We start from the raw sequence: 54,657 nt of genomic DNA, 5'->3' as shown, positions 1-54,657 counted from the left end.
GAGGCTGCGCCCCGGCGGCGCGACGCGCAGCGCGGGCCGCCCGCCGGGCGCGAGGCGCGTGCCTTCGTCGGGCGTCAGCGCGCCCATGCCGCGCGGCCGCGCAAAGCGCGCCTGCGGCAGCAGCAGGTGCCGGTAGCCTGGGTGGCGCTCCTGCGCCTGGATCGCGCTGAACACGACGGCGGGCGGCAGCACCACGACGCCGCCGGACAACGCGAGCGTACCGGGCGCGGCGACGCGCGGCGTGCCGATACAGGTTTCATCGAGCGTCGACAGGGTCATGCGGCGGTCTCCTCGAGGTTCGGGCGCGCGAACGCGTCGCGATACTGCGCTTTCAGCGCCGGTCGGTCGATCTTGCCGTTCGGGTTGCGCGGCAACGCCGGCAGCGGCTCGACGACGAGCGGGTTCATGTAGGTGGGCAACGCATCGCGGCACGCGCGGGCGATGTCGGCGCGGCACGCGTCGGCGTCGAGCGTCGATACGACGCATGCGGCGATCGCTTCTCCGAGCCCGGGGTGCGGGACGCCGAATACCGCGGCCTCGCGGATGTGCGGCAGCGCGAACAGCACGTCCTCGACCTCGGTCGGACTCACGCGATAGCCGGAGGTCTTGATCATGTCGTCGCCGCGTGCGACGAAGTACAGGTAGCCGTCCGCGTCGCGTCGCACGATGTCGCCCGACCACACGGCGACGTCCGGGCGCGGAATCTCGCCGTGCCGGCGCGGCAGCGGGCGGAAACGCTGCGCGGTCAGCTCGGGCCGGTTCCAGTAGCCGAGCGTGACGAACGCGCCGCGATGCACGAGTTCGCCGGGTTCGTCGGCCGCGCATTCGCTGCCATCCGCGCGCAGCACGAGGATCTCCGCGTTCGGCACGGCCTTGCCGATCGACGTCGGGCGCAGCGCGGCATCCGCGGGCGGCAGGTAGGTCGAGCGGAATGCCTCGGTCAGCCCGTACATCAGGTACGGCGAAGCCTGCGTGAACAGCGCCTGCAGGCGGTGCAGCAGCGGCGTCGCGAGATGGCCGCCGGTGTTCGCGAAGCGGCGGACCCGCGTGCGTGCGGTGTCGCTCCAGCCGGCGGACGCGAGCTGCATCCACAGCGGCGGCACGCCGGTGATCGACGTGACGCCGAACGCGTCGCAATGGCGCGGCACCTCGGCCGGCTGCAGGAAGTCGAGCGGCGTGTAGCACGCGCCGGACGCCAGCGCGGTCGTGAGCTGGCTCAGGCCCGCATCGAAGCTGAGCGGCAGCACGCCGAGCACGACGTCGTCGGCGGCGAGCCGCTGGTACGCGGCGACACTGAATGCGCCCGACACCAGGTTGCGGTGCGATACGACGACGCCCTTCGGCTTGCCGGTGGAGCCGGACGTATAGAGCAGCGCGGCCGGATCGTCGTCGACCGGCCGGCCGGCGGGGGCCGCTGCCGACGCCGGCGTGTCGGTGGCCGGCGAATCGATCGCATCGGCCAGCTCCTCGATCAGCAGCGTGCGCGCGCCGACGAGCGCGGCGAGCGCCGGCAGGCGCTTGAGCCGTTGCGCGCCGGTCACGAACAGTGCGGCGCCGCTGTCGGCGACGATGTGTTCGATCTGCGCTTCCTTCAACTGCGGATTGACCGGTACGAAGATCGCGCCGAGTGCGTTGGCCGCGAGCATCGCGACCACGGTTTCGACGTGCTTCGGCGCGTAGATCGCGACGCGTTCGCCGGGCTGCACGCCGCGCGCCGCGAGCACGGCGGCGGCGCGCCGGACCGCGCGGGCGAGCTGGTCGTAAGTCAGGGTGCCGCCGCCATCGGCATACGCCGGATGATGCGGCCAGCGCTCGGCGCCGTGTTCGAGCAGGTCGGCGATGCTGATCAATGCGTTCATGATCGGCTCCTCGGGTTCAGGCCGGCCGCACGTACACGTGCGCGGCTTCGTGGGACAGGAAATGCGCCATCGAGTACGTGCGGTGATACGCGCCGCAGCGTTCGAACACCGCGATGTCGCCGACCTGCGGCGGCGCGCCCGCGTCGTCGCGGCCGATCACGTCCGCGCGGCTGCAGGTGCTGCCGACGTAGAGCGTCGGCACGCCGCGCGACGGCGGCGCGGGCACGCGGCGCACGAGCGACGGCGCGGCCAGGCGGCGCATCACCGATTCGGTCTGCGCGAGCAGGAACGCATGCGACAGCCCGCCGTCGCAGACGGCGATCGTGCGGTCCTGCCACGTCTTGACCGCGACGACGCGCGTCGCGAACACGCCCGCATCGGCGAAGATCGCGCGGCCCGATTCGTGCGCGAGCGAATACCGGCCGGCCAGCGGCGCGAGCGCGGCGGCATAGCGTTCGAACGCGGCATCGCCCGGGTGATCGTCGGCAAACCCGCCGCCGAGGCTCAACGAACCGAGCGGTGCGCCGTTGGCGGGCGCGAGATCGCGGGCCAGCGCCGCGAGCCGCTCGGGCAGCACGAGCGTGTCGGGCTGCGTCGGGTCCTGGCGGATGAACGAATGCGGGCCGGAGAACACGTGCAGCCCGGCCACCAGCAGGCCGGCGGCGGCGAGCGTGCGCACCGCGTCGTGCGCCTCGTTCGGCGTCATCCCGAAGTGGTCGTGCCACTGCGCGCGGGCGAGTTCGCCTGCCAGCGCGCCGGCATTCACGCGCAGCAGGACGGCGCCCGGCGTGCTGCCGCCGGCCGCCGCTTCGCGGGCGAGCGGCACGAAACGGGCGACCGCGTCGGGGTTGTCGAGCACGAAATGGCAGCGCGACGCGAGCCCGGCACGCATGAACATTTCGTCCATCGACGGATTGTTCAGGTAGCGCGCCGTCTTGATCCGGCCGATCACCGCGTCGAGTTCGCCGCGGCTCGCGAGTTCGACGCCGTCCTCGTACGCATGCGCGCAGCGCGCGAGCATGTCCTGGTTCGGGTTCGCCTTCAGCGACACGATCAGCCGCGTGCCGAGGCGCGCCTTCAGCGACCGGTAGCGGGCGATCGCGACCTCCGGCTCGTACACGTAGCACGGCGTGCGCAGATCGGCGATCCACGCGTGATCGCCGGCGGATGGAAGCGGGCGCTCAGGCGTCATGGCGGCCCACCGGATGGAGCGTGGCGGCCGCATACGCGCCGCAGTTCGACTGCATCACGCCGAGCACGCGCTGGCCGTGCGCGACCGCGTCGAGCCCGACGTCGGCCAGGTTGATCGGAAAATCCGAACAGCACGCGTGGCCGCGCGCATGGATGTTGTCCGCATACAGCCGCTCGGCCGGCACGCGCATCGCGCGGCACAGCGCGTTCCAGCCGGGCAGGTCGGCGTTGTGCGGCAGCACGAGGTCGTACGCGTCGAGCGCATGCGGCTCGAGCGCGACGGCCGCGTCGATCGCGCGGCGCGTGTACGGCCACTCCATCATGATCAGGTCGGCCTCGTTCGCGGCGACGGTGTCCGACCCGCGATGCCATTTCGCGTGCGTCTCGATCGCGATGCCGCCGAGCCGGTTCTTCGTGCTGTTGCGCACGATCAGCATCGCGGCCGCGCCGTCGCACTGCACGCCCGTCATCTGCCGCATCCGGTAGTCCTCGCCGTACACGCGATCGGACGACACGACGAGTGCCGCGTCGAGCTGCGGATGGCGGCGCATCAACGCGCGCACGGTTTCGATGCCGGCCGCGACCGACACGCAGTTCAGTTGCGCGACGGAGCCGAGCCACAGCGGCTCGATGCCGAATTGCGCGGCCACTTCGTGCGGCAGGCTGCGCGGCGCGGGCGGCACGCTGAATTGCTGCGTGTGCACGTGCACGATCGCACCGACGTCGACCGGCTGCACACGCGCGGTGTCGAGCAGCCGGCCGACCGCCGCGATCGCGAGATCGGTCTCGCTCGTGTCGAGCGCCATGTGGAAATAGCGGCTGCCCGACTGCGCGATCGCGGCCGCCCGCTGCGCCGGGTAGTCGCGTTCGGCGGCCCAGGCCTCGATATCGACCGGCAGGCCCGGCAGCTCGTAGGCCACCGCGTCGATGCCGATCCAGAAATCGCGTGACGTTTGGGAGGAGGTCGTCGTCATGGTTCAGTTGAGCGGCATCGCCGCGTAGTCGAGGACGTCGAGCTTTTCGAAGGTCGCCTGCACGGTCGGCGTGAGCAGCCCCATCTCGCGGATCGTCGGCACCAGGCGCCGGAAGATCGAGCGGCGGATCGAGCTCGACACCGGCGATTCGCGCACCATCGCGCTGCATTCGCGCCTGGACAGACCCATCGGTTCCCAGATGTCGTCCGCGCACAGGTGCTCGTACAGCACGGCCGCGCCTTCGCAGATGAACTCCTCGCGCTCGCGCAGCTCGTGCGCACTCATCTCCGCGTACACGCGGCACAGCGTGATCCGGCCGACCGCGAAGTGGCGTGCTTCGTCGCGCTGGATTCGCAGGAACAGGTCCTTGATGAACGGATCGGTGCTGTACGCGACGACGCTCTGGAAGATCGACAGCGCGATGCCCTCGACCAGCACCTGCATCCCGAGGTTCGTCATGTCGAGCGCGCTGCTCGTGATCGTGTCGTGCAGCAGCCCCTTCAGCGAGCGGCTCATCGGGTAGCTGACGTCGAGCTTCTCGTTGACGAGTTTCGCGTAGGCCTCGACGTGGCGCGCTTCGTCCATCATCTGGGCGGCTGCGCACAACCGCGCGCTCAGACCATTCTCGGCCGACGCGAGCTTCGACGCGCAGATCAGCGCGGCCTGCTCGCCATGCAGGATCTGCGACAACAGCCAGCCCTGCGCGTGATGGCGCACCTCGCGCTTGTCCGCGTCGGCCAGCTTGCCCCACAGCTCGGTGCCGTAGATCAAGAGCGTCGGATCGGGCATGCCGAGCGGGTTCGCCGGGTCGAGGTCGTGGCGCCAGTCGACGTCGGTCGCGACGTCCCACTGCGCGGCCTTCGCCTTCTCGTACAGCCGGTTCAGCGCCTCTTCGCGCAGTGCGTAGTCGTTCGACATCAGCGCGTCGACGGGCATCGACCAGCGGATATCGGCCGTGTCCTGCATCACGGTAAGCGTGTCATTCATGTCAGGGTCTCCCCGGCCGCGCGGCGGCGCCGGAATGATGGGCGGAATCGGTGAACGGGGCGGCGGCGCGCGACGCGCCCGGGTGCGGCTCGACGCGGATCGCGAACGACGGCCACGCGCCGCGCAGTTGCGCGTCGAACGCGTCGGCGAGCCGCGCGGGCCAGATCGCGCAGCACACGCGGTTGTCGCCGGCGAACTCCGCGTCGCGCAGGATGCGGTCGCCGATCCACACGACCGGCGCGCCGCGCGATGCGTCGCGCAATGCTTCGTCGTACAGGTGCACGCCGAGCAGCACGTGCGGCGCGAGCAGTTCGGCCGGCAGCGCGCCGAAATACGGTGCGCACACTTCGATGAACAGGCGTGCGTCCGGATGCACGGCGTCGCGAATCCGCGCGGTGATTTCCGCGAGGAACGCGAAATACTGCACGTGATCGAGCAGCACGCGGCGCTCGCCGCCGGCCACGTCGTACGTATTGCCCGCGTCGTACGCATCGCCGGCCGCTTCCGCGAGCGCGGCGCGTGCGTAATCGGCTGGCGTGTCGAGCGGCATCCGGTACGCGCTGGCCGCGACCGCCACAGGCTGCCGCGCGTCGCGCTCGATCCGGTACGTGAAGTGAACGGGTCGCACCATGTCACGCCTCGCCGTCGAGAGAAAACGTCACGTCCGGCGCGAACGCGACGTCCGCGATCGCGTAATAGCCGTTCAGCGCGAGCGAGCAGACGGCCGCGCGGCGCGGCGTATCGCCGTCGCGGTGCGCGAGCAGCACCGACAGCCACGGGTCGCTGCCGAACGCATGGCCGAATACGCCGTGGCCGTCCGGCAGCAGCGGCGTCTTGCCGACCGACGCGAGCAGCGCGCGGCGCGACGTGGCCGGAAAGAACGGCAGCGCCGCGTGCAGGCCGGGGCGCGCCGCGCAGAACGTGCGGATGTCGCGGCCGAGCCGCACGACCGCGCTGGCCGGCGGCGCGGCGTCCGCAATGACCGACTGCGCCGGTTCGCGGCCGACGTCGACGAGCAGCGTGCAGACGCCGAAGCCCGAGCGCCCCCAGGCGGGGTTGCCGTGCCAGTACGTGTAGCCGTGCACGTCGATGTCGACGATCTGCAGCAGCAGCGTGCGCGGCCCGGTTTCCGCCGCGGTCGCGAGCGTGCGGCGCAGCACGTAGCCCCAGCCCGCGCATTCGTACGAGCAGGTCATCCAGTCGGGCGTGTAGTCGTTCGCGCCGGCAAGGGCCTGCGCGAACACGCGATGCTGCGGCGAATCGTTCATCAGCAGCATCGACAGGATCGTCGAGCTGACCACGTAGTCGTCCGCGCCGATCGCACCGCACAGCCGCTCGCGTTCGGCGCACGCGAGCGTGCCGATCGCGCGGGCCGTGTCGTCGAGCGGCACGGCCGCGCCGTCGCGCGACGGCGCGACGCGCCGGTACGCGAGCGCCTGCACGGTCAGCGCGGTCGCCGGGGCCGGCTGGACGGCGGCGGCCGCCACGGGGGCAAGGGGCGCGAGCATGGTCGGATCAGGCCGCGTGCTGCTGGCTGCGCAGTTGCGCGTCGAGCTGCTGCAGCGTCGTGTACTGCGTGATGTTCAGCGCTTCCGGATCGATCGAGCCGTAAAGCTGTTCGCAGAACACGATCAGCTCGACGATGTTCAGCGAATCGATGCCGAGTTCGCCGATGCCGGCGTCGGTGTCGACGGTTTCGACATTGAGGATCTTCGCGACTTCGCGGGACAGGATGTCGAGCGCGTCGGCCGGAACGTTCTGGGTCGTCATGAGGGGAGCTCCTGAAGTTGAGTGGATTGGATCGGGATCGATCGGCCTGTCGCGTGGATCAACTGCCGGCTTCGCAGCGCAGGCTCTTGCGAAGCTCGTGATAACAACGGTACGAACTGCCTTCCATCTTCGAAAACGCCAGCAGGTCGCGCTGGTCGTCGAACAGCGGCACCTTGCCGTCGCGCACGAGCGCGGTCAGGAACTCGTTCGACAGCAGCTTGATCGCGAGCACACGCTGCACCTTGCCGAAGCTGTAGTGCGCGTCGTCGGTCTGGCTGCGCGCGGCGTCCGCGATGAAGCGGTGCACGGCGCGCGCATCGGCGTCGAGCTCGACGCGGCCGGTCCGTTCGAGCCAGCCGACGTGCGCCATCAGCGCGCGGACGAAGTACGGCCGCACGACGGTCAGGTATTTGTTGAACACGGTGGGGCCGCCGATCCGCAGGCGGTCCTCGGCGGCGACGCGCACCTGGCCGCCGACGTTCGCGAGCTGCAGGTTGCCCGCGAGGAACGGCGCGCCGCAGGTCGTGCGGGTCAGCTTCCGGTATTCGTCGGGCCATACGAGATAGGCGGCCGGGAACATCACGCCGGGCAGGCGCGCGGCGACGACGGCCATGCAGTCGCGGTGCGCCTCGATGCCCCACACCTTGTCGACGGTCAGCGCGAGGCCGTGGTCGTCGCTGCGCGCGACGGTGCGCCACGCGGCGAGCGTCGGGCCGCCGCCGTCGCTCATCAGGAACGCGAAGTTATGGCCGGCGTCGATGCACTCGCAGGCGCGGCGGTTCTGGTCGTCGGAGAAGAACAGCCCGAACATGATGCGGATGAACGCGCGCATGAACGGCTTGAACAGGTGATGAAACCCTTCTCGGCCGATCTGTTCGAGCAGCGCTTCGGTGAGCGGCGCCTCGTCGTGCCGCAGCGGGGTCGAGGCGGACGCATCGGGCAGCACGTCCGGCGTGGCGGTGCGCAGCGCGATCACCATCTCGCTGTCGAGCAGCCGCACGGTGGCGGCTTCGACGAGCCGGGCCGCCGCGTGCGGCGGCGTGCCGACCGCGTCGAGGTGGCGCAGCACCGGATACGCGGCCTGATCGGCCACGCGCAAGAGCAGCGACGGTGCGAGCGGGGCGGGGGCGGAAAGCGTGGACATGGCAGGGTTCCTGTCAGAAACGCACGCGCACGGCGGCGTCGATGCGGGTGCCGAGACCGACCATCCGGTACTCGGACTGGCTGTCGGAGAAGGCGTGGGTGAGCGCGACATCGACGCTCACGCGTGTGTTCACGTCGGCGACGACCTGCGCGATCGCGAGCAGGCCCTTGTCCTGCGGCGAATAGACGCCGCGCAGCGAATACTCGATGCGGCCAACCTTCTTGCCGAGCCGCGCGAACAGGTAGTCGCGCAGGCTGCCGTCGACGCTCACGAAGTTGGCCGTGCCGCCGAGGCCGGCCAGCGCGGCGCCCGGCGCGACGGGCAGCAGCGCATTGTTCGCCTGCACCGCGCCGACCATCCGGCGCCACTGGCTCGCGTCGTAACGCGCTTCGTCGTGCGACCACTCGACGATCAGCGACAGGTTGCCGGGCAGCGCGCTCTGCATGCCGAGCGCGCTGCGCCACATGTATTGGCGATCGTTGCGGCGATCGACGGCGTCGTACGCGGCCGCCGAATCGAGCGGCGTGCCGTTTGCGATGAAGGCGGGCAGCGGCCGCGTCGTGCCGCGTTCGAGCCACGCGCTCGCGTAGACGGTGTTCGAGCGCGCGACGTCGAACGACAGCGTCGCGCCCGCGCCGCCGCGGCCCGCGTGACGGCCGGCGAGCAGCGCGGCGGAGCCGCCCGACCAGTTGTACGCGCCGCGCACCAGCTGCGTCGCGCCTTCGACGTCGCGGTTGTCGACGTCGTTGCGCAGGGTGCGGTTCTCGCCGGCGATGAACTGCAGCGTGGTCTGCTCGCCGGCCCATTTCGCTTCGACGAGCGGTGTGCCTTCGACGTCGCCGTAGCGATCGTAGATGTCGGCCGTCGCGGCCCGTTTCTGGAAGAAGCCGAGCGGGAAGAACGCCTGCGACGTGTCGAGCGTATCGATCCGCTTGCCGGCCGTGAGCGTGATGCCGTTGTCGAACGCGTAGCGCACGCCGGCTTCGTTGAAGCGGCTCGCCTGCGTGCCGAGCGAATGGTTGCTGGCGACCACGCGCGCATTCACGAACAGGTTCTCGCTGTCGATGCGCGCGAGCAGCCCGGCTTCCTGCTGGTTGCGCGGCGAATCGCCGATCAGGCGGCCGAGCAGCGCGTGGCCGTCCATGCTGTCGACGGAGCGCGCGTAGCCGATCCCGTTGAGCGTGCCGAGCTGGTCCATCAGCGATTCTCCGTGCGCGAGCGTGCAGCCGAGCGCGAGCGGGATGGCGAGCGCCACACCGGGCCAGCCGCGACGGGCGCGCTCGGGCGATGAACGGCGGCGGTCACGATGAGCGTCGGCATCGGCGTCGTACTCACTGGCCATCGGCGAGCGTGTCGGGATTGAACCAGCCCGACGGAATCTTGCGCGGCTGGCCGTCGAGGATGTCGACGACGCTCGCGCGCTGCTTCTCGACCTCGTTGCGATACGTGATCTTGCGGATCACCTTGCGGCCGTTCGAGTCGACCGGCGCGGAGAAATCGGCGCTGCGAAACAGCAGGCCGCTCGCGAGGAAGAACTGCGCGCGCAGCGGCACGTCGGTATCGGGCGTGACCCACAGCTTGATCGTCGGGTACACGTTGTCGGGATCGGTCGCGGTCAGGTCGAGCTCGGTGGCCGGCTTGCCGGCGATCGGCGTCGTGCCGGGCGCGACCGTCGCGCGATAGCTGTCGGCCCAGTGCGTGCGCGTGATGTCGCTGATCACGACTTCGCCCTGCAGCCGCTGCATTCCGTTGATGCGCACCGCGCTGCGCGTGTTCGGCACGTAGAACCAGTGCCCGCGCGTCGTCGCGAGGTATTTCTGGCCGTCGTTCTCGCCGCTGCGCGTCAGCGCGAGCGTGTCGCCGTTGCCGCGCGTGTAGACGAGATAGCGCGTCGCGTCGCCGGATTGTCCGCCGACTTCGTTGGTGATCTCGATGTTGGTCTGCGTATCGGCGGCCGTGCTGCGGTAAGCGTCGGCACGGGCGAGCATGGTCTGCGCCGGCGGCGCGTCGGCCGCGTGGGCGGCGAGCGGCACGCACGCGACGAACGCGGCGAACGTGAGACGAATGCGATTCATGGGGCGAGTCCTTCGAGGATGTTGCGTTTCGCGAGCCCGAGCGTCGCGAGCAGCGCCGCGGCCACGCCGAGCACGACGAACGCGGCTTCGACGGCAGCCACGGCGACGGGCGACACGGTGAATTCGAGCAGGATCGGTTTCACGCGGCCGGGCGGCGCGGGCAGGTGGATCTGCGCGTGATTGAGCGCGACCATCGTCAGCAGCGCGAGCGCGATGCCGGCGGCCGCGCCGAGCAGGCCGAGCAGCGCGGTTTCCTGGATCAGCACGCCGCGCACCGTCGCGGCCGGCACGCCGAGCGCGCGCAGCGTCGCGATCTCGCGGCGGCGCTCGACGATGCTCATCAGGATCCAGTTGCTCATCGACAGCAGGATCGTCACGCAGAGGATCGCGCCGAATACCGAGAACTGGTTCTTGTACAGCGCGACGACCTGGTGATAGAGCGACACCAGCTGGTCCCAGGTCCGCACGTCGAGCGTCGGCAGCGCGGCGCGCAGCGTCGCGGCGGCGGCCGGCGTGCCGGCGGTGTCCTTGAGGAACACCGCGATGCGCGACGCGCGGTCGGTGCGCAGCAGCGCCTGCGCGGCCGCGAACGTCACGTTGACGATCCGCTCGTCGACGTCCTTGTTGCCGGTGCTCATCACACCGACGATCTGCGCGTCGGTCGCGTTGATCCCGCCGTGCGCGGTCGACGCCATCAGCTGCACGACCGAGCCGACGTGCACGCCGAGCTTGCGCGCGAGTTCGGCGCCGACGACGACTTCGGTGCCGGCGTTCGTCGGCGACAGGTAGCGGCCCGACAGCACCGTGTGATAGTCGAAGAAGCCGGGCGGTTCGCGGTTCGGCTCGATCCCTTCGCCGACGAACCCGTAACTGAGATCGCCGTTCGACACGAGTCCGTCGAAGTCGATGCCGCGCGCGGTCGTCGCGACGCCGGGCAGCTTTGCAATCGCCTGCGTGGCGGCAGCCTGTTCGTCGGCGCTCAGCCCGTACTGCAGCGGCCGTTCGCCGATCAGGTCGAGATAGCCGTGATGCAGCACCTGCACGTGGCCGACGCCGCTGTCGATCGAGCCTTCGCGCACCGCGTCGAACGTCGCGATCACGTAGCCGAGCGCGAGGCTCGACGCGAACGCGGCGACGCCGATCATCGCCATCGTCAGCACGGTGCGGCGCCGGTTGCGCCAGAGGTTACGCCACGCAAACGTCGACCAGTTCACGATTCACTCCCGGTACGCCGTCGCGCATTTCGATGCGGCGCGGCAGGTGCGCGCACAGACGATCGTCGTGCGACGCAATCAGAAAGGCGGTGCCCAGCGTGCGCTGGGTGTCGAGGATCAGCTCGGCGACCGCCCGCGCGTTGGCGCTGTCGAGGCTCGCGGTCGGCTCGTCCGCGATCACGATGGCCGGCTCCTTGGCGAGCGCGCGGGCCAGCGCGACGCGCTGTTGCTCGCCGCCGGACAGCTCGCCGGGGCGGTGCCGTTCGCGCGCGGCGAGGCCCACCGCGTCGAGCATCGCGCGGGCGCGTTCGCGCCGCGTGCGCGGCGTGCCCCACGCGAAGCAGCCGAGCTCGACGTTCTCGAGCGCCGACATCACCGGAATCAGGTTGAATTGCTGGAACACGAAGCCGATGCGCTCGCGGCGAATCCGTTCGAGCGTGTCCGGCGCGTCGTCGATCCGGCGGCCTTCGAGCCAGCGTTCGCCGCTGCTCGGCACGTCGAGAAAACCGGCGAGGTTGAGCAGCGTGCTCTTGCCGCTGCCCGACGGTCCGACGAGCGCGACGACGTCGCGCCGGCCGATCGAGATCGTCGCGCCGCGCACCGCGACGACGCGGCCCGCGCCTTCGTACACGCGGGTGACGTCGCGCAGTTCGAGCACGGAGTCGAGCGGGACGGCCGTCATGCGAACGCTCCCTGGCCGGCTTCGGCGGCAACCGGCGCGGCGATCACGGGCAGTGCGCCGTTCGCATAGAGATCGCGGCACTTCAGGCGCTGCAGCTTGCCGCTCGTCGTGCGCGGCAGCGAGCCGGGCTCGACGAAACACAGATCCTGCGCGGCGAAGCCGATGCGCGACGTGAGCAGTTGCTGGCACTCGGTGCGCGTTTGCGGCGTCGCGTCGACCGGCCGCGCCTCGATCGCGACGACCAGCCGCTCGGTGCCGGTTTCGGGATCGGGCAGGCCGAACGCGATGCAGGTGCTCTTGCGCAGCGCGCAGTGCGAGGCCAACGCTTCCTCGATCTCGTGCGGGAAATAGTTGCTGCCGCGAATGATGATGACTTCCTTCTTGCGGCCGAGGATATGCAACTGGCCGTCCGCGACGTAGCCGATGTCGCCGGTGCGGAACCAGCCGTCGGCCGTCAGCGGCGCGGCGATCGTGCCGTCGTCGGGGTTCAGGTAGCCGAGCATCACCGACGTGCCGCGGATCGCGACTTCGCCGACCGCGCGATTGGCCAGCGCGTGGTCGCCGTCGTCGAGGATGCGGAACGCCATCCCGTCGATCGGCGTGCCCATCGCGAGCACCGTTTCGGTCTCCGTGTCCTGGCCATCGTTCGCGGCGGCCGGCTGCGCGTCGCGGCGCTCGATCAGCGCGCGCCGGTCGAGCGTATCGGCGATCACGTACGGCGCGCCATCGACCGCGCCTTCGTGCCAAGCACGATGCATCGATACCGCGAGCGTCGATTCGGCCATCCCGTAGCACGGTTGCAGCGCCGACGCCGCGAGGCCGTACGGCGCGAACGTCGCGGCGAAATCGCGCAGCGTCGCGTCGTCGACGCGTTCGCCGCCGATGAAGATGTTGCGGCACGCGGACAGGTCGACGCCATCCATCGCGGCGGCATTGAAGCGGCGCACGCAGTAGCGCAGCGCGAAGGTCGGCACCGACGTCGTCGTCGCGCGCGCCGACGCGATGCGCTTGAGCCAGCCCAGCGGATTCCGGATGAAGCTGTTCGGCTGCATCATCAGCAACGGCGCGCGGTAATGCAGGTTCGACAGCAGCGTGAGCAGCCCCATGTCGTGATAGAGCGGCAGCCACGACGCGGTGCCGTCGCCGGCCGCGATGTCGAAGCGCACCGACCCGCCGATGCCGAGCACGTTCGCGATCACGTTCTCGTGACTGAGCACCGCGGCTTTCGGATGCGACGTCGAACCCGACGTGAGCTGCACATGATGCGGATCGCGGCCGCTCTTCGAACTGATCAGTGCGCGCGCGCCGACGTCCGCCGCGCTCGACAGCGTCGCGACATCGACGACGCGCGTGGCGGCCGCGGGAAACGCGTCGTCGCGCCAGGCCGCGGCCTGCGCGTCGGCGGCGATGACGAGGCGCGGCCGGTACAGCTCGCACGCGACGTCCGCCACCTGCCGCCCGGCCGCGGCACGCCGCGCGGGAACGGGCACGGTGCACGGCAGCGCGCCCGTCATCACGCACGCCATCATCGCGACCGCATGCTCGACCGACGCCGGCAGCGCAAGCATCACCAGGTCGTTCTCGCGCACCCCGAGCTCGCGCAGCGCGCCGGCCTGGCGAAACACCGCTTCCGCGAAGTGCCGGTACGTGATGCCCGCTTCATGGCCCGCGTCGTCGACGAACGTCATGCGATGCATGGCGCCCGCGACGTCCTCGAGCGATTCGATCAGGCGGTGAATGGTGGAAGCGCACTTCGTCACGAGGATTCTCCCCTTGAGGAACACGGCCGCTCGCGCCACGGTGCCGGCGGCGCCGTTCGTCGAGTGAGGAGGATTCTTGCCGGATCGATCGGCGGCGACAAACGGAATCTATGCAGGCTATGCATGAGCAGCGCGCATCCACGAGGTGACTGGTCGGTCTCATTCGACCGGTCGTCTAGTTCACGATGTGGTGCGCTCATGCGCAGGCGTCATGCAATGCGTTCGGAAAATTCGTTTGTCCGAAACATCGACTCACAGAAGAATTGCAACCCGGCAGCGCGCCAGCGTCGCCGCGTCATCGTGCCGGGGCAGTCCGGCTCAAGGAGAGCGTCTTGTCCGTCACCTCATCGCTTGTCGCCCGCCCGAAACCGGTTGCGGACATGAAGAGCCGCCCGAGCGGCGTGGTCTTCTCGCTGAAGCTGGCGGTCTACGTCGCGCTCATCGCGCACGGGATGATGTTCGCGCTGTCGACGCTCGTGATCCTGAAGATCGTCGGCATCCTGCTGATCGGTGCGATGTACGCGCACGGCGTCGAGCTGCAGCATCAGGCGCTGCATTACCAGGGGTTCCGCAGCAAGCGGCTGAACATGGTGTTCGGCGTGCTGCTCGGCATGCCGATGCTCGTGTCGTTTCATGCGTACCAGGACAGCCACCTGCGGCATCACCGGCTGCTCGGCACACCGGAGAACAAGGAGTTCTTCGATTACGGCGACCAGTACGGCGCACGCCCCGTCGTCAACGTCGGGCTGTGGGTGTGGCGGCTGTCGATGGCCGCGCACTATATCCAGTTCGCGAAGAACGTCGCGAAGCTCGTCGTGCCGGGCGCGCGCTTCGGCGACAATGCGCTCGTGTCGCGCGCGATCCGCCGCGACTACCTACTGATGGCCGCCGCGATCGCGCTGCTGGCCGCGCTGTCGTTCGCGTTGCACACGTGGTTCGTCGTCTGGGTGTGGGTCGTGCCGCTCGTATCGGTCGCGGCGCCCGTGCATGCGCTGGTCGAGATGCCCGAACACTACCGCTGCGACCTGACGAGCACCGACCCGTTCCGCAACACGCGGACGATCGAGAGCAACGCGTTCATGACGTGGTTCACGAACGGCAACAACTATCACGTCGAGCATCACATGATGCCGAACCTGCCGATCGAGCGGCTGCACGACCTGCATGGCGCGATCGCGCCGCGCATCCGCTATTACCACCGCACGTATCGGCAGTTCTACTCTGCGTTGCTGCGCGGCCGGCTGTCGCCGCGTGCGGTGGACGACGACCGGGACGATCGCGAGCCCGATGCCGAAGCGGCCGCGCCGGCCTCGACCCAATCGGCATGACCGCGCCACGCGTTGCGACGACGGTGACGACGATGCTCTATCCGGAATTGTTCAGGTCGCTCGAAGCGGTCCGCTGGGACATGGAGAAGGACATTCCGTGGGACAAGTTCGACGCTTCGCTGCTCACCGACGAGCAGGCGAAGACGATCAAGATGAACGCGATCACCGAATGGTCGGCGCTGCCCGCGACGGAAATGTTCCTGCGCGACAACCAGCACGACAGCGACTTTTCCGCGTTCATGAGCGTGTGGTTCTTCGAGGAGCAGAAGCATTCGCTGGTGCTGATGGAATACCTGCGCCGCTTCAAGCCCGAGATGGTGCCGACCGAAGAGGAACTGCACGCGGTGCGCTTCCAGTTCGATCCGGCGCCGCCGCTCGAGACGCTGATGCTGCACTTCTGCGGCGAGATTCGCCTGAACCACTGGTACCGCTGTGCGGCCGACTGGCACACCGAGCCCGTCGTCAAGCAGATCTACGAAACGATTTCGCGCGACGAAGCGCGTCATGGCGGCGCGTACCTGCGCTACATGAAGAAGGCGTTGAACAACTGCGGCGACGTCGCCCGTGCCGCATTCGCGAAGATCGGCGTGCTGATGGCGTCGGCGCGCCGCACCGAAAAACCGCTGCACCCGACCAACCTGCACGTGAACCAGGCGCTGTTCCCGCGCGACACCGTGCAGTCGCGTCTGCCGGATCCGGAATGGCTCGAGCGCTGGCTCGACGAGCAGATCCGGTTCGACGGCGAGTGGGAGAAGAAGGTCGTCGAGCGGATCCTGCACAACCTGTCGATCCTGTTCGAGCGCACGTTCGCGACCGCGCAGGAATTGAACCGCTATCGCCGCGAAGTGACCGCGCGCGCGAATGGCGCGGCGGACGGTCCGTAGCGGATTCATCTTGACGGTCGTCGCGCGGCGCGGCCCGAATTCCGCCCGACATGCGCATCGAATGCACACCGACCGGCGCTGCCGGCCGGCGGATTATGCATTTCCGGACATAATCGGCTCGTCAGTTTCACGAGGCGGCATGAAAATACCGGATTTCATCCGTTTAGTATATTTTAATAAACGCTAAATTCCGGATTTGAATGGCATTTTGTATGTATGTTGCAGACTGTTTGTTTTCGCAATCCGGAAAATAAAATGAAAAGTCGGCTGATTGAAATCGATTTGTAGGCATCGGATGATTTCTCTGTCATGACGTCGATATGGATGCGATGACGTCGAATTTTGTCGGCAATCGCCTGTTTTTACGCCAATTTATCAACCCTTTTGGTACGCTCGATTCGTTCGCATATTAATTTACAAAATCACTACTTGATAATGTTCGTGTAAGCGTATCGATGCGATGAAAATTGATAGATAAATACAAGTGTCACGATTGAAAATAAGAATGATATGCATCCATGCTTCAATATAAAATCGTTTCCGAATCCAAATAGGAGAGACGATCCAGGGAGACGAACGGCAACTTGTCTGTCGATGGGTGCAACTTTGAGGCGGCGGTATGGCTAATGTGAGATTGGCAAAGCGATTGAGAAGTCTGCCTTCGCTGGATTTCCTGAGAGGCTTCGAATGCGCGGCGCGCCATTTGAGCTTCACGCGTGCGGGGCAGGAGCTCAACGTCACGCAATCGGCCGTGAGTCGGCAGGTCAAGGCGCTCGAAGAGCAGCTCCGGATCGAGCTGTTTCATCGGCACATTCGTTCGCTCACGCTGACCGACAAGGGGCGCGAGTTGTACGACGCGATCTCGTTCGCGTTGTCCGATCTGGAATCGGTGGTCGGCAAGCTGTCGTCGAGCGTCGGCCAGCGCGCCATTTCGTTGTCGACCACCGTTTCGTTCGCCGCGCTGTGGCTGATTCCGCGCCTCGGTTCGTTCCGCGCCAGCTATCCGGACATCGACGTGCGCGTGTCGGCAACGAGCGAAATTGAAGATCTTAAACGCAAACGTTTGCACCTGGCGGTGCGTTATGCCGGCCCGTATACGTCGACCGACGATACGGACGTGTTGTTTCGCGAGCGTGTCGTGGCGGTGTGCAGCCCGAGCCTGTTGACGGCGATGGGCGACGCCGCATCGATGAAGCCGGCCGATCTCGACAAGCACGTGCTGCTGCATCTCGACGACCCGCGCGGCGAATGGCCGTGGCACGGGTGGAGCCATTTGCTGAAGGAGCTCGGCGTGCCGCGGCTGCGGCCGGCCGGCGCGCTGCACTTCAGCCAGTACGATCAACTGGTCCAGGCCGCGGTCGACGGGCACGGCATCGCGATCGGCAGGCGGCCGCTGGTCGACGGGCTGCTGAAGCAGGGGCGGCTCGTCGAGCTGTTCCCGCATTGCACCGTTGCGTCGGGCAGCTACGTGCTCGTGCAGAACCCCGACGCGTGCAACGAATTCGATATCGCGGTGCTGACCAACTGGCTGCTCGATCAGGCGTGCCCCGCGCTCGCGCCGGAGCAGGACACGGCCGGCAGCAACGTGCTGCCGATGTATCGCGTCGGATAGTGCGGCCCGGCGAATGCGTCGTGCGCGGTGTCATGCGCAATACCTGCAACCTGTGCGATGATGCGCCGCTTCGCGTTCGTCACGGAACGCCACCGACCGCGACGCCCGGTTCCGGGCCACCGCCGAGTCCTGACCTCCCGGAGACAGCATGCCCGCACACGGCATTCAAGGCAGTACCCTGCATTACCTCGATCACGGCACCGGGTTTCCGGTGCTGCTCGGGCACAGCTATCTGTGGGATGCCACGATGTGGGCGCCGCAGATCGACGCACTGTCGCGCCGGTATCGCGTGATCGTGCCGGACCTGTGGGGGCATGGCGCATCGGGCGCGCTGCCGGACGGCACGCACACGCTCGACGATCTCGCCACGCAGGCGAGCGCGCTGCTCGACGCGCTGGAAATCGAACAGTGCGCGGTCGTCGGCCTCAGCGTCGGCGGCATGTGGGGCGCACGGCTCGCGTTGCGCGAGCCGCAGCGCGTGCGCTCGCTGGTGATCATGGACGCGTCGCTCGACGCCGAGCCGGACGCGACGCGCGCCAGCTACTTCGGAATGCTCGATGCGATCGAGGCCGCGGGCCGCATCGCGCCGCCGCTGCTCGACGCGATCGTGCCGCTGTTCTTCCGGCCGGACGTGAATCTGGAAGATCCGGTGCCGACCGCGTTTCGCGATGCGTTGGCGAACCTGCCCGCCGACCGGTTGCGGCAATCGATCGCGCCGCTCGGTCGGCTGATCTTCGGCCGGCCCGACACGCTGTCCGCACTGGCCGAACTCGACGCGGAACGCACGCTGCTGATGTGCGGCGCGGGCGACATGGCGCGGCCGCCGTCGGAAACCGTGAAGATGGCGAGCGTGATCGGCTGCGCGCATGCGCTGGTGCCGGACGCCGGCCATATTTCGAACCTGGAAAATCCCGCGTTCGTCACGCGCACGCTACTCGACTGGTTCGACGCGCAGCCGCTGCACGCGAACTGACGACCGCGCGACCGGCGACATGCGCGCAGGCCGTGCGGCGTCGCATCGACCTGCGTTACGCGCGCTCGCTGACCGGTGTGAACCTCCGGCCGCGCACACGCGCTTCGTCGGCGCTGCCGCGCACGAGGCTCAACGCTTCCGCGCGGCTCGCCACGCACGGCCCGGAGCCGGGCAGCGGCTGGCGCGCGGTCTCGCGCAGCGCAAGCACCGACACGATGCCGATGAACGACGCGCCCATCAGGTAGTACGCGGGCATCATCAGGTCGCCGGTGCGATCGACCAGCCACGCGGTGACGAGCGGCGTCGTGCCGCCGAACAGCGACACCGACACGTTGAAGCCGATCGCGAGCGCGCCGTAGCGGATCCGCGTCGGGAACAGCGCGGGCAGCGCGGACGGCATCACGCCCGTGAACGTCGACAGCAGGACGCCGTAGATCAGCATCCCGCCGAAGATCGGCAGCATGCCGCCGGTGCGGATCAGCATCAGCGCCGGCACCGACAGCGCGAGCAGGCCCACGCAGCCGGCCATCATCACCGGCTTGCGGCCGACCTTGTCCGACAGGTGCCCGGCGTACAGCGTCATCGGCATCATCAGCACCATCACGAGCAGCACCATGAAGAGCCCGTGCGATTCGCGAACGTGCAGCGTCGCCGACAGGTAGCTCGGCAGGTACGACAGCGCCATGTAGTCGGTCACGTTGAAGATCAGCACGAGACCGACGCATTGCAGCAGCGGCTTCCACTGTTCGACGAGCAGCGTCGCGAAGCGCTGCTTCGGCCGCGCGCGTTCGTCCGCTTCGCGTGCTTCCGCCTCCTTCTTGAACGCCGGCGTTTCCTCGAGCTTGAGCCGCACGTAGAGGCCGACGAGGCCGAGCGGACCGGCGATGAAGAACGGTACGCGCCAGCCCCACGACAGCAGCGCGTCCTGCGACAGCGTGGCCGTCAGCAGCGCGACCGTGGCCGCGCCGAGCGTATAGCCGATCAGCGTGCCGAATTCGAGGAAGCTGCCCATGAAGCCGCGACGCTTGTCGGTCGCGAACTCGGCGATGAAGGTTGCCGCGCCGCCGTATTCGCCGCCCGTCGAGAAGCCCTGCACGAGGCGGGCGACGAGCAACAGGATCGGGGCCATGATGCCGATCGACGCATAGCTCGGAATCAGGCCGATCGCGAAGGTGCCGACGGCCATCATGATCATCGTCGCGGCGAGCACGCGCTGGCGGCCGATGCGGTCGCCGAGCGGGCCGAACACCATGCCGCCGAGCGGGCGCACGAGGAACGCGGCCGCGAACGTGCCGAAGGTCGCGAGCAGCTGCGCGGACGGGCTGCTGGACGGGAAGAACACCTTGCCGAGCGTGACGGCGATATAGCTGTAGACGCCAAAGTCGAACCATTCCATCGCATTGCCGAACGCCATCGCGCCGACCGCGCGCTTGAGGACGGCAGGGTCGACGATCGTGATGTCATCCAGCTTGACGGACTTGCGCGAAGACCGGGCTTTCGCGGGGTGCGCTTGCGACGGGCTCAATGAACTCTCCTGGAATGGCCTTGGCAACCGGCCGGCGGGAATGCAGCGGGGTCGTGCGGGCCGGCGGACTGCGAAGGCGGATGTCTCGGGGATGCCTCGATGCCGGTGGCGTGACGCGCGCAGCGGGACGACACCGGGCAGGTGTATTGTGCGAACCAGTTTAGAGAAACGGGCGCGAGCGGCTATCGGTCATGCGCCCGGAAACCGGTGGTAAACGACACGCGGGGACGTCGCCCGGATTGCACCCCGGCGGGCGGGGCGCGGCATGGACGGTCATCTCGCCGCGCGCCGGCTCGCGGACACCAGCAACGCGACGAACGCCGCTTCATCCGCGCGCAGGCCGCGCAGCGAGCGCCGGACCGCCAGCGTGGCGAGCGCGCCCGACTCGAACGCGTCGAGCACGACCGGATGGATGTAGCAGCGCCGGCACACGGCCGGCGTGTTGCGCAGCAGGTCCGCCACCGCGCGCACGGTTTCGACGATCTGCTTGCGGGCATGCGTGACGCCGCGGTGCTCCACGCGCCGCAGCAACCCGAGCGCGTGCACGCTGCCGGCCCACGTCCGGTAATCCTTCGCGGTGAAATCGGCGCCGCCGGCTTCGCGCAGGTAGTCGTTCACGTCGGATGACCCGACCGGATGGCGCACGCCGTCGTCGTCCACATACTGGAACAGCTCGTGACCGGGCAGTTCCGCGCAGCGCCGCACGATCCGCGCGACCCGCGCATCGTCGACCGTCACGTCGTGTTCGATCCCGCTCTTGCCGGTGAAGCGCAGCCGCACCTGGCCGGGCTGGATCTTCAAATGGCGCTTGCGCAGCGTCGTCAGCCCGTACGAGCCGTTTTCGCGTGCGTATTCCGCGTTGCCGATCCGCGCGAGCGTCGTGTCGAGCAAGCGGACGATCGTCGCGACGACCTTGTCGCGCGGCATGCCCGGCAACGCCAGGTCGCGCGTGACGCGCGCGCGGATGCGCGGCAGCGCCCGCGCGAACGCGGCCATTCGTGCGTACTTGTTCGCGTCGCGGGTCGCCCGCCACTGCGGGTGGTAGCGATACTGCTTGCGGCCGCGCGCGTCGCGGCCCGTCGCCTGCAGGTGGCCGAGCGGGTCCGCGCAGATCCACACGTCGGTGTACGCGGGCGGGATCGCGAGCGCGTCGATGCGGGCGATTTCCGCGGCATCGCGAATCCGCGTGCCGTCTTGCGCGTAATACGCGAAGCCGTTGCGCAGGCGGCGGCGCGTGTAGCCGGGCTGGCGGTCGTCGACGTGGCGCAGCGCCGCGGCCGTGCTCGAAGCGGGCTGCTTCATGCGCGCGTGTGCCGGTTGGCGGCGATGGAGACGGCGATGGAGACGGCGATGGCGACGGATGGCGACCCGTGCTCGTGGGCGGCGGTCATGTGTTTGCTCCCTTGTTCGTAATGGGCGCGGACGGCGACCTGCAGCACGGCATGAGCGGTCGTTGCGGAACGGGAGCAAGAATCGTGCGCCGGCTGGCCGTACGACGCGACGGCAGAGCGGCCGGGAAATGCCGTTCGCGGCGACGACGAAACGTCATCGGCCGGCCGTGGGCTCGGGACACCTCGACATCCCCTGGTCGAGCTTCTCCAGCAGAAACTCGGCGACGGCCGTCACCGCGGGCGGCAGCGGCGGGCGGCTCGTATAGACGAGCTGCAGCCCGAGCCCGGCGCCGGAGCGTTGGTAGGCCGGCAGCACGCGCGCCAGCTTGCCTTCGTCGATCGCCGCCGCGGCGAGCACCCGCGGCACCAGCGCGATGCCGAGGCCGGCGAGGCACGCCTGCATGACCACGCGCATGTCGTTGACCGAGAAACGGCTGTCGATCGAAATCTCCTGCGTGCCGCGCGGCCCCTGCAGGCGCCACATGCTGCGTCCCTGGCGGCTCGACACCGTGAGGCAATCGTGGTCGGCCAGCTCGCGCGGCGTGCGGGGCGTGCCGCGTCGTTCGAGATAAGCGGGGCTGGCGGCGAGGATCATCGTGCCCGGCGCGATCCGGCGCACGCGGAAGCTGCCGCCGGTCTCGATGCCGATGCGCAGTGCGAGGTCGATGCGCTCGGCGATCAGGTCGGACGGCGTGTCGTCGAGCAGGAAGTCGATGCTGATGCGCGGATGGCGCGCGTAGAACTCGGCCAGCCATTCCAGCTTGATCACTTCGAACAGGCCGGCCATCGCCGCCACGCGCACGGTTCCGGCCGGTTCCTGCCCGTCCGCATGCTGCCGTTCGATCTCGAAGATCCGGTCGAGTGCCGGCGCGTAGCGCTCGAACAGCGCCAGGCCCTCGGTGCTCGGCGCCAGCTTGCGGGTCGAGCGATGCAGCAGGCGCGTGCCGATGTGCCCTTCGAACTGGTCGATGCGCCGACTCAGCGTATTGGCCGGCATGCGCAGGCGTCGTGCGGCCTCCGAAAAGCTGCCGGCGCGGACGACCTGGACGAACAGCGCGAGATCATTCAGATCGAGCATGGGATTACTCCAGAAATGGATTAATCAAATCCTGTTTATCCATCTAGTGTAAAGCCGAATCGATCTCCATACTGGTCTCACGCTACCGGCGAATCCATCCGTCTCAAGGAGAATCTGCATGAAACTGCTGCACATCGATTCGAGCATCCTCGGCCAGGGCTCGGTCAGCCGCGAACTGTCGGCGGAAATCGTCGCCCGCTTCCGCGCCCGCGATCCCGGCCTCACGGTCACGCACCTCGACCTCGCCGCCACGCCGCTCGGCCATCTGGCCGCCGAACACCTTGCCGCCGCGCAAGGCGCGCCGGTCGACGACGCGCTGAAGGCGGACGTCGAGATCGGCCAGCGCGCGCTTGAGGAATTCCTTGCGGCCGACATCGTTGTCATCGGCGCGCCGATGTACAACTTCGGCATCGCGTCGCAACTGAAGGCGTGGGTCGATCGCATCTCGGTGGCCGGCACGACATTTCGCTACGACGAAAACGGGCCGGTCGGCCTGTGCGGCGGCAAGAAGCTGGTCATCGCGTCGTCACGTGGTGGCGTGTACAGCGTCGGGTCGCCGTTCGCGTCGTTCGATCATCAGGAAACCTATCTGAGAGACGCGTTCGGTTTTCTCGGCATCACCGACATCACGTTCATTCGTGCCGAAGGCGTCGCGATGGGGGCGGACAAGCGCACGGGCGCGATTGCATCGGCGAAGGAAGCGGCAGCGGCCCTCGCGGCCTGACGCAATACGCCGGATACCGGCCACCGGAGAACCGATGTTGAATACCCTCGATTCCGTTCCCTCGACCACCGTCGCCGGCCGTCGTGTCGTGTTCCGCACGCGCGGCCACGCGCACGGGCCGGTCGTCCGCATGGTCAGCCCGTCCGACGTCGGCGAGATGATCAAGCCGTTCGTGTTCCTCGACCTGATCGATACGCGGGCGCCGCTCGGCAAGCCGGCCTTCGGCTGGCATCCGCATTCGGGCATCGCCACGCTGACGCTCATGCTCGACGGGCACGGCACCTATGTGGAATCGACGGGCCACGAAGGCCCGATAGGGGCCGGCGACATCGAATGGATGAGCGCGGGGCGCGGCGTCTGGCATACGGGTTCCGTGGTGCCGCCGGTCAAGGCGTTCCAGCTGTGGGTGGCGTTGCCGCCGGGGCGCGAGCTGGCGCCGGCGTTCAGTCAGCACCTGTCGATCGACGACATCCCGACGGACGGGCCGGCCCGCGTGCTGCTCGGCCGCCACGGCGACGCGGTCAGCTCGGTCGATGCGCCGCCGGGCATCAACTACGTCGTCGTGCAGTTGAAGGCGGGTGAGCGCTGGACCTGCCGGCCGCCGCAGGGCCACCGGGTCGGCTGGACCGCCGTGATGGACGGCCGCCTGCGCACGCCGGACCCGGTCGGGCGGGGCGAGCTGGTCGTGTTCGACGCGTCCGACGCGCCGATCGAATTCGAGGCCGTGACCGACGCGCGCTTCGTGGTCGGTACGGCGATTCCGCATCCGCACGATCTTCATCTGGGCGCCTACTCGGTGCACACGAGCGCCGCCGCGTTGGTGGAAGGCGAGCGCGAAATCGGGCGTATCGGCCGTGAACTGCGCGCCAGGGGCGTGATGCGCTGATGCTTTCGTCTCCGTCGATATCCGGCCTCCGTTCAAGGCGGCCGGCGCGCCGAGACGCCGCGCCCGCGGGGTCTCGCGCTTAGGTGTTTATACGTATGCTGATTTCGGCATCGGCCCAATCCAATATTTCATTGGAAGGTTATCGGACTTGTTTCTAGACTGATGCGGGGCATGTATACCGCGCCGGCTGCCCACGCCGGCCGGCGCAGCCCGATCCGCGCCAGCGCCACGCAGAAACACAACAGCGCCGCGGCACACAACGACATCATCGGAGACGGACCATGACATTCATCAGGAAGCTGGCGGCCGGCGCGATCGTCGCCGCGGCGACGGTGCTGGCAGGCGGCGCGCACGCGCAGCAAAAGCCGATCACGCTCGGGTTCTCGCAGGTCGGCGCGGAAAGCGCATGGCGCACCGCGAACACCGTGTCGGTGAAGAGCGCGGCGAAGGACGCCGGCATCAACCTGAAGTTTTCCGACGCGCAGCAGAAACAGGAGAACCAGATTCGCGCGATCCGCTCGTTCATCGCGCAGAAGGTCGACGTGATCGCGTTCTCGCCGGTCGTCGAATCGGGCTGGGAGCCGGTGCTGACCGAAGCGAAGGCCGCGCATATCCCGGTGATCCTGACCGACCGCGGCGTCGACGTGAAGGACCCGTCGCTGTACGTGACGATGATCGGCTCCGACTTCCTCGAGGAAGGGCGGCGCGCCGGCCACTGGCTGGAAGAGCGCTACAAGAACGACGCGGGCCCGATCAACATCGTCGAGCTGCAGGGCACGGTCGGTTCCGCGCCGGCCAACGACCGCCGCGCGGGCCTGCTCGAAGTGATCAAGAACAATCCGAAATTCAAGGTGATCGCGTCGCAAAGCGGCGACTTCACGCTCGCCGGCGGCAAGCAGGTGATGGAAGCATTCGCGAAGACCTACGGCAAGCAGATCAACGTCGTCTACGCGCACAACGACGACATGGCGCTCGGCGCGATCCAGGCGATGGAAGAGGCCGGCATCAAGCCCGGCAAGGACGTGAGCGTCGTGTCGTTCGACGCGACCAAGGGCGGCTTCCAGGCGATGGTCGCGGGCAAGATCAACGTCGACGTCGAATGCAGCCCGCTGCTCGGCCCGCAGCTGATGACCGCGGTGAAGGACGTCGTCGCCGGCAAGCAGTTGCCCAAGCGCATCGTGACCAACGAAACGGTGTTTCCGATGAACGTCGCGGCGCAGGTGCTGCCGACCCGCAAGTACTGACCTGTCCGCCCGGGCGGCGGCCTGGCGGCCACCGTCCGGGGACGCTTCGAGGGAGGCTGCATGCAGAGTTCGCCGGTGGTCGAGATGATCGGCATCGACAAGTCATTTCCGGGCGTCAGCGCGCTGCAGCGCGTCGACTTCCGGCTGTTTCCGGGTGAGATCCACGCGCTGATGGGCCAGAACGGCGCGGGCAAGTCGACGCTGATCAACGTGCTCACCGGCGTGCATGCGCACGATGCGGGCGAGATTCGCGTCGGCGGCGCGCCGGTGAACTTCGCCGCGCCGCGCGAGGCCGAGGCGGCCGGCATCCAGACGCTCTATCAGGAAGTGAACCTGTGCGCGAACCTGTCGGTTGCCGAGAACATCTTCGCGGGCCGGCAGCCGATGCGGCGCGGCGCGATCGACTGGAAGACGATCCATGCGCGCTCGCGCGACGCGCTCGCCGAACTCGACCTGGCGCTCGACGTCACGCGTTCGCTCGATTCATATCCGATCGCGGTGCAGCAGATGGTCGCGATCGCGCGCGCGGTGTCGGTCGACGCACGCGTGCTGATCCTCGACGAGCCGACCTCGAGCCTCGACGACGGCGAGGTCGCGCGGCTGTTCGACGTGCTGCGCCGGCTGAAGGCGTCGGGCATCGCGATCCTGTTCGTCACGCACTTTCTCGAGCAGACCTATGCGGTGTCCGACCGGATCACCGTGATGCGCAACGGCGAGCGCGAAGGCGAGTATCTCGCGCGCGACCTGCCGGTCGACCTGCTGGTCGCGAAGATGACCGGCCGCGAGCGCATGTCCGAGACGCTGCAGGCGGGCGCCGCGGCGGTCGAGCGTGACACCGCGACCCCCGCGCCGTTCCTGTCGATGCAGCAGGTCGGCCGGCGCGGGATGATGAGCGCGCTCGATCTGGACGTGCGCCCCGGCGAGATCGTCGGGCTGGCCGGGCTGCTCGGCTCGGGCCGCACCGAAACCGCGCAACTGGCGTTCGCCGCCGCGCGCCCCGATACCGGTGCGATCGAGATCGGCGGCGCGCGCACGCGGCTCGCATCGCCGCACGATGCGGTGCGCCACGGCATCGCGTACTGCCCGGAGGACCGCAAGAAGGAGGGCATCGTCGCCGCGCTGTCGATCCGCGAGAACATCGTCCTCGCGCTGCAGGCGCGGCGCGGCTGGTGGCGGCTGATCGGGCGGGCGCGCCAGCGCGAGATCGCCGACACGTACATCGCCCGGCTCGGCATCAAGGCGCGCGACGCGGAGCAGCCGATCGGGCTGCTGTCGGGCGGCAACCAGCAGAAGGTGCTGCTCGCGCGCTGGCTCGCGACGGACCCGAAGCTGCTGATTCTCGACGAGCCGACGCGCGGCATCGACGTCGCCGCGAAATTCGACATCATGGAGCGTGTGCTCGCGCTGTGCGCGCAGGGGCTCGCGATCCTGTTCATCTCGTCGGAGATCGGCGAGGTCGTACGCGTGAGCCACCGGATCGCGGTGCTGCGCGACCGCCGCAAGGTCGCCGAATTGACGGGCGCCGATGCGTCCGAGGAGCAGGTTTACCGGTTGATCGCGGGAGGCCAGTCATGAGGCGGTTACGCACGCTGTTTCGTCACCCGCTCGCGTGGCCGGTGCTGACGCTCGCACTGCTGTTCGCGCTGGACGTCGCGCATCGCCCGGGCTTCCTGTCGATCGCATTGCTCGACGGCCACCTGTTCGGCGCGCCGATCGACATCCTCAATCGCGCGGCGCCGCTCGTGATCGTGTCGCTCGGGATGACGCTCGTGATCGCGACGCGCGGGATCGACATCTCGGTGGGCGCGATCGTCGCGATCGCCGGCGCGGCGGCCGCGATCGTGCTCGAGGCGGATCCGTCGCGGGTCGGCATGGCGCTGGCCGCCGCGCTCGGCGTCGGGCTGCTGGCCGGCGCGTGGAACGGGCTGCTGGTCGCCTTCGTCGGGATGCAGCCGATCATCGCGACGCTGATCCTGATGGTCGCGGGGCGCGGCGTCGCGCAATTGCTGACGGGCGGCCAGATCATCCCGATCGGCGCGCCCGGCTATCTCGCGCTCGGCGGCGGCTATCTCGCGACCGTGCCGTGCGCGGTGTGGATCGCGCTCGCGACGATCGGGGCGACCGCGCTGCTGGTGAACCGCACGGCGCTCGGGCTGTTCATTCGCGCGATCGGCGTGAACCCGGTCGCGACGCGGCTCGTCGGGCTGCGTTCGGGCGCGGTCGTGTTCGGCGTGTATCTGTGTTCGGGCGTGATGTCGGCGCTCGCGGGCATCCTCGCCAGTTCGAACGTGCGCAGCGCCGACGGCAACAACGCGGGGCTGCTGCTCGAACTCGACGCGATCCTCGCGGTGACGCTCGGCGGCACGTCGCTGCTCGGCGGCCGCTTCAGTCTCGCGGGCTCGGTGCTCGGCGCGCTGATCATCCAGACGCTCACCTACACGACCTACTCGATCGGCGTGCCGCCGGAGGCGACGCTCGTCGTCAAGGCGGTCGTCGTGATCGTCGTGACGCTGATCCAGTCGGACGCGGCGCGCGCGCTGCTGGTCCGGCACGCGTCGCGACTGCTGCCTTCCGCGCGATCGCGCGCCACCACCACCGGAGCGACGCCGCGATGACCCGTTTCCTTGGCCGCCTCGCCGATCCGCGCACGCTGCCGATCGTCGTGACGATCGTGCTGTTCGTCGCGCTGTTCGGTTTCGGGTCCGTGATGTACACGGGCTTTTTCTCGATGCAGGTGCTGACCGGGCTGCTCGTCGACAACGCGTTCCTGCTGATCGTCGTGATCGGGATGACGTTCGTGATCGTATCCGGCGGCATCGACCTGTCGGTCGGCTCGGTCGTTGCGCTGACAACGATCTTCTGCGCGGTGGGCGCCGAACGGCTGCACTGGCCGGTATGGGTGATCGTGCCGCTCGTGCTCGCATTCGGCGCGCTGTACGGCGCCGCGATGGGCGCGCTGATCCACTATTTCCGGTTGCAGCCGTTCATCGTCACGCTCGCCGGCATGTTTCTCGCGCGCGGCGCGTGCTTCCTGATCACGACGCAGTCGATCACGATCAACCAGCCGGCGTTTCATGCGATCGCCGGCATCAGCGTGCCGGTCGGCGGCGGCACGCTGAGCGCCGGCGCGCTGATCGCGCTCGCGATGCTGGCCGTCGCGATCTACGTCGCGCATTTCACGCGCTTTGGCCGCAACGTGTATGCGGTCGGCGGCAACGAACGCTCGGCGCTGCTGATGGGCTTGCCGGTCGCGCGCACGAAGATCGGCGTCTACGCGCTGAGCGGCTTCTGTTCGGCGCTCGGCGGCGTGGTGTTCACGCTGTACGTGCTGTCGGGTTACGGGTTGCAGGCGCAGGGAATGGAGCTCGACGCGATCGCCGCGACCGTGATCGGCGGCACGCTGCTGACGGGCGGCGTGGGCTACGTGATCGGTTCGGTGTTCGGGGTCGGCATCCTCGGCACGATCCAGGTGCTGATCACGTTCGACGGTACGCTGAGTTCATGGTGGACGCGGATCGTGATCGGCGCGCTGCTGTGCGTGTTCTGCGTGCTGCAGCGGGTCATCGAGCGGCACGCGACGCGGCGGCGCACCGGCGGCACCGGGCTCGGCGCGCAGAGGCCGACGCGCGATACTGCCCCCGCGCGGCCGGCGCCGCCGGAAGAGGACGTCGCGCTGGTCTCGACGATGCGGCGGTCGTAGTGCGACCGCGCCCCCTTTGCGCGAGGAGAACGGCATGAAGCGTGATGACATGACGGCGGGCGTGGCCGATACGCTGGCTATCGAGCACGGCCGCCGGCCGCTGCTCGACCTGGGCGACGCGCGCGACTGCCGGATCGTGGCCGATGCGCTGCGGGTGCTGCTGCGCGAACGTTCCGAAGCGCTGGCGTTCGCGATGCGCGTGGCCGACGAGCATGGTCGCCCGCGCCCGGATGCCGGCGAATTCGGCCTGACCGACATCATTCGGCTGACCCGCGTGGTCGAGCGGGCCGATCGGCAGCGCGAGCGTACCGCGGTGAAATGACGCGTACGGGTTCGCGCCGTCAGGCCGGCCCGGTCGCGTCCGTCTCGGTGTCGAAGGACGTATCCGCGACGCGCGTGCGTTTCAGCGAGCCGGCCAGTTTTTCGATCGCGTGCAAGTCCAGTGCGTCGAGGTGCGCGCGCATTTCGTGTACGAACGGCGCGTGATCCGGCTCGTCCACATACTGGCCGAGCCATTCCTCGATATCGGTCAGCCGGCCTTCGCCGGCGAGCGCGATCAGTTCCGCGAGTGCATCGGCGGGCGGGCTGCGCATCGCGGGCGCGGCGCGGGCCGGCTGCGCTTCGTCGGCCGGATGAAACCGCCTGACGAGCCCCGACGCCGGTGCGAGCGCATGGCCGAGGGCCGGCGCGACGACCGCGAACGAGAACGACGTGCCGACGCCCGGCTGGCTCGCGACGGCCAGCTCGCCGCCCATCGCGGCGACGATCCGCTGCGCGATGAACAGGCCGAGCCCGGTGCCGCCGTTCACGGCCTGCACCTGCTGGTACGCGCGGAAGATGTCGGTGGTCGCGGTGATGTCGATGCCGATGCCCGTATCGGCGACCTCGAACAGCAGGCGCCACGCGTCGCCTTCGCGCGACGCGTGAACCGACAGCGTGACCGTGCCGCTGCGCGTGAATTTCGATGCGTTGGACAGCAGGTTCAACAGCACCTGTTGCAGCCGGATGCCGTCGATCAGCACCGTGCGCGGCAGCGCCGTGACCGGTTGGTAGACGAACCGGTTGTCCTGCTGCGCGCACAGCGCGAGCGCGTAGTGGCCGATGTCGTCCAGCAGCCCGGGCAGGTCGGTGCGGTCGGGCGCGACGCCGAGCGGCTGCAGTTCGGCCTTCGTGAACGCGAGCAATTCGTCGATCAGCGCGAGCTGGTAGCGGATGCTGCGGTCGATCGACCGGATCAGCCGCGCCTGGCCGCGCGTCGCGCCTTGCAGCAGCAGCTTCGCATAGCCGTTGATCGTCGACAGCGGCGCGCGCAGGTCGTGGCTGACGTAGCCCAGCGTCTCGATCTTCTGCTGCAGGTGCGTCTTCGACTGTTGCAACGCATCGTTGAGCGCCACCGTGCGCCGCGCGACTTCGTCGCGCAGCCGGTCCTGTTCGGTGAGCTGCCAGTGTTCGAGCCGCTTGCGCGCCTCGGTGCGTTGTTTGCCCACGTGGTGAATCCACGCGGCCAGCACGAGCAGGTGCGTCGCGAGCCCGATGATCGCGATGACGGGGTTCGGAAAGACGTCGGACCGAATCCATGACAGCACGGACGGCAACGCGTCGCGGCCATCGAGCATGCGGATCAGCATGTTGAACGTCGCGAACGCGACCGCGATCAGCATCACGCGGCCCGTCGGCGTGCGCCGGATCACGAGCATCAGCGCCAGGCTGATGTTGACGATCGCGAGCGCGGTGTTCAGCCACAGGCAGAACCGTGCGAAGGTCGCCAGATCGCCGAACGCCGCGCCGGCGATTCCCGCGCATTCGAGCGCGAGAAACACCACGTACACCGCGCGCATCGGAATCTTCGCCTTCTCGCGATGCGCGACCATCAGGATGAAGACGATGAAGCACGCGACCGACAGGTACGCGAAGATCGTTTCGCCGCGCGTCGACCATTCTCGCGCGGCGGGGGACAGGGCCATCGCGAGATAGCCACGGTACGCGGCTTCGAACAGCGCGGTGTTCAGGGTCAGCACGGCCAGCACGTGGAACACGCCGCTGCGCGAGAAAAAGCCGATCAGCAGCGCGCACCAGACGAGTGCAAGCAGCCCGCCGAAGAAGCCGAAGTTCCACATCGACGCGTGCAACTCCTGCGCGATCCACGCGTCGCGGGTGAACGCGTTCGGCGCGAGCCGCATTTCCTTGCGCGACGTGATGCGGATCAGCACGGGGAGCTGTTCGCCCGCGCGCAGCGTGACGTCGAGGGTCGGGTAGCGCGACGGCGCCTCGCGCGCGTCGCCGCGATCGGCCGGGAAGCTGTGGTCGGGCAGCCAGCGACCGTGCCGCTCGACATAGAAGTCGGCCCGGTCGACGCGCGCATCGCGAATCGCCAGCACCAGCGGGCGCGTTTCGCTGTCGCGATTGATCAGCGTCGCGCGGACCCACCACGCCGAGCGCGAGAACGTCACGTTGAACGACGGGCGGGATGCCGTGGCCGCGTCGCGGTGCGCATCGTCGAGCCGGGCGGCCACGTCGGCGACGGACAGCGTCGTGCCGGCGTCTTCGAACACCGCGACGGCTTCGAGTTGCGCGGGATTCGGCGCCGTTGCGGCACGAGCCGTCGCGCACGTGACGGCCAGCGCCGCCAGCAGCAGGAGCAATCCGCGACATCCCGCTGCCCATGCCGCGTATTGCCTACGCATCGCCGTGGTGCCCCCCGGGTGCGGCCGGCGCGCCGACCGCGTGGCGCTGGCGCCGCCAGTCGGACGGCGTGATGCCGAAGCGTTCGCGGAACGCCGTCGCGAAATTGCCGGGCGTGGAGAAGCCGATTTCCTCGGCGATGTCGCCGATCCCCATCGACGTTTCCGACAGGAAGTGCATCGCGGCGCGCAGCCGCGTGTCGCGCAGGTACTCGAACACGGTCTGGCCGAGATGATCGCGGAACACGCGCGACAGCCGCTTTTCGTGTGTGCCGACCTGCCGGGCGAGTTCCTCGAGCGCCGGCGGATGGCGCAGGTCGCGCAGCAGCACGTCGCTCGCGGCGCGCACGAGCGCCGCGTCGGGGTTGTCGGGCAATTCGGGCAGATGCGCGAACGGCTGGCTGCGCCGCCCGCGCTTCAGGTGATTGCGGATGCGCGCGATGACTTCCGCCGGCTCGAACGGCTTGACGATGTAGTCGAGCGCCCCCGTTTCGAGCCCCGCGATGCGATCCTCGAGATCGCCGGCGGCCGTCAGGATGATCACCGGAATGGATTGCGTCGACGGGGTCGACGCCAGCAGCCGGCTCGCGGCGAAACCGTCCATGCGCGGCATGCGCACGTCCATCAGGATCAGGTCGGGCGCGATGGCCTGCGCGCGGTGATAGGCCTGCAGCCCGTCGAACGCGACGCTGATCCGGCACTGCGCGGCGCGCAGGATTTCGGTCAGGAGCCGCAGGTCGTTCGGGCGATCGTCGACGATGAGGATATGTGCGCCAGCGAGATCCGGCGTGGTGCGTGGCGACGCCGAACTGGACAAGCGGGATGGCATGGTTGCGAACGCGTTGGAAGGGAATGGCCTGTCAGGTCGGAGGCATCGCTATCTGCACGATTGTTGCAAAAAATTATATGCCGACAACAGTATCGCCTGTGAGGATTCCGTGCGGCGCGTGTGGACTTGTCGGGCGGGCGCGGGAACGGCCCGGCGAGGTGGTTCGCTGCCGACGAAATGATTCGGAAAAATGTGCCGAATCGATTTTGATAATTCCGGTCTTTATTTCCGGTCATATGGACTGGTGGAATCGAAATGGCCCGAATGATGAATTTGTGAGCGTGCTGTCGAAATTCGATGGTGCGGTCTGAATTGAATCTGCTAATTCATTGTCGTGGTGATTAAGTTTTCGTTGATGTCGCGGGGATATTCCGCTTTCCGGAAAATCGAATTTCCTGCGAATGTGTATGAATGTAAATGCTGTCCGCTCGGGAAAAGGATTTGTCCGCTGCGGAAAAGGTTTGTTTGAGCGAATGCCGGCACACTAGCCCCGAAGCGGCTGGAATCGGTTCTTTCCCCGACTCCGGTTGCCACGAAAATTGCTGTTTCCGTCGCCTCCATGGCAGCCGATATTCAATGTCACATTGAATGATGGCATTCTCAGATGATGAGAGGACGGTGACAAAAGAATAACAGGCACGAGGGTAATGAAAACGTCATGATTCGTGAAATGCTAGATATACAAGGCGAATCGAGAAATGACGGCGTGGGTGTGGGTGAAAGGCATCGAGCGAGAAGAAATCGTCAAGCAAATTCGATCGATTAATTCGATGCCGGGGTCGTTCGTCGAGTAGCCGGTTTTTTCCGGAAATCCGGAAAAACGGGTCGCCCGCCGGACGGAAAGGGGTGAGTGGTTTCGCGTGGGCCGCCGGGCGGTTTGATCGATCCGAAGGCCGTGCGCGGCGCTCTATCGAATCAGGCGGATACGAAAAATATGAATACGACAAGCATGGCAGGTCAGGGCCTCGGGTCGATCGATCCGGTGCCGGCTGTCAGCGTCAGCGATCCGGCGGCGCATGCTTCAGACCCGGGGACAGCATGGCGCCTTTCGCCGCCTGAATGACACATGACGGGCCGCCCGCGATGCGGGCCGGCCTCCGTTCGTCCAGCGTCCGAGCGACGCTTTTCCGATGAGATTCGAAGTCGCCCGTCGGCGGGTGCGACGGTGGACGCGCGTGCGGTCTCGCAGCGCGGCATGCACCGTGTCGCCGCCGGGCCGGCGAAGTCGATTTCCATGAGCCGCTAGCCGGCGATCGTGATCGCGTGTCGTGCCGAACGGGCACGCGCGTCGATCGGCCGTGCCGTTGCGATGGTGTCGAGCGTGTCGAGCAACGCTGTTCGTAGTTTTTATTAGTAATGCGAAGTAGCAAGCGGAGCGTCGCGGGGCAGGCGAAAGCGGAGAGGGTCCGCGCCGCGCCTGATGTCGCGTTCGCTGTTGCGTCATCCAGCACATGAGAACCGAGGGAACACGAGATGAACAAGTCGTTCAAGTCGATCTGGAACGAAGCACTGGGAGCCTGGGTTGCGGCTTCGGAACTTGACCGGGCGCGCGGGAAGCGGGTGGCGTCGTCGAGAAGGGCGGCCGAGCACGTCGCGCAGGCGGGCGCCGCCGTGCGCCCGGGCGCGCATGCAGGGTTGTCCCCCCGGCGTATCGTGATGACGCTGGCGGCCGCGTATCTCGGGCTGTTTCAGGCCGGCGCGCACGCGCAGTATTCGGCGGGCGGCGGCTCCGCGACCGGCGGCGCCAGTTCGATCGCGGTCGGTAACGGTTCGGTGGCCACGCAGGTGAATTCCACCGCGTTCGGTAACCTGTCCACGGCGGCAGGCACATCAGCCACGGCACTGGGCCCGGGTGCGCACGCGATGGGTGACGGATCGACGGCCATCGGCATCAATGCGCAAGCGACCGGCGTCAACAGTGCATCGCTCGGCGTTCAGGCGATCGGATCGGGGAACTACTCGGTCGCGATCGGCAACCTGTCGAGCGCGACCCAAAGCGGTGCGGTGGCGATGGGCAGCGGCGCGGCGGCGACCGGCGTTTCCGCGGTCGGGCTCGGCAACAACGCGCTGGCTTCCGGCCAGTATGCGGCCGCGCTCGGTCTCGGCGCGAGCGCGGCCGGCGCGCAGAGCGTGGCGCTCGGCTATGCAACGCATGCAACCGACACCGGTGCGGTCGCCGTCGGCAACCAGGCGACGAGTTCGGGCGCGGCCGGCGTGGCCGTTGGCAGCGGTGCGCTGACGAGCGGTAATTCCGGCGTCGCGATGGGCGTCAACAGCGGGGCGAAGGGCACGTCGTCGATTGCGATCGGCTGGGGCGGCACCGCGGGCGTACCCGGGTCGGGCACGCAGTCGCTCGGTACGAGCTCGATCGCGATGGGCTCGAACACGACGGCCGGCGCGGACAATGCGCTGGCATTCGGCCTGAACGCGAACGCGTCGGGCGTCAGCTCGATCGCGATGGGCGTGCAATCGACCGCGACGGCGCTGTTCGGCGTCGCGCTCGGCAATCTCGCGCTCGCGACCGGCACGTCGGCAACCGCACTAGGCCCCGGCGCGACTGCATCCGCCGTCGGGGCAACCTCGATCGGCATCAACAGCGTGGCGGCGGCGGACTGGACCGTCGCGATCGGTGCGACCAACTCGGTCGCGGCCGGCGCGGGCGCCGGTTCGATCGCCGGCGGCAACAACTCGAAGGTGCTGGGCGGGACCGGCGCCGTGGCGCTCGGCCAGGGCCAGACCGTGAGCGGTGACGGCGCCGTCGCGATCGGCGATCCGAGCAGCGCGATCGGCACCGGTGCGGTCACGATGGGCTCGAACAACACCGCGAACGGCAACGGCGCGGTGGCGATCGGCAATACGAACAATGCGCAGGGCACGGGTTCGCTCGCACTCGGCAACACGTCGACCGCCGCAGCCGCGGGCGCGATCGCGTTCGGCGCGTCGGCCGTCGCGAACAATGCAAACGATGTCGCGCTCGGCTCCGGTTCAGTGACGGACGTGCCGCATCCGACGGCGACCGGTACGCTCGGCGGCGTCACGTACAACTACAACGGTACGAATCCGACGAGCGTCGTCAGCGTCGGCGCGGCGGGCACCGAGCGCCAGATCACCAACGTCGCGGCCGGGCGCGTCAATTCGGCGAGCACGGATGCGATCAACGGTTCGCAGCTTGCCGCGACGAACACGGCGCTCGATTCGCTGTCGACGTCGACGGCGTCGAGCATCACGTCGTTGTCGACCGGGGTTTCGTCGTTGTCGACGGGCCTGAGTTCGACCAACAGCGCGGTGACGTCGCTGTCCACGTCGACGTCGACCGGCATCAGCTCGTTGTCGACGGGCTTGAGTTCGACCGACAGCGCGGTCACGTCGCTGTCGACTTCCACGTCGACGGGCCTGTCGTCGGCCAATAGTTCGATCACGTCGCTGTCCACGTCGACGTCGACCGTCGTCGGCTCGTTGTCCACCGGCTTGAGCTCGACCAACAGCTCGATCACGTCGCTGTCCACGTCGACCTCGACGGTCGTCGGCTCGCTGTCGACCGGCCTGAGCTCGACGAACAGCAACCTGACCTCGCTGTCGACCGCCACGTCGACCGGGATCAGTTCGTTGTCGACGGGCCTGAGCTCGATCGCGAACAACAACACGAACCTCGGCAACAGCACGGCCGGCGCGATCGGCGGCGGGGCCACCTACGATCCGACCACCGGCACGATCTCGGCGCCGTCGTACGTGACGTACAACAGCGACGGGTCGACCACGATCAACAACAACGTCGGCTCGGCGATCGACAACATCAACGCGCACGGCATCAAGTACTTCCACGCGAATTCGACCGCGCCGGACAGCCAGGCGGTGGGCGTCGACAGCGTCGCGATCGGCCCGAACGCGATTTCCAAGGTCGACGGCAGCATCGCGCTTGGCTCGGGCTCGGTGGCCGACCGCGCGGTAGTACCGTCGTCGGGCATCCTGCGCAACGGCAGCGCGTCGATCCCGTTCGACACGACCGACCAGACGCTGCTTGGCGCGGTGTCGGTCGGCGATGCGACGAACAAGACGTACCGCCAGATCACCAACGTCGCGGACGGCACCGGCCAGCAGGACGCGGTGACGGTGCGGCAGCTGACCGGCGCGCTGCAGTCGTTCGCGGTCACGGGCCAGAAGTACTTCCACGCGAATTCGACCGCGGCGGATTCGCTCGCGGCCGGCGCGGAATCGGTCGCGGTGGGGCCGACGACGGTCGTCAACGGCGACCACGGCGTGGGCATCGGCAACGGCGCGATCGTCGACCAGACCGCGCCGGGCGGCGTGGCGATCGGGCAGGCGGCGAGTTCCGCGCAGGCCGACGCGATCGCGCTGGGCAGCGGCGCGACGGCGACCGGCGCGCAGTCCGTTGCACAGGGCGCGAACGCGGTGGCGGTCAGCGTGGGCAGCGTCGCGCTCGGCTCGGGTGCGCGCAGCACGGCGACCGATGCGCTCGCGCTCGGCGCCGGTGCGTCGGCGACGTTCGCGAACAGTGTGGCGCTGGGCGCCGGTTCGCTGACCACGGTCGGCGCGCTGACGAACTACGTCGCGTACGGGCTGAGCAGCCCGCAGTCGTCGGCCGGCGAAGTGAACGTCGGCAACCGGCAGATCACGGGGCTCGCGGCCGGCAAGAACGGCACGGATGCGGTGAACGTGTCGCAGCTCGATTCGATCGCGAACCAGTTGACGACGCTGATCGACCAGCGCACGACCAACCTCGGCGGGCAGTACACGACGAACCCGAACGGCGCGAACGTGCCGCCGGGCTCGACCGGGGCGAACTCGTCGGCGGGCGGTTCGGGCGCGGTGGCATCGGGCTCGAACAGCACGGCGGTCGGCAACAGTTCGCTCGCATCGGGCAACGGTTCTACGGCGATCGGCGTGGGCTCGACGGCATCGGGCAACAACTCGACGGCGCTCGGCACGGGCAGCAACGACGGCGGCCGCTCGAACGTCGTTGCGGTCGGCTCGGCCGATTCGGCGCGGCAGGTCGTGAACGTCGCGGCGGGCACGCAGGGCACGGACGCCGTGAACGTGAATCAGCTGAATGCGGTATCGAACCAGTTCACGCAGTCGCTGAACACGGTCAACAACCAGCTCACGCAGATGCAGCAGCAGATCCAGCAGACCGATTCGATGGCCCGCGAGGGGATCGCCGCGACCGCCGCGATGGCGTCGATCCCGCACATGGACCGTGATTCGAACTTCGCGATGGGGGTCGGCACGGCGACGTTCCAGGGCCAGAAGGCCATGGCGGTCGGCGTGCAGGCGCGCGTCACGGAGAACCTGAAGGCGACGCTGAACGGCGGTTTCGCCGGCAGCCAGCGCGTCGTCGGCGCGGGCATGCTGTATCAGTGGAAGTGATCGCGCGCAGCGGTTCGTTCCGGCACGCGCTGCCGGAGCGGACCGCGCCGAACGCAAACGTGCGCGGATGCGTCGCGACCTCGCGCCGCACGCGCCGTGCTCATCGCATTCTCGGAGTCATCAAGTGAAAAAACACCATCTTGTCCTGCTGGCGTCCGTCGTTTCCCTCACGGCCTGCTCGAGTGCGTCGGGGCCGACGTACAACGCATACGAACTGCAGTCGCGAAACGGCATCCGGACGTTCCAGGTCGACTGCCACGGCATCCTGTCGACCGCGAAGACCTGCATGAAGGTCGCGACGCGCATGTGCGGCAACGAACCCGTGCGCCTGGTCGACACCACCACGCCGTACCGCGACGGCGCCGATCCGCATTCGATCGTGTTCCAGTGCGGTGCGGCGCCCGCGCCGGCCGCCGCGGCCGTCGCGCCGGCGCCCGCGCCGGTCGAGAAGGTGAGCCTGACCGGCGATGCGTACTTCGCGACCGACTCGGCCGCGCTGACGCCCGCGGCCACCGCCGCGCTCGACAAGCTGCTGAACCAGCAAGGCGATCGCCATTTCGCGCGCGTGGAAGTGGACGGCTATACCGACGCGACCGGTTCGGATGCGCACAATCAGGCGCTGTCGAAGCGCCGGGCGGATGCGGTCGCCGGATATTTGCGTGAGCACGGGCTGAAAGCGGATTCGTTTGCCGCGAACGGTCACGGCGAAGCGAATCCGGCGGCATCGAACGATACGGTCGAAGGACGGGCGCGCAATCGTCGCGTGGAAATCTCGCTGCAGAAGTAGGGCGCTGCGACAGAATTGCCGCAAGCGTGGCCGTCGAAGCACGACGGCTCGCTTGCGGCGATGATGCACGACGCAGACGGCGGCGGGAGGAAGATCCGTCGCGGCGTGTGCATGCGGAGTCCGTCGCCTGGCGACGACGCCCCGCATGCTGCCTTGCGTCCGGCACGCGGATCGCCATTCGCACCGGGCCGTGGATCGACGCTCAGTGCCTGATCACGCAGACGGCCACGATTTCGTATCCCGGGTCGGCATGCGCGCTCGCGGCCTTCTCCGCTTCGTCATACGAACCAAAGGAGGCGGCATCCTCGATGGCCGGCGCCATGCCGATGTCGCCGTCTTCGGCGGTGCAGAGGAACTGCTCGCCGGTCTTCACGACATAGATGGACGTCATGATTCCCTCCAGGGTTTGCAGGGGGAAATTTCAGTCTAGCAGGCAGCAACGAAATCGGCGGCCGACGCGAATTCCGGCCGTCAATCGGGGTCGGTTCGTCGATTCGGCTCGCCGTGAAGGGCCGGATTCGCAGCCGTGGATCGGCGGGCGCGAAGCGGCGGCCGTGATGCGCGCGGCAGGGCGGAAAGCCGTGCACAATACGCGCATGCGAGCCCCCGATCTTGAATGCCTTGTCGCCGTCACCATGCCCTTCGGAAAATACAAGGGCCGACTCATCGCCGACCTGCCCGGCCCCTACCTCAACTGGCTGGCGCGCGAAGGGTTCCCGCGCGGCGAACTCGGCCGACAGCTCGCGCTCATGCACGAGATCGACCATAACGGCTTGCGGCACCTGCTGGAGCCGTTGCGCAAACCCGCGTAGCACGGCGTCGCGCCCAGCCGGTTGCCCGAACACGGTCCCGCGACTTCCTTCGCGTCCAACCGATCTGCGTGTTCAGGCGTTTTGCCCGCGCAGCAGCCACAGCGTCAATTCCCGGAGCTGATTGACCGTGACGCGTTCGCGCAGCAGGAACGTTCGCAGATACACCGCGCCGATGAGGCAGTGAAGCAACGGCATCGGGTCCGCATCCCTTTGCCACTCTCCCCGCTGCGTCGCGCGTTCGAAAATCTGCTGGACCGCGGAAAACCGGTTGGTCCACAGCCGGTGCAACTCGCTGGTGACGCCGGCGTCGTTGTAGGTGGCGAGCACGAACTGGATCGCCGACCGGCCCACCCCGGTGCGCAAGTAGCGCACGGTTGCCGACATGAGCGCGACGAGATCCGCGTGCAGCGAACCCCGATTGGGGATCACGATGTTCTCGGCAAAAAGCTCGAACACGGCCTCCATCACCAGCCCTTCCTTGCTCTTCCAGCGGCGATAGATCGAACTCTCGTTCACGCCGGAAAGCGCGGCGACCGCGCCGATGCTGAGCCGCTCGAAACCGGATTCCTGCAATTGGGCGATGGTTGCCGCGACCACGGCATCGCGGACGCGTGCGCTGCGGCCGCCAGGGCGGCGGCGACGCGATGGCGATTGTGGTTCGGCGGAATTGGGCATGAGCGGATTTTACACGCGGCGTCGAGGGCTGATGGCGGGACGTTCCATGTCGAACCCGTGCCCGACCGAGCCGGGACGGGCTCGCTTGCGGTAAACGCTAATGCAAGTTTACTTGCATTAGCGGGCGAGATGCGAAAACATGTCGTCTCGTTCGATAGCGCTCAGGAGGTTGAATTGAAATCGGTGACGTTTTTCAAAGCCGGGACAGAGGTAACCGGCGAAGACATCCTCAGGATGGAAGTCAAAAGGGCGCGGCACATGATGGCCCTGTTGATGGACAAGCTCGGGGCGGACGGCATGGTAAAGGTGTTCGCGAAGGAGATCGCGGCACACGAGGCGAACGAGCGGGACTGGTCGCGGCGCGCCCATGGTCGCTTCCGTTCGTCGGTGGCCGAGGCGCACGTCGCGGCGGGCGACGGTGCGGCGTTCATCAAGTGGTTCTGGGACGGCTACCGCGGCCCGAACAGCGCCGCGATGCTGCGCGCTCACCCCGAACATCTCGGCGCGCTATCGCTTCCCGGCGAGCGCGTGGGCATTCTCGAAGTGCCGGGTCATACGCAGTTCCCCGCGTTGCTGAAGTTCCGACATCTGGACGACTGGAGCGGTGTCCCGATCGAACTGGCGCCCGATATGCCGCATCGCATGATGGGGCGAATCGAGTCGATCGACGGGGAGACGGTCGGGTATCTGCTGCATCAATTCAGGGATACGTCGCCGGGGTTCGATGCACGGCTGGAAATTTTCTGGCCGTCGACCACGCCGGACGACTTGATTCGCGGTCACGCGGACCACCTGATGGTCGAGTGGTACAACTGGTTCGAGCTCTACGCCCTCACGCGGACGCAACCGGACGACTTGATGCCGTTGGCCTTTTCCGTGAACGCATGACTTTCCGCGGGCTCGCCCGTTGCGGGCGGGCAGTCCAGCGCAGCGCCGTCATGTTTCGTCACGCTTTCAGTGGCAGGGCAGTATCGATGCATATCGATATGGATGACTGATAAAACGACGGATCGATATCGATAGGATGGCTTTCGTCGTGTGTCGCGCATAAGTTTTTTTAAGAATATTAATAAGCATACCTATTAAATTAAAGGAGATATCGGATCATGAATCGGAAAAGGGGAGGCGGTTCGCTCATGCGGATGCAGGCGGCAGCCGCCATGTTGGTGGTCGGCGCGAGTGCGCATGCGCAAAGTACGGTCACGCTGTATGGCGTCGTCGATGCCGGTGTCATGTACACGAGTCGCAGCTTCGACGCGGGAACCGGGACGAACGGCGCCCATCGGATCTCGATGGCGGACGGCGGGATGTCCGGCTCCCACTTCGGGATAACCGGCGTAGAAGATCTCGGCGCAGGCACCAAGGCGATCTTTACGCTGGAAAGCGGTTTCACCATGAACAACGGCGCGCTGGGCAATTCGAACGGCAACCTGTTCGGACGACAGGCGTTCGTCGGCCTTTCGGGACGATTCGGGACCGTCAAGGCCGGCATGCAGTACTCGCCGTTCGGGCTTGCGATCGTCGACACGGACGCGCGGCACGCATCGTTCTTCGGCAGTCAGGCCGGCATCTACATGGGCAATTTTTTTGCGACGGGCATCTTCGTCGCCAATGCCGTGTCGTATACGAGCCGGACCGTGGCCGGTCTCCAGGCGAGCGCGCTGCTGGCGCTGGGCGGCGATCCCGGAAAATTTCAGGCCGGCCGTCAATACGCGGCGCGCTTGAGATACGCGTGGCGAAACCTGGTGGCCAACGCGGCGCTCTTCAGCGGCAATCCCGGCGGTTCGGCGAGTACGTCCACGCCGTTTCCGTCGACGGTCGAATTCGCGGGCCGCACGATCGGCGCGGCGTACACGTGGGGCGCCGCGACGTTGAAGGGCTCGTATACGAGCTACAAGATCGCCCATTCCTTCAACGAGAAGGTGTACTCGGTCGGCGGCGAGTATTTGATCACGCCCGCGCTGTCCACCGACGCGGGTGTCTGGTACATGCGGGACAGCAACGATCCGGCCAGCCATGCGCTGCTGACGTCCGCCGGGCTGTACTACTTCCTGTCGAAGCGAACGACGTTGTATGGCGCCGCGGCCTTCGTGAACAACCATGGGTCGATGCATACGGGGTTCACGGTGAACGGCGCGCTCTACGCGCCGACCGGCGGCAGCGCCAGTTTCGTCGTTGGTGCGCGGCATCTCTTTTGAGCGCTGCGCGTCCGTCATGAATTGAAATCGCCGCGAGCGGCATGGCTCGCGGCGATTTCATGAGCACATCGGCGCGTACGGCTCGACATCCGGGCCGGCCCCCACGCCGCGCGCTGACCGGCGCGAGACGCGTGCCGATCAGCGTCCGCTGTCCGCGACCGGCGCGGGCAGTACCGTGCCATAGTTGGCGCCGAACCCGATTCGCGCAAAACCGTCACGCTCGCACCAGCCACGAAAGATCACGGTATCGCCGTCCTCGAGGAACGCGCGTGCTTCGCCGTTGCCGATGTCCACCGGGCGTGTTCCCCCCGACGTGAGTTCGATCAACGCGCCGGCTTCGCCCGGCGACGGTCCCGAAACGGTGCCGCTGCCGAGCAGGTCGCCGCTCTGGAGATTGCAGCCGCCCATCGTGTGATGCGCGATCATTTGCCCGAGCGTCCAGTATTGGTGTCGGAAACTGGTGTGCGTCAACGTACGCGGTGGCTGCCCTTGCGCGAGCTGCCGCGCGCTGAGGATCGACGCCTCGAGCCGGATATCGAACGCGCCGGCCTGCCGGTTGGCCTCGGCATCCAGATAGTCGAGCGGCTGCGGACGATCGGCCACGCGCGACCACGTCGTACGATAGGGCAACAACGCCTCGACCGTGACGAGCCACGGCGACAGGGTCGTCGCGAAGTTCTTCGCCAGGAACGGCCCGAGCGGCTGCATTTCCCACGCCTGGATATCGCGAGCGGACCAGTCGTTCAGCAGGCACAGTCCGAACAGGTGTTGCTGGGCATCGGCCAGCGGAATCGCGGTGCCGCGCGAATTGCCGGTGCCGATCACCGCCCCGACTTCCAGCTCGTAGTCGAGCTGGCGGCACGCGCCTCGAACGGGCGCGGACGACGGGTCGGGCCGATACTGTCCCACCGGCCGATAGACCTGCTGGCCGCTCACGTCGATCGACGACACGCGGCCGTGATACGCGATCGGCAGCCAGTCGAAATTCGGGCTGATCGCCATCCCGAGCGGGCGACTGCAGTTCAACGCGTGATCGAGCGAGGTGTAGAAGTCGGTGTAGTCGCCGATGCGCACGGGCACGGCATGTTCGGCTTCCGTCTGCGGCACCAGCATGTGACGCACGGTTTTTTCGTGCGGGCTGCCTGCTTCCAGCAATGCGAACAGCGCATGGCGCAACGCCTGCCACGCGGCGGGGCCCATATCGAGCAGCGCATTCAACGTCGTTGCCGTGGCGGCCCGAACGGCGTCGGCGGCCAGACCGTCGAGCACGCCTGCCTGCTGCAACGCCGCGAGATCGACGATCTGGTTGCCGATGGCGACTCCGCCGCGCCAGGGTTCGTTCCGTCCCGCGCGCCGAAAGATACCCAACGGCAGATTCTGCAACGGAAAGTCGGTTCCGGCCTCGTTGGCCGTATCCACCCAGCTGCGCCGGGTGACGTCGTGCGTGTGATTCAGTTCCATCGATATTCCTCGCATGAAGCGGTTCGATGCGGTCTCAAGCCGTGGCGTTGAGTGCATCGTCGAAGATGGCGACCGCGCGGGTCCAGCCCGCGGAGGCGCCGCGAATTTTGTGCGGGAAGCACGAGACAAAAAAACCGTGGGGCGGTAGCACCTCGAGGTTGTGAAGCTTCTCCAGATGGCAATAGCCGATATGGCGGCCAGCCTTGTGCCCCTCCCAGATCAGCGACGCGTCGTGCGTTTCGGCGTATTTCCGGGCCGTATGCACGAACGGCGCATCCCAGCTCCACGCGTCGGTGCCGGTCAGCCGGACGCCTCGTTCGAGCAGGTACAGGGTGGCGTCGAGGCCCATGCCGCAACCGCTCGATACGTAGTCGGGTTGACCGTAGCGCATCCCCGCGCGGGTGTTGACCACGACGATTTCCAGCGGCTTGAGGACGTGATCGATGCGCGCAAGTTCCGCTTCGACGTCGGCGGCGGTAACGACGTAGCCATCGGCCCGGTCGGTGAAATCCAGCTTCACGCCCGGCTGGAAACACCAGTCCAGCGGTACCTCGTCGATGGTGATCGCACGTTCGCGCTCGCCGGTCGATTCATTCATCGTGCTGTGAAAGTGATAAGGCGCATCGAGGTGGGTGCCGTTGTGCGTGCTCAAGCGGACGTGCTCGATCGCCCAGCCTTCGCTGTCCGGCAGGTCGTGTTCCTGCAACCCGGGAAAGAAGGCCGTCACGCTCTTGGCCGTCTCCTCGTGCGCCAGATACTGGATCGTGGGGCCGTAACCCGGCGGATCGGAAATGACGTCGTTTTCCAGATAGATCGAAAGATCGACGAAGCGTCGTGTCATGTTCGGGTACTCGTGGTTGGAGGGTGCGACCGTGGCCGCCGGCTCTGCAGTCCGGGTACGCGACGGGCATTCGCGTGTGCGGTCAACCGCGACGACCGGGGGCGCCCTCGCTCGTGTTATGATTTACTGTACGATCGTACAGTCAGTTTGATGCGAATGCAAACCGTCGTTGCCCGATGACCGGAACGACAGGTGCGAAGACCTGCACAGAATGGGGAGGACCATGCAAGCAAAGGAAACCACGAAGAAGGCGCCCGGCACGCGGGGCGGGGGGCGAACGCAGGACGCGGGGCAGACGAGCAAGCGCGAGCGCGTCCTCGACGTGGCGGAGCGCCTGTTCGCCGCAGGAGGGTTCGACGGGGTGTCGATGCGGGATATCGCGTCGGCGGCAGACGTCGGCTTGCCGCTGATCGTGTATCACTTCGAGACGAAGATGGGGCTGTACCGTGCGTTGTTCGAGCGCCGCAAAACCGTGCTCGACGCGCGGCTGGCGATGCTGCGCGAGCCGGTGGCCGCGGGGGAGGATCCGCTCGAGCACATCGTGCGCGCGTTCGTGCTGCCCGTCATGCAGATCCAGGGTACGGACGCCGGTCTTGCGTACGCGAAGCTCGTGGCACGCGAAGCATCCGATCCGCGCGAAGCGGAGCGCGGCATCGTCGCCGAATATTTCGACCCGTTTGCGGCCGAATTCGTCGGCGCGATCAGAAAGGCGCTCCCCGGCCATGGCGCCAGCTACGCCCACTGGGCCTACCTGTTCGCCGTCGGCGCGCTGGTGATGAGCGCGTTCGATAGCCGCATCGAGCGCATCTCGAACGGCAAGATCAAGGCCGGCGCGTTGAAGAGCAAGACCGCGCATCTGGTGACGTTCATTACCGCGGGCATTCGGGCGGGCGGAGCGTCGGTCTGATCGAGCGGAACGCCGGCATTCCATGGCGCCGCGCGTCATCTGCATCGCTGTTTCTTTCTGTCGTCACGTTATGCGGGATGCGGTCGAATCCCGTCGAGCAAACAATGGTCGAATATTTCCCCACCAACTATGTATGGAACCTGTCCGTCAACATCGCACTGGCGTCGGGCGGAAACAGCGGCGAGATCGACGCGGTGTGCCGTCCGTTGATCGACGCGTCGACACGAAGCGACGACGGCGCAACCGAAGCCTTCTTTCTGGCTTGGTGCGGGCTGGGCGATCGTCTTCGTGGGCTGGCGGAAGCCGACCTGGCTGCCGGCCGACGATTGAGCGCCGGCGCCAAATTCGGCCGTGCGGCGGTGTACTACCTGACGGGCGAGCGCATGACGCATCCGTCTTTCGAACCCCGCAGGGCTGCCTATGCGAAGGCGCTGCGCTGTTTCGCGCGGTTCGCCGAGCTTCACGAGAAAAATTGCGAGCGGGTCGAAGTCCCGTATCGCGGCACCACGCTCGCCGGCGTGTTCGTCGCGGCGCACGACAACGCATCGGCCGCCGCGCCGTGCGTGGTGTTCGCCAACGGTCTGGACAGTTTCAAGGAGACGATTTACGGCAGCGGCGTGCAGCAGGCGCTCGCGGCGCGCAACATTTCGAGCCTTGCGATCGATCAACCGGGCACCGGCGAAGCGCTGCGCGTGAACGGGTTGACCGCGTTGATCGAATCGGAGGTGTGGGCGGGGGCCGTCGCCGACTACCTGGCGCGACGTAACGACGTCGACAGTCGGATGCTCGGCATGTGCGCGTGGTCGCTCGGCGGGTACTACGCGCCGCGCGCGGTCGCGATCGACAAGCGTTTCCGGCTGTGTGTCGCGTGGGGCGCGAATTTCAACTGGGGCGAACTGCAGCGACGCCGTCTCGCGCGGGAGGGCGACAATCCGGTGCCGCATTACTGGGATCATGTCCGATGGGTATGGGGCAAGACCACGCTTGAAGAATTCATGGCCTTCTCGGAGCGGATCACGCTGGCTCCGGTCATCGACGAGGTCACGGTTCCGTTCCTGATCGTCCACGGGGACGCCGACCGGCAGATTCCGCGGGAATACGCGATCCAGCAGTATCAGGGTGCGGTGAACAGCCCGAAGCGCGAGTTGAAATTCTTCACCGCGGCGGAAGGGGGCGTCGAGCACTGCAGCGCGGACAACGTGACGAACGTTCGCGACTATATCGCCGACTGGATTGCCGAGACGTACAGGGAACTGGGCGCGACACACGTGGAAACATGAGCCGCGCTGCCGAGGCAGGAGGTGGCAGGAGCCGCCGCGATCGACGTGCGCCGCCGGGCTTGCACCGCGAAACGCCGGTCGACTCGTCGATTCCCCGGGAGGCGCAACCGACAGGACGGGCCCCTCCCCGCCGCCTGTCCATGACGCCCGCAGGGTCGTCATGGAAAACTGTATGAATATACAGTATAGTACCCGTCGAACTCGAGCCGCGCAGGTCCAACCCTTGCGGCCCGTGCGCCGCGCCTGCGGGCATCCGCCGCAGCGTTCCGGCACCGTGAACTCTGGCTAACTCATTCAGACGGGCAGGCAAATTGTCATCCAGCAATCTGATCCGCATTCGCGGAGCACGTCAGCACAACCTCAAGAATCTCGATCTCGACCTGCGCACCGGTGAAATGACGGTCGTGACCGGCCCGTCGGGCTCCGGCAAGTCGAGTCTCGTGTTCGACACGCTGTACGCGGAAGGCCAGCGGCGCTACGTCGAAACCTTCAGCGCGTACGCGCGGCAGTTCCTCGACCGGATGGATCGCCCGCAGGTCGAGCGCGTCGACGGCGTGCCGCCCGCGATCGCGATCGACCAGACCAACCCGGTGCGCAGCTCGCGGTCGACCGTCGGCACGATGACCGAGCTGAACGACCACCTGAAGCTGCTGTACGCGCGCGCGGCCGAGCTGTTCGACCGCAAGACCGCGCGGCAGGTGCGGCACGACACGCCGGAGACGATTTACGCGGAGCTCGTCGCGCGCACGCGCGCCGACGATCCGCGCGTCGTCGTCACGTTCCCGGTCGAATTGCCGGAAGCGGTGTCCGACGAGGAAATCGCGCAGTGGCTGTCGGCGAGCGGCTACACGCGCGTGCAGGCGCAGCGCGAAGTCGCGTCGCCCACCGGGCCGCGCAAGATGCTCGACGTGGTGGCCGACCGCTTTCGCGTGCAGCAGGCCGACAAGGTGCGGGTGGTCGAGGCGATCGAGGCGTCGCTGAAGCGCGGCGGCGGCCGCGTGAACGTGTACGTGCTGGCGGCGGAAGCGGAAAACGCGACGGCCGAGCCGTTGATCTGGCGCTTCTCCACCGGGCTCCACGATCCCGACAGCGACCTGCGCTACGCGGAGCCGCAAGCCGCGCTGTTCTCGTTCAACTCGGCGTACGGCGCGTGCGAAACCTGCCGCGGCTTCGGCCGCGTGATCGGCGTCGATCTCGGCCTCGTGATTCCCGACGCGCGCAAGACGCTGCGTGGCGGCGCGATCAAGCCGATGCAGACGCCCGCATGGAAAGAGTGCCAGGACGACCTGATGCGCTACGCGGCGAAGGCCGGCATCCGGCGCGACGTGGCGTGGTCCGAGCTGACGGACGCCGAGCGCGACTGGGTCGTCAACGGGTCGCCGGACTGGAACGGCAAGTGGCAAAGCCAGTGGTACGGCGTGAAGCGCTTCTTCGGTTATCTCGAATCGAAAGCGTACAAGATGCACATCCGCGTGCTGCTGTCGAAATACCGCAGTTATACGCCGTGCGACGTGTGCGGCGGTGCGCGCCTGAAGACGGAATCGCTGCAATGGCGGCTCGGCTCGAAAGAGAACGCGGACGCCGTGCTCGCGCCGGCCGACCGCTTCATGCCGCGCGGCGTCGACTGGAGCCGCGCGCAACTCGAAGCGCTGCCTGGCCTGACCGTCCACGACCTGATGCTGCTGCCGATCGAGCGCATCCGGCGCTTCTTCGACGACATCGTCCTGCCGAGCGCGCTGCTCGACGACGCATTGAAGCTGTTGCTCGCCGAGGTGCGCACGCGCCTGAAATATCTGTGCGACGTCGGGCTCGGCTACCTGACGCTCGACCGGCAAAGCCGCACGCTGTCGGGCGGCGAGGTGCAGCGGATCAACCTGACGACGGCGCTCGGCACGTCGCTCACGAAAACCCTGTTCGTGCTCGACGAACCGAGCATCGGGCTGCATCCGCGCGACCTCACGCGGATCGTCGAGGCGATGCAGCGGCTGCGCGACGCGGGCAATACGCTGGTCGTGGTCGAGCACGATCCGTCGGTGATGCTCGCGGCCGATCGCTTGATCGACATGGGCCCCGGCCCGGGCGAGCGCGGCGGCACGATCGTCTATGACGGCACGCCGGCCGACATCCGGTCCGCGCACACGCTGACGGGCGAGTATCTCGGCGGCCGCAAGCAGGTCGCGCATGCGTCGAACTGGGCGCGCCGCGTGGTCGACGCCAACACGCCGCGCATCGTGCTCGAAGGCGCGACCGAACACAACCTGCGCGACGTCACGGTCGAGATTCCGCTGCAGCGGCTCGTGTGCGTGACGGGCGTATCCGGCTCCGGCAAATCCACGCTGCTGCAGGACGTGCTGTATCCGGCGATGGCGCGGCACCACGGCAAGGCGACCGAGTCGCCGGGCGCGTACCGCAGCCTCACGGGCGCCGACCAGGTCGGCGACGTCGTGTTCGTCGACCAGTCGCCGATCGGCAAGACCACACGCTCGAACCCGGCTAGCTACGTCGGCGCATTCGACGAAATCCGCAAGCTGTTCGCGAAGGCGCCGCTCGCGCTGCAGCGCGGCTACGGCGCCGGCACGTTCAGCTTCAACTCGGGCGACGGCCGTTGCCCGACCTGCGGCGGCTCGGGCTTCGAACACATCGAAATGCAGTTTCTGAGCGACGTCTACCTGCGTTGCCCGGATTGCGACGGCAGCCGCTACCGCGCCGAGATTCTCGAAGTGCGCATCGAGCGCGACGGCCGCGCGCTGAACATCGCCGACGTGCTCGACCTGACCGTCAGCGAGGCAGCCGCGCTCTTCGCGACCGATGCCGAGGTGCTGCGCGTGCTGCAGCCGATCGTTGACGTCGGCCTCGAATACGTGAAGCTCGGCCAGCCGGTGCCGACGCTGTCGGGCGGGGAAGCACAGCGCCTGAAGCTCGCCGGCTTCCTCGCCGAATCGGCGGCGGCGGCCAACGGGCGCCGGGTCGCGACGGAAGAAGCGCGCATCGCGCGCGCGAAGCTGTTCATGTTCGACGAGCCGACCACCGGGCTGCACTTCGACGACATCGCGAAGCTGATGCAGGCGTTCGGCAAGCTGCTCGCGGCCGGTCATTCGCTGATCGTGATCGAGCACAACCTCGACGTGATCCGCGCGGCCGACTGGCTGATCGACCTCGGCCCGGAAGGCGGCGACGGCGGCGGCCTCGTGCTGTGCGCCGGCACGCCCGACGACGTGAAGGCCTGCGCCGCATCGCATACCGGCGTGGCGCTGCTGCAGTACGACCGCGAGATGGATGGCGAGGCGGTGCACGCCGACGAAGGCGTGCCGCTGCAGGCCGTGCTGAACGCGGCGCGCGCGCGCCGGGCGATCGAAGGCGAGGACGTCGTGCGGATCGTCAACGCGCGCGAGCACAACCTGAAGTCGCTCGACGTCGACATCCCGCACGGCAAGTTCAACGTGATCACCGGCGTATCGGGTTCCGGCAAGTCGACGCTCGCGTTCGACATCCTGTTCCACGAAGGCCAGCGCCGCTACCTCGAATCGCTGAACGCGTATGCGCGCTCGATCGTGCAGCCGGCCGGCCGTCCCGAGGTCGACGCGGTGTACGGCATCCCGCCGACCGTCGCGATCGAGCAGCGGCTGTCGCGCGGCGGGCGCAAGAGCACGGTCGCGACCACGTCCGAGGTGTGGCATTTCCTGCGGCTGCTGTATGTGAAGCTCGGCCTGCAGCACTGCATCCACGACGGCACGCCGGTCACGTCGCAATCCGTCGAATCGATCGCCGCGCAACTGCTGCGCGATCATCGCGGCGAGCACGTCGGGCTGCTCGCGCCGCTCGTCGTCAACCGCAAGGGCGTGTATACGGATCTCGCGAAGTGGGCGAAGGCGCGCGGCAGCACGCATCTGCGGGTGGACGGCGAGTTCGTCACGGTCGATCCGTGGCCGAAGCTCGACCGTTTCCGCGAGCACACGATCGAATTGCCGGTGGCCGATATCGTCGTGTCGCCGGACAACGAAACCGAGTTGCGGCGCAGGCTCGACGAGACGCTCGAGCTCGGCAAGGGCGTGATGCACCTGCTCGCGCCGCTCGACGGGCTGCACGATGCGATGCGGAACGATCATTCGACCGCGCAGGTCGGCGCGGTCAAGGTGCTGTCGGTCAAGCGCGCGTGCCCGGTGTGCGGCACGAGCTATCCGGAGCTGGACCCGCGGATGTTCTCGTACAACAGCAAGCACGGCTGGTGCACGACCTGCGTCGGCACCGGCGTCACGCTCACGCGCGAACAGCGCGCCGCGTACGACGACACGGTGCTCGCCGGCGACGATCGCGGCCGCGAGCAAACCTTGCCGTCGGACGAACAGGAACCGGAAGGCGTCGGCAACGAGCCGTGCCCGGACTGCCACGGCACGCGGCTGAATCCGTCCGCACGCGCGGTCACGTTCGACGCGCATCCGATCGTCGAGGTCGCGCAATGGACTGTGTCGGATACGCGCCGCTGGATCGATGCGCTCGAACTCACCGGGCGCGATGCGCAGATCGCGCGCGACATCGTCAGCGAGATCGGCAGCCGCCTCGCGTTTCTCGAGGAGGTCGGGCTCGGCTATCTGAGCCTCGATCGCGCGGCGCCGAGCCTGTCGGGCGGCGAAGCGCAGCGCATCCGGCTCGCCGCGCAGCTCGGCAGCAACCTGCAGGGCGTGTGCTACGTGCTCGACGAGCCGACGATCGGCCTGCATCCGCGCGACAACCAGATCCTGCTCGACGCATTGCGCAAGCTCGGTGACAAGGGCAATACGCTGGTCGTCGTCGAGCATGACGAGGACACGATCCGCCGCGCGGATCACATCATCGACGTCGGCCCGGGCGCCGGCAAGCGCGGCGGCACGCTGGTCGCGCAAGGCGCGGTCGCCGACCTTGCGGCGCAGGCCGATTCGGTGACGGGGCGCCTGCTCGCGCAGCCGATGACGCATCCGTTGCAGCCGCGCCGCAGCGTGAGCCTGCCGGGCAAGAAGGGCGGTGCGGCCGTGCCGGAAGCGTGGCTGACCGTCCATGGCGCCCGGCTGCACAACCTGCGCGACGTCACGGTCGGCATTCCGCTCGCGCGGCTCGTCGCGGTGACGGGCGTCAGCGGGTCGGGCAAGTCGACGCTCGCGCGCGACGTGCTGATGACGAACCTGCTGGATGCGGTCGGCCGCTCGGTGCTGTCGTCGCCGGCCACGCGGCGTGCGCGCAAGGCCGCGCAGCAGGACGCGCCGGCCACCAATCGCCGTTCGAGCGTCCTGGCGCGCAGCGCACCGCGGCCGTCGCTGAACGTCACGCACGCATGGCAGGGTTGCGAATCGCTGAGCGGCTGGGAGCAGATCGATCGCGTGCTCGAAGTCGACCAGACGCCGATCGGCAAGACGCCGCGTTCGTGTCCGGCCACCTATATCGGCGTGTGGGACACGATCCGCAAGCTGTTCGCCGATACGCTCGAGGCGCGCGCACGCGGCTATACGGCATCGCGTTTCTCGTTCAATACCGGCGATGGGCGCTGCCCTGCCTGCGAAGGGCAAGGCGTGCGCACGATCGGCATGAGTTTCCTGCCCGACGTCAAGGTGCCGTGCGACGTGTGCCACGGGCAGCGCTTCAATCCGGAAACGCTCGCCGTCACGTGGCGCGGCCGGAACATCGGCGACGTGTTGACGATGGAGATCGACGAGGCGGTGGAGTTCTTCGCGCCGATTTCGAACATCGCGCATCCGTTGCAATTGATGAAGGACGTCGGGCTCGGCTATCTGACGCTCGGTCAGCCGTCGCCGACGCTGTCCGGCGGCGAAGCACAGCGCATCAAGCTCGTCACCGAGCTGACGAAGGTGCGCGACGACATCACGCGGCGCGGCCAGAAGGCGCCGCATACGCTGTACGTGCTCGACGAGCCGACGGTCGGCCTGCATATGGCCGACGTCGCGAAGCTGATCCGTGTGCTGCATCGGCTGGTCGATGCCGGGCATAGCGTCGTCGTGATCGAGCACGACCTCGACGTGATCGCGGAAGCCGACTGGATCATCGATCTTGGGCCGGAAGGCGGCGTGGGCGGCGGCACGATCGTCGCGGCGGCGCCGCCGGAAGCGCTCGCGAAGGTGAGCGCGAGCCATACGGGGCAGGCGTTGAAGCCGGTGCTCGCACGAACGGCCAGCGAAGACGATGAAGCGGAGCAGCAGGGCGCGGCGCGGGTCGGCTGAACGCATCGTGTCCGGTGAGCGGCCCCGGTGCCTGGCGAGGCATCGGGGCCGCGCGTGTTTCGTCGTTCATGTCGACGCGCTCAACTCCCGTTGACGCCGATCGTCTCGATGATGGTCTCCAGTTGCGGGCTCATCGGCAGGTTCAGACTCAAGCCCGACGGAAGCGGGCGCAGGAACCAGCGCTTGTACTGACGCGCGATCTCGCCGTCGGCGGCCAATTCCTGGAACGTGGTTTTCACGACCTGCGCGAGTTGCGGATCGTCCTTGCGGAACATGATTCCGTACGGGTCGTACGAAAGAAAGTCGCCGACCACGTCGTACTGGCCACCCTTGCCCGCATTCTGGGCAATGAGGCCGTACAGCAGCACGTCGTCCGTCGCGAACGCGTCGGCGCCGCCATTCGCGACGAGCGCGAAACCCTGCGCATGGTCCGGCACCACCTGTAGCTGGATCCCGAGCCGGAACTTGTCGTTCAGGTCGCGCAGCGCCTTCTCGTTGGTCGTACCGGCCGTCACCGCGACTTTCTTGCCCGCGAGGTCGCGGAACGAGCGGATCGGCGCGCCGCGTTTCACCATCACCTTCGTGCCGGCCACGAAAATGATCGGCGAGAACGCCACGCGTTTCTGGCGCTCGAGGTTGCTGGTCGTGGAGCCGCATTCCAGATCGACTTTCCCGCTGACCACCGCGTCGATGCGGGTGTCGGACGTGACCGGCACCCAGCGGATCGTCAGGCTCCGGTTGATCGCATCCTCGATCGACGACACGAGCGCCTTGCATAGCTCGATCGAATAGCCGATCGGCTGGTTGCGCGCGTTCAGGTACGAAAACGGTATCGACGCGTCGCGATAGCCGAGCGCGATCGTCCCGCTGCCGTGCACCTTCGCGAGCGTGCCGGTCAGTTGGGCCGGCGCGAACGGCTCGACGCGCGGCAGCGTCGAAGGCGCATCTTCCGCGCGCGCGGTCGCGCCCGTCGCAAGCAGGCCCGCGAGCGCGAGCGCACGCCAGAATCGCTGCATCTTCATCGCCGGGCCTCCGTCAGACTTCCGTCGGATGTGCGATCGTCGCTTCCTGTTCCGCTTCGATGCGCGCCGCGTTGGCTTCGGCTTCCGCTTCCGACAGGAGCTGGCCTTCCCATTTCGCGACCACCGCGCTCGCGATCGAGTTGCCCACCGCATTGGTGGCCGAGCGGCCCATGTCGAGGAACGTGTCGACGCCGAGAATCAGCAGCAGCCCGGCCTCCGGAAGCCCGAACTGGTGCAGCGTGGCCGCGATCACGACGAGCGATGCGCGCGGCACGCCGGCCATCCCCTTCGACGTGAGCATCAGGACCAGCAGCATCGTGATCTGCGTGCCGAGCGACAGGTGCATGTTGTACGCCTGCGCGATGAACAGCGACGCGAACGTGCAGTACATCATCGAGCCGTCGAGGTTGAACGAATAGCCCATCGGCATCACGAAGCTCGAGATCTTGCGCTTCACGCCGAAGCGGTCGAGCGCATCGAGGATCTTCGGGTACGCGGCTTCGGAGCTGGCCGTCGCGAACGACAGCATGAACGCTTCCTTGATCAGCACCAGCAGCTTGAACACGCGCGGC

At 67.7% G+C, this 54,657-nt stretch carries 44 protein-coding genes and 3 pseudogenes (1 of these 47 only partly in view); 22 read left to right on the top strand and 25 right to left on the bottom strand.

What is annotated here, in order from left to right; genetic code table 11:
• The 14 genes and pseudogenes from MMB92_RS17000 to MMB92_RS16935 all read right to left on the bottom strand — a co-directional run.
• Positions 1–279 (bottom strand): annotated as a pseudogene (locus tag MMB92_RS17000) (hypothetical protein); the annotation flags it as partial.
• Positions 276–1,859 (bottom strand): acyl-CoA ligase (AMP-forming), exosortase A system-associated, encoded by a 1,584-nt coding sequence (locus MMB92_RS16995; RefSeq protein ID WP_277562805.1) that lies wholly within the window; start codon positions 1,857–1,859, stop codon positions 276–278. The pseudogene MMB92_RS17000 and the gene MMB92_RS16995, both read right to left, overlap by 4 nt.
• Positions 1,860–1,875: 16 nt before the next feature.
• Positions 1,876–3,051: a PLP-dependent decarboxylase gene (locus MMB92_RS16990; RefSeq protein WP_062911498.1), complete on the bottom strand. Its 1,176-nt coding sequence runs from the start codon at positions 3,049–3,051 to the stop codon at positions 1,876–1,878.
• Positions 3,041–4,024, bottom strand: coding sequence for a 3-oxoacyl-ACP synthase (locus tag MMB92_RS16985; RefSeq protein WP_277562804.1), 984 nt, complete (start codon positions 4,022–4,024; stop codon positions 3,041–3,043). Before MMB92_RS16985 ends, MMB92_RS16990 begins: the two co-directional genes overlap by 11 nt.
• A gap of 3 nt (positions 4,025–4,027) precedes the next feature.
• A complete protein-coding gene (locus tag MMB92_RS16980) occupies positions 4,028–5,011 on the bottom strand; it encodes a ferritin-like domain-containing protein (protein ID WP_277562803.1) in 984 nt (327 codons plus the stop codon).
• Between the two features lies 1 nt (position 5,012).
• Complete coding sequence (locus MMB92_RS16975) at positions 5,013–5,642, bottom strand: hypothetical protein (protein ID WP_006487268.1); 630 nt, start codon at positions 5,640–5,642, stop codon at positions 5,013–5,015.
• Position 5,643: 1 nt separating this feature from the next.
• On the bottom strand, positions 5,644–6,519 hold the full coding sequence (locus tag MMB92_RS16970; RefSeq protein ID WP_034203963.1) for a hypothetical protein: 876 nt from the start codon (positions 6,517–6,519) through the stop codon (positions 5,644–5,646).
• Between the two features lie 7 nt (positions 6,520–6,526).
• Positions 6,527–6,781 (bottom strand): acyl carrier protein, encoded by a 255-nt coding sequence (locus tag MMB92_RS16965; RefSeq protein ID WP_006481176.1) that lies wholly within the window; start codon positions 6,779–6,781, stop codon positions 6,527–6,529.
• Between the two features lie 58 nt (positions 6,782–6,839).
• Complete coding sequence (locus MMB92_RS16960) at positions 6,840–7,925, bottom strand: hypothetical protein (protein WP_034203964.1); 1,086 nt, start codon at positions 7,923–7,925, stop codon at positions 6,840–6,842.
• Positions 7,926–7,938: 13 nt separating this feature from the next.
• Positions 7,939–9,267, bottom strand: coding sequence for a hypothetical protein (locus MMB92_RS16955; RefSeq protein ID WP_277562802.1), 1,329 nt, complete (start codon positions 9,265–9,267; stop codon positions 7,939–7,941).
• On the bottom strand, positions 9,257–10,000 hold the full coding sequence (locus tag MMB92_RS16950; protein ID WP_006498014.1) for an outer membrane lipoprotein-sorting protein: 744 nt from the start codon (positions 9,998–10,000) through the stop codon (positions 9,257–9,259). The genes MMB92_RS16955 and MMB92_RS16950 overlap by 11 nt, the downstream gene beginning before the upstream one ends.
• Positions 9,997–11,214, bottom strand: a complete 1,218-nt coding sequence (locus MMB92_RS16945) for an ABC transporter permease (RefSeq protein ID WP_048988606.1) — start codon at positions 11,212–11,214, stop codon at positions 9,997–9,999. The genes MMB92_RS16950 and MMB92_RS16945 overlap by 4 nt, the downstream gene beginning before the upstream one ends.
• Positions 11,186–11,896, bottom strand: a complete 711-nt coding sequence (locus MMB92_RS16940) for an ABC transporter ATP-binding protein (protein ID WP_058903861.1) — start codon at positions 11,894–11,896, stop codon at positions 11,186–11,188. The genes MMB92_RS16945 and MMB92_RS16940 overlap by 29 nt, the downstream gene beginning before the upstream one ends.
• The gene (locus tag MMB92_RS16935; RefSeq protein ID WP_277562801.1) at positions 11,893–13,656 is read right to left on the bottom strand and encodes a fatty acyl-AMP ligase; all 1,764 of its coding nucleotides are present in this window, start codon (positions 13,654–13,656) and stop codon (positions 11,893–11,895) included. The genes MMB92_RS16940 and MMB92_RS16935 overlap by 4 nt, the downstream gene beginning before the upstream one ends.
• A 380-nt stretch (positions 13,657–14,036) precedes the next feature.
• Between MMB92_RS16935 and MMB92_RS16930 the strand changes: the two genes are divergently transcribed.
• The 4 genes from MMB92_RS16930 to MMB92_RS16915 all read left to right on the top strand — a co-directional run bounded on the left by MMB92_RS16930 (position 14,037) and on the right by MMB92_RS16915 (position 18,453).
• Complete coding sequence (locus MMB92_RS16930; protein WP_006498019.1) at positions 14,037–14,984, top strand: fatty acid desaturase; 948 nt, start codon at positions 14,037–14,039, stop codon at positions 14,982–14,984.
• A 23-nt stretch (positions 14,985–15,007) separates the two neighbouring features.
• Complete coding sequence (locus MMB92_RS16925; RefSeq protein WP_062886116.1) at positions 15,008–15,868, top strand: diiron oxygenase; 861 nt, start codon at positions 15,008–15,010, stop codon at positions 15,866–15,868.
• Between the two features lie 619 nt (positions 15,869–16,487).
• Positions 16,488–17,480 carry a LysR substrate-binding domain-containing protein gene (locus MMB92_RS16920; protein WP_006482230.1) on the top strand — a complete coding sequence of 331 codons (993 nt, stop codon included), beginning with the start codon at positions 16,488–16,490 and terminating at the stop codon, positions 17,478–17,480.
• A 148-nt stretch (positions 17,481–17,628) separates the two neighbouring features.
• Complete coding sequence (locus MMB92_RS16915; RefSeq protein ID WP_277562800.1) at positions 17,629–18,453, top strand: alpha/beta fold hydrolase; 825 nt, start codon at positions 17,629–17,631, stop codon at positions 18,451–18,453.
• Between the two features lie 55 nt (positions 18,454–18,508).
• Here the strand turns inward: MMB92_RS16915 and proP are convergent, their stop codons facing one another.
• The 3 genes from proP to MMB92_RS16900 form a co-directional block, all read right to left on the bottom strand.
• A complete protein-coding gene (proP, locus tag MMB92_RS16910; protein WP_059723887.1) occupies positions 18,509–19,978 on the bottom strand; it encodes a glycine betaine/L-proline transporter ProP in 1,470 nt (489 codons plus the stop codon).
• Positions 19,979–20,251: 273 nt separating this feature from the next.
• Positions 20,252–21,280 (bottom strand): DNA topoisomerase IB, encoded by a 1,029-nt coding sequence (locus MMB92_RS16905; protein ID WP_006498022.1) that lies wholly within the window; start codon positions 21,278–21,280, stop codon positions 20,252–20,254.
• A gap of 243 nt (positions 21,281–21,523) precedes the next feature.
• A complete protein-coding gene (locus MMB92_RS16900) occupies positions 21,524–22,447 on the bottom strand; it encodes a LysR family transcriptional regulator (RefSeq protein ID WP_006498023.1) in 924 nt (307 codons plus the stop codon).
• A gap of 118 nt (positions 22,448–22,565) precedes the next feature.
• Between MMB92_RS16900 and MMB92_RS16895 the strand changes: the two genes are divergently transcribed.
• The 7 genes from MMB92_RS16895 to MMB92_RS16865 all read left to right on the top strand — a co-directional run bounded on the left by MMB92_RS16895 (position 22,566) and on the right by MMB92_RS16865 (position 29,323).
• Positions 22,566–23,171 carry an FMN-dependent NADH-azoreductase gene (locus tag MMB92_RS16895; protein WP_006498024.1) on the top strand — a complete coding sequence of 202 codons (606 nt, stop codon included), beginning with the start codon at positions 22,566–22,568 and terminating at the stop codon, positions 23,169–23,171.
• A gap of 34 nt (positions 23,172–23,205) precedes the next feature.
• Complete coding sequence (locus MMB92_RS16890) at positions 23,206–24,057, top strand: pirin family protein (RefSeq protein WP_125333319.1); 852 nt, start codon at positions 23,206–23,208, stop codon at positions 24,055–24,057.
• A gap of 281 nt (positions 24,058–24,338) precedes the next feature.
• Positions 24,339–25,301 carry an ABC transporter substrate-binding protein gene (locus tag MMB92_RS16885; RefSeq protein ID WP_006482235.1) on the top strand — a complete coding sequence of 321 codons (963 nt, stop codon included), beginning with the start codon at positions 24,339–24,341 and terminating at the stop codon, positions 25,299–25,301.
• A 60-nt stretch (positions 25,302–25,361) separates the two neighbouring features.
• Positions 25,362–26,876 (top strand): sugar ABC transporter ATP-binding protein, encoded by a 1,515-nt coding sequence (locus tag MMB92_RS16880; RefSeq protein ID WP_006482243.1) that lies wholly within the window; start codon positions 25,362–25,364, stop codon positions 26,874–26,876.
• Positions 26,873–27,916: an ABC transporter permease gene (locus MMB92_RS16875; protein WP_006498028.1), complete on the top strand. Its 1,044-nt coding sequence runs from the start codon at positions 26,873–26,875 to the stop codon at positions 27,914–27,916. Before MMB92_RS16880 ends, MMB92_RS16875 begins: the two co-directional genes overlap by 4 nt.
• A complete protein-coding gene (gene yjfF / locus MMB92_RS16870; protein WP_277562799.1) occupies positions 27,913–29,001 on the top strand; it encodes a galactofuranose ABC transporter, permease protein YjfF in 1,089 nt (362 codons plus the stop codon). Before MMB92_RS16875 ends, yjfF begins: the two co-directional genes overlap by 4 nt.
• Positions 29,002–29,017: 16 nt before the next feature.
• Entirely contained in the window at positions 29,018–29,323 is a 306-nt protein-coding gene (locus tag MMB92_RS16865; protein ID WP_226244984.1) for a hypothetical protein, read from the top strand.
• 19 nt (positions 29,324–29,342) lie between these two features.
• On the opposite strand, the gene MMB92_RS16860 is transcribed toward MMB92_RS16865, so the two are convergent.
• Complete coding sequence (locus MMB92_RS16860) at positions 29,343–31,685, bottom strand: sensor histidine kinase (RefSeq protein ID WP_277562798.1); 2,343 nt, start codon at positions 31,683–31,685, stop codon at positions 29,343–29,345.
• Positions 31,678–32,511, bottom strand: a complete 834-nt coding sequence (locus MMB92_RS16855) for a response regulator (RefSeq protein WP_006498031.1) — start codon at positions 32,509–32,511, stop codon at positions 31,678–31,680. The genes MMB92_RS16860 and MMB92_RS16855 overlap by 8 nt, the downstream gene beginning before the upstream one ends.
• Here MMB92_RS16855 and MMB92_RS16850 point away from each other — a divergent pair.
• The 5 genes and pseudogenes from MMB92_RS16850 (at position 32,505) to MMB92_RS16835 (ending at position 38,683) form a co-directional block, all read left to right on the top strand.
• Positions 32,505–32,822, top strand: a complete 318-nt coding sequence (locus MMB92_RS16850) for a hypothetical protein (RefSeq protein WP_124633086.1) — start codon at positions 32,505–32,507, stop codon at positions 32,820–32,822. The genes MMB92_RS16855 and MMB92_RS16850 overlap by 7 nt on opposite strands.
• Positions 32,823–33,984: 1,162 nt before the next feature.
• Positions 33,985–37,242, top strand: a pseudogene (locus MMB92_RS16845) (ESPR-type extended signal peptide-containing protein); the annotation flags it as partial.
• A gap of 101 nt (positions 37,243–37,343) precedes the next feature.
• Positions 37,344–37,427, top strand: a pseudogene (locus tag MMB92_RS35270) (hypothetical protein); the annotation flags it as partial.
• On the top strand, positions 37,414–37,896 hold the full coding sequence (locus tag MMB92_RS16840) for a YadA-like family protein (protein ID WP_256857620.1): 483 nt from the start codon (positions 37,414–37,416) through the stop codon (positions 37,894–37,896). The pseudogene MMB92_RS35270 and the gene MMB92_RS16840, both read left to right, overlap by 14 nt.
• Positions 37,897–38,020: 124 nt before the next feature.
• The gene (locus tag MMB92_RS16835) at positions 38,021–38,683 is read left to right on the top strand and encodes an OmpA family protein (protein ID WP_006498034.1); all 663 of its coding nucleotides are present in this window, start codon (positions 38,021–38,023) and stop codon (positions 38,681–38,683) included.
• A 202-nt stretch (positions 38,684–38,885) separates the two neighbouring features.
• Here the strand turns inward: MMB92_RS16835 and MMB92_RS16830 are convergent, their stop codons facing one another.
• Positions 38,886–39,074 (bottom strand): hypothetical protein, encoded by a 189-nt coding sequence (locus tag MMB92_RS16830; RefSeq protein WP_006498035.1) that lies wholly within the window; start codon positions 39,072–39,074, stop codon positions 38,886–38,888.
• A gap of 205 nt (positions 39,075–39,279) precedes the next feature.
• Here MMB92_RS16830 and MMB92_RS16825 point away from each other — a divergent pair, with 205 nt between their 5' ends.
• Complete coding sequence (locus MMB92_RS16825) at positions 39,280–39,495, top strand: DUF3820 family protein (RefSeq protein ID WP_058903869.1); 216 nt, start codon at positions 39,280–39,282, stop codon at positions 39,493–39,495.
• A gap of 72 nt (positions 39,496–39,567) precedes the next feature.
• On the opposite strand, the gene MMB92_RS16820 is transcribed toward MMB92_RS16825, so the two are convergent.
• The gene (locus MMB92_RS16820; RefSeq protein WP_058903870.1) at positions 39,568–40,170 is read right to left on the bottom strand and encodes a TetR/AcrR family transcriptional regulator; all 603 of its coding nucleotides are present in this window, start codon (positions 40,168–40,170) and stop codon (positions 39,568–39,570) included.
• Between the two features lie 183 nt (positions 40,171–40,353).
• Between MMB92_RS16820 and MMB92_RS16815 the strand changes: the two genes are divergently transcribed.
• Complete coding sequence (locus tag MMB92_RS16815; protein ID WP_277562806.1) at positions 40,354–41,058, top strand: hypothetical protein; 705 nt, start codon at positions 40,354–40,356, stop codon at positions 41,056–41,058.
• A gap of 218 nt (positions 41,059–41,276) precedes the next feature.
• The gene (locus MMB92_RS16810) at positions 41,277–42,368 is read left to right on the top strand and encodes a porin (RefSeq protein ID WP_277562797.1); all 1,092 of its coding nucleotides are present in this window, start codon (positions 41,277–41,279) and stop codon (positions 42,366–42,368) included.
• Positions 42,369–42,506: 138 nt separating this feature from the next.
• Here the strand turns inward: MMB92_RS16810 and fahA are convergent, their stop codons facing one another.
• Positions 42,507–43,829, bottom strand: coding sequence for a fumarylacetoacetase (gene fahA / locus MMB92_RS16805; protein WP_277562796.1), 1,323 nt, complete (start codon positions 43,827–43,829; stop codon positions 42,507–42,509).
• A gap of 34 nt (positions 43,830–43,863) precedes the next feature.
• A complete protein-coding gene (locus MMB92_RS16800; RefSeq protein ID WP_058903874.1) occupies positions 43,864–44,670 on the bottom strand; it encodes a cyclase family protein in 807 nt (268 codons plus the stop codon).
• A gap of 223 nt (positions 44,671–44,893) precedes the next feature.
• Between MMB92_RS16800 and MMB92_RS16795 the strand changes: the two genes are divergently transcribed.
• The 3 genes from MMB92_RS16795 (at position 44,894) to uvrA (ending at position 53,063) form a co-directional block, all read left to right on the top strand.
• Positions 44,894–45,577, top strand: a complete 684-nt coding sequence (locus MMB92_RS16795) for a TetR/AcrR family transcriptional regulator (protein WP_059723876.1) — start codon at positions 44,894–44,896, stop codon at positions 45,575–45,577.
• A 104-nt stretch (positions 45,578–45,681) separates the two neighbouring features.
• A complete protein-coding gene (locus tag MMB92_RS16790) occupies positions 45,682–46,857 on the top strand; it encodes a prolyl oligopeptidase family serine peptidase (RefSeq protein ID WP_196432741.1) in 1,176 nt (391 codons plus the stop codon).
• 311 nt (positions 46,858–47,168) lie between these two features.
• On the top strand, positions 47,169–53,063 hold the full coding sequence (uvrA, locus tag MMB92_RS16785) for an excinuclease ABC subunit UvrA (protein WP_277562795.1): 5,895 nt from the start codon (positions 47,169–47,171) through the stop codon (positions 53,061–53,063).
• Between the two features lie 80 nt (positions 53,064–53,143).
• Here the strand turns inward: uvrA and MMB92_RS16780 are convergent, their stop codons facing one another.
• Positions 53,144–54,085 carry an amino acid ABC transporter substrate-binding protein gene (locus MMB92_RS16780; RefSeq protein ID WP_080322807.1) on the bottom strand — a complete coding sequence of 314 codons (942 nt, stop codon included), beginning with the start codon at positions 54,083–54,085 and terminating at the stop codon, positions 53,144–53,146.
• A 13-nt stretch (positions 54,086–54,098) separates the two neighbouring features.
• Positions 54,099–54,657, bottom strand: the 3' portion of a protein-coding gene (locus MMB92_RS16775) for a dicarboxylate/amino acid:cation symporter (RefSeq protein WP_006485551.1). Its footprint extends 749 nt past the window's final position; only the last 559 of its 1,308 coding nucleotides appear in the window; its start codon lies beyond the right edge, outside the window — the gene reads right to left on this strand; the stop codon is at positions 54,099–54,101.

Origin of the sequence: Burkholderia sp. IO2 (genome assembly GCF_029522185.1) — a bacterium.
Classification (GTDB): Bacteria; Pseudomonadota; Gammaproteobacteria; order Burkholderiales; family Burkholderiaceae; genus Burkholderia; species Burkholderia cenocepacia.
This window is presented reverse-complemented; position numbering and strand designations above follow the sequence as displayed.

Excerpts from the sequence above, each read along its gene's own strand:
- MMB92_RS16995 (WP_277562805.1), bottom strand. The coding sequence starts at position 1,859 with ATGAACGCATTGATCAGCATCGCCGACCTGCTCGAACACGGCGCCGAG.
- MMB92_RS16990 (WP_062911498.1), bottom strand. The coding sequence starts at position 3,051 with ATGACGCCTGAGCGCCCGCTTCCATCCGCCGGCGATCACGCGTGGATC.
- MMB92_RS16985 (WP_277562804.1), bottom strand. The coding sequence starts at position 4,024 with ATGACGACGACCTCCTCCCAAACGTCACGCGATTTCTGGATCGGCATC.
- MMB92_RS16980 (WP_277562803.1), bottom strand. The coding sequence starts at position 5,011 with ATGAATGACACGCTTACCGTGATGCAGGACACGGCCGATATCCGCTGG.
- MMB92_RS16975 (WP_006487268.1), bottom strand. The coding sequence starts at position 5,642 with ATGGTGCGACCCGTTCACTTCACGTACCGGATCGAGCGCGACGCGCGG.
- MMB92_RS16970 (WP_034203963.1), bottom strand. The coding sequence starts at position 6,519 with ATGCTCGCGCCCCTTGCCCCCGTGGCGGCCGCCGCCGTCCAGCCGGCC.
- MMB92_RS16965 (WP_006481176.1), bottom strand. The coding sequence starts at position 6,781 with ATGACGACCCAGAACGTTCCGGCCGACGCGCTCGACATCCTGTCCCGC.
- MMB92_RS16960 (WP_034203964.1), bottom strand. The coding sequence starts at position 7,925 with ATGTCCACGCTTTCCGCCCCCGCCCCGCTCGCACCGTCGCTGCTCTTG.
- MMB92_RS16955 (WP_277562802.1), bottom strand. The coding sequence starts at position 9,267 with ATGGCCAGTGAGTACGACGCCGATGCCGACGCTCATCGTGACCGCCGC.
- MMB92_RS16950 (WP_006498014.1), bottom strand. The coding sequence starts at position 10,000 with ATGAATCGCATTCGTCTCACGTTCGCCGCGTTCGTCGCGTGCGTGCCG.
- MMB92_RS16940 (WP_058903861.1), bottom strand. The coding sequence starts at position 11,896 with ATGACGGCCGTCCCGCTCGACTCCGTGCTCGAACTGCGCGACGTCACC.
- MMB92_RS16930 (WP_006498019.1), top strand. The coding sequence starts at position 14,037 with ATGAAGAGCCGCCCGAGCGGCGTGGTCTTCTCGCTGAAGCTGGCGGTC.
- MMB92_RS16920 (WP_006482230.1), top strand. The coding sequence starts at position 16,488 with ATGGCTAATGTGAGATTGGCAAAGCGATTGAGAAGTCTGCCTTCGCTG.
- MMB92_RS16915 (WP_277562800.1), top strand. The coding sequence starts at position 17,629 with ATGCCCGCACACGGCATTCAAGGCAGTACCCTGCATTACCTCGATCAC.
- MMB92_RS16905 (WP_006498022.1), bottom strand. The coding sequence starts at position 21,280 with ATGAAGCAGCCCGCTTCGAGCACGGCCGCGGCGCTGCGCCACGTCGAC.
- MMB92_RS16900 (WP_006498023.1), bottom strand. The coding sequence starts at position 22,447 with ATGCTCGATCTGAATGATCTCGCGCTGTTCGTCCAGGTCGTCCGCGCC.
- MMB92_RS16895 (WP_006498024.1), top strand. The coding sequence starts at position 22,566 with ATGAAACTGCTGCACATCGATTCGAGCATCCTCGGCCAGGGCTCGGTC.
- MMB92_RS16890 (WP_125333319.1), top strand. The coding sequence starts at position 23,206 with ATGTTGAATACCCTCGATTCCGTTCCCTCGACCACCGTCGCCGGCCGT.
- MMB92_RS16885 (WP_006482235.1), top strand. The coding sequence starts at position 24,339 with ATGACATTCATCAGGAAGCTGGCGGCCGGCGCGATCGTCGCCGCGGCG.
- MMB92_RS16880 (WP_006482243.1), top strand. The coding sequence starts at position 25,362 with ATGCAGAGTTCGCCGGTGGTCGAGATGATCGGCATCGACAAGTCATTT.
- MMB92_RS16875 (WP_006498028.1), top strand. The coding sequence starts at position 26,873 with ATGAGGCGGTTACGCACGCTGTTTCGTCACCCGCTCGCGTGGCCGGTG.
- yjfF (WP_277562799.1), top strand. The coding sequence starts at position 27,913 with ATGACCCGTTTCCTTGGCCGCCTCGCCGATCCGCGCACGCTGCCGATC.
- MMB92_RS16860 (WP_277562798.1), bottom strand. The coding sequence starts at position 31,685 with ATGCGTAGGCAATACGCGGCATGGGCAGCGGGATGTCGCGGATTGCTC.
- MMB92_RS16850 (WP_124633086.1), top strand. The coding sequence starts at position 32,505 with ATGGCATGGTTGCGAACGCGTTGGAAGGGAATGGCCTGTCAGGTCGGA.
- MMB92_RS16855 (WP_006498031.1), bottom strand. The coding sequence starts at position 32,511 with ATGCCATCCCGCTTGTCCAGTTCGGCGTCGCCACGCACCACGCCGGAT.
- MMB92_RS16830 (WP_006498035.1), bottom strand. The coding sequence starts at position 39,074 with ATGACGTCCATCTATGTCGTGAAGACCGGCGAGCAGTTCCTCTGCACC.
- MMB92_RS16825 (WP_058903869.1), top strand. The coding sequence starts at position 39,280 with ATGCGAGCCCCCGATCTTGAATGCCTTGTCGCCGTCACCATGCCCTTC.
- MMB92_RS16820 (WP_058903870.1), bottom strand. The coding sequence starts at position 40,170 with ATGCCCAATTCCGCCGAACCACAATCGCCATCGCGTCGCCGCCGCCCT.
- MMB92_RS16810 (WP_277562797.1), top strand. The coding sequence starts at position 41,277 with ATGAATCGGAAAAGGGGAGGCGGTTCGCTCATGCGGATGCAGGCGGCA.
- fahA (WP_277562796.1), bottom strand. The coding sequence starts at position 43,829 with ATGGAACTGAATCACACGCACGACGTCACCCGGCGCAGCTGGGTGGAT.
- MMB92_RS16800 (WP_058903874.1), bottom strand. The coding sequence starts at position 44,670 with ATGACACGACGCTTCGTCGATCTTTCGATCTATCTGGAAAACGACGTC.
- MMB92_RS16795 (WP_059723876.1), top strand. The coding sequence starts at position 44,894 with ATGCAAGCAAAGGAAACCACGAAGAAGGCGCCCGGCACGCGGGGCGGG.
- MMB92_RS16790 (WP_196432741.1), top strand. The coding sequence starts at position 45,682 with ATGGTCGAATATTTCCCCACCAACTATGTATGGAACCTGTCCGTCAAC.
- MMB92_RS16780 (WP_080322807.1), bottom strand. The coding sequence starts at position 54,085 with ATGAAGATGCAGCGATTCTGGCGTGCGCTCGCGCTCGCGGGCCTGCTT.